We start from the raw sequence: 56,343 nt of genomic DNA on the forward strand, positions 1-56,343 counted from the left end.
CGAAGCAGTCCAGCGGATAGGAGTTGAAGCTGTCCTTGACCCGCTCCAGCGCCTCGATCAGCGGACGCTGGCCGATGGCGAAGCCGACCCGCAAACCGGCCAGCGCGCGCGATTTGGAGAGCGTCTGGATCACGAGCAGATTGTCGTGGTGCGCGACCAGCGGCACGGCGCTCTCGGCGCCGAAGTCGACATAGGCCTCATCGACCACCACCAGCCGGTCGGGATGCGCGGCGAGCAGCGTCTCGATCGCGGCGCGCGGCAGCGCGGTGCCGGTCGGTGCGTTCGGATTGCACAGCAGGATGGCGCTGCCGGCCCGCCGGTAGTCGGCAAGGTTCAGCCGCATCGCGGCGTCGAGCGGCACTTGCTCGTAGCTCACGCCATAGAGGCGGCAATAGACCGGGTAGAAGCTATAGGTGATGTCGGGAAACAGCAGCGGCGCATCGTGCTTCAGCAGCGCCGGGAAAGCGTGGGCCAGCACCTCGTCCGAGCCGTTGCCGACGAACACCTCGTCCGCCGTGACGCCGTAGCGCCTCGCGATCGCCTCACGCAGCGCGGTTGCGCGCGGGTCCGGATAGAGCCGCAGGCGATCCGTGGTCGCCGTGATCGCCGCCACCGCGCGCGGCGACGGCGGGTAGGGATTTTCGTTGGTATTGAGCTTGATGAGGCCGTCGATCTTCGGCTGCTCGCCGGGCACGTATGGCGACAGATTGTGGACGACCGAACTCCAGAAGCGACTCATGATCTGCGATCCAGGGATGAACGCGATCACAATAAGGAATACGAGGCGCTGATGAAAGCGCCTCTTTATTCCCTCGCATCATGACAGGCGTCGTGCTCGCGCGTTACCAGGTCGCCGTGCCCCTCATGGTCGGCTGGCCCTCGGCGTTCGCGGTCCACAGCTCCATCCCGCCGTCCTTGTCGCTGGCATTGATCGAGAACTCGCTGCCCTCGAACAGCGGCTGCACGCCGCGATAGGCGAGCTTCTTCGGCGGCTTGCCGCCGCGCAGCTTGGCGGCGAACTCGACGATGAAGGAAGCCTGCAGCGGGCCGTGGAAGATCAGCCCCGGATAGCCCTCGACCTTGGTGACGTAGTCGCGGTCGTAATGGATACGATGGCCGTTGAAAGTCAGCGCCGAGTAGCGGAACAAGAGCACCGGGTCGGAGACGTGGCTCTCGCGGTGCTGCGCGACCGGCGGAGGCGGCGGCGCCTTGGCGGGCGCTGCGCCCTGCGTGCTCGTCATCTCGCGATAGACGATGTCCTGCCGCTCGCGCACCGCAAGCCCGCGCGACGTCGTCACCTCGTGATTGACCGAGACGAAGCACAGCGTGCCGGTCGAGCCCGATTTGACCGTGACGTCGACGATCTTCGAGGTGCGTTTGGCCTCATCTCCGATGCGCAAGCTGTCGAAGAATTCGAGCTCGCCGCCGGCCCACATCCGCCGCGGCAGCGGCACCGGCGGCAGGAAGCCGCCGCGGGTCGGGTGGCCATCGGGGCCAAGCTGCGACATCGGAAACACCGGCTGCGCCAGGCACCAATGCGTGGTCCACGGCGCGGCGTCACCGGCCTTCGGCTCGCCGATCTCCTGGAACAGCGTCGCGCGCAGCCCCATCACGAGATATTTGGTGACGACGTCGGAGGCCTCCGTGGTCTTGCCGATCCATTGGCGGAGATGATCGAGGTCGAGTTTGTCGCTCATGATTGTGTTGCCCGGGCAGGAGGGATTTCAGGAACGTCTGGTGCGCTCGCCGATCGCGGGCACCTTGCCGTAGTGCCTGTCCTCGCCGACCACGATCGCGGCCGGCGCCGGATAGCTGACCTTGCCGTTCGGCGTGTCGACCTCGATGCGGCGCAGATGCGGATGTTTCGCGAGGTCGTCCATGCTGTTGACCTCGGCAAAGGCGATGTCGGCCTCGGCAAGCTTCTCCAGCAATTCCTCGCGCGTCAATTTGCCGAAGCTGCCGCTGACGATTCCGTCGGTCAGCACGCGGTTGCGCACGCGCTCGACCATGTTGGCAAAGCGCGGATCGTCGGGAAGGCCGGGCTGGCCCAGCACCTTGGCGCACAGCGTCTTCCACTCGCGCTCGCTCTGGATCGAGATCAGGATCTCCTTGCCGTCCTTCGAGCGGAACACGCCATAGGGCGCGATCGAGGGATGGGCGAGGCCGATCCGCTTCGGCGACTTGCCGTCCTCGGCATTGAGCAGCGGCACGGTGAGCCAGTCGGCCATCACGTCGAACATCGAGATCCGGATGTCGGCACCGTCTCCGGTGCGGCCGCGGCCGATCAGCGCCTCGAGGATCGCGGCATGCGCGGTGGCGCCGGTCGCGACGTCGACGATCGACATGCCGACGCGCGAGGCGCCCTCGGGGCCGCCGGTGATCGAGGCAAGGCCGCTCTCGGCCTGGATCAACAGGTCATAGGCCTTGCGGTCGGCATAGGGGCCGGTGTCGCCATAGCCCGTGATCGTGCACATGATCAGCTTCGGATAATCCTTGCGCAGCCGCTCGCGCGAGAAGCCGAGCTTGTCCATCGAGCCCGGCTTTAAATTCTGTAGCAGCACATCGGCGCCGGCGATCAGCGCCTCGAGCTGCGCGCGGCCTTCCTTGGTGGCGAGGTCGACCACGGCGGAATCCTTGCCGCGGTTCAGCCAGACGAAATAGCTGCTCTGGCCCTTCGCCGCGGCGTCGTAGCCGCGGGCGAAGTCGCCCTCGGGCCGTTCGATCTTGATGACATGGGCGCCGGCGTCGGCGAGGCGTGACGAGCAGAACGGCGCGGCAACCGCCTGTTCGACGGCGATGACGGTCAATCCCTCAAGCGGCAGCATGATCAAGCAACTCAGTAGGAGCGGGGCATGCCGAGCACGTGCTCGGCGACGTAGGACAGGATCAGATTGGTCGAGATCGGCGCCACCTGGTAGAGCCGGGTCTCGCGGAATTTGCGCTCGACGTCGTATTCCTCGGCGAAGCCGAAGCCGCCATGGGTCTGCACGCAGGCATTGGCGGCTTCCCAGGACGCGTCTGCCGCCAGCATCTTGGCCATGTTGGCCTCGGCGCCGCAGTCGAGACCGGCTTCATATTTGCGGGTGGCTTCCTTCACCATCAATTCGGCCGCGCGCATCGAGGCGTAGGCCTTGGCGACCGGGAACTGGATTCCCTGGTTCTGGCCGATCGGCCGGCCGAACACACTGCGCTCCTTGGCGTAGTTGGTGGCCTTGGCGATGAACCATTTTGCGTCGCCGACGCATTCGGCCGCGATCAGGATGCGCTCGGCGTTCATGCCGGACAGGATGTAGCGAAAGCCCTTGCCTTCCTCGCCGATCAGATTCTCCGCCGGCACCTTCATGTCGGTGAAGAACACTTCGGTCGTGGCATGGTTCATCATGGTGCGGATCGGGCGGATCTCCAGCCCCTTGCCCTTCACCTCGCGCATGTCGACGATGAACACCGAGAGCCCGTCGGTGCGCTTCTTCGACTGCTCCTTCGGCGTGGTGCGCGCCAGCAGGACCATCAGGTCGGAATATTCCGCGCGGCTGGTCCAGATCTTCTGGCCGTTGACGACGTAATGGTCGCCCTCGCGGCGCGCGAAGGTCTTCAGCGACGACGTGTCGGTGCCGCTGGTCGGCTCGGTGACGCCGAACGCCTGCAACCGCAACTCGCCGGTCGCGACCTTCGGCAGATACTTCGCCTTCTGCGCATCATTGCCGTGCCGCAGCACGGTGCCCATCGTGTACATCTGGGCATGGCAGCCGCCGCCATTGCAGCCGGCGCGCTGGATCTCTTCCAGGATCGCCGCTGCCGCCGACAGCTTCAGGCCGGCGCCGCCATATTCCTCGGGGATCAGCACCGAGAGATAGCCCGCCTCCGTCAGCGCATCGACGAATTCCTTCGGATAGGCCATCTGGCGATCGAGCTTGCGCCAGTATTCGCCGGGAAACTGCGCGCAGAGTTTGGCCACCGCGTCGCGGATGTCGGAATGGTCGTCGATGTGTTGATCGTGTGCGGTCATTGTTTCGTCTTGTCGAGAGGTTGCGCCAGAGCGTGTTCGAGCGAAGCGGGGAACGGAAATGGCTCTGGTTGCGGGCAAATCGCCCGCTGTTGTGGGGCCCCGGTAAACTCCCTATGCTGTTTTGTTATAGCGTATGAACCTGCCTTCCAGGATTGGCAAGTATGGATTTCCGCCAGCTTAGGACCTTTGCGTGCGTCGCGGAACTCGGCAGCCTGAGCAAGGCATCCGATACCTTGCGGGTCGCGCAGCCGGCGCTGAGCCGGCAGATCAAGCTGCTGGAACACGAGCTGCGCACCGAATTGTTCACGCGCAACGGCCGCGGCATGGTGCTGACGGATGCCGGCCGGCTGCTGCTGGCGCGCACCAGCGGTATCGTGCGGCAGATCGACCAGATCCGCGACGACATCCAGTCTGCCGGCGGCGCACCGTCCGGGCGCGTCGTGCTCGGGCTGGTGCCGACGGTGAGCTGCGTGCTGTCGGCGCGGCTGGCGCGGCGCACGGTGGAGCGCTATCCCGGCATCTCGCTCTGCATCGTCGAGAGCTACAGCGGCCATCTGATCGAGTGGCTGCATCGCGGCGAGATGGACCTTGCCGTGATCTACGGCCCTTCGGTCGATCTGCATCTGGCGGTGCAGAGCCTCGGCCGCGACAGCATCGTCGCGGTCGGCCCGCGCGGCAGCGGGCTGAAGCCGAAGAAGCAGGTCGACTTCGGCTGGCTGATGCGCCAGCGCCTGGTGCTGCCAAGTCATTCGCACGGCCTCCGTGCGCTGCTCGAACATGCCGCGGCGAAGAAGAAGATCGATCTCGACGTCAAGCTCGAGGCGGATTCGTTTCGCGTGCTGACCAGCCTGGTCGAGGAGGGGCTCGGATATACCTTGCTGCCGCCGTCCTCGGTCCGCGCCGAGGTGGCGGAGGGCCGGCTCGAGACCGCCGCCATCGCGCGGCCGGCGCCGCGCCGCGAGCTGACCCTGGCTTCGCCGGTCGAGCATCCCGGCTCCAACGCGATGACGCTGATCGCGAAGCTGTTGCGCGACGAGGTCGCCGCGCTGCGCGCCGAGGGGCTCTGGGATATCCAGCTCGCCTGAGCGCGGCTTCGCATCAGCTCACCTTGAAGCCGAGATGGCCGCGGAAGCGGTTCTTCAGGTAGGTGCCGTCGCGCGGCGGCAGGGCGCGCTCGACCTCGCCCGCCGCGATCCGGATCCGCGCCAGCCGCGGGCCGCCGCCGAGATCGCGCAGGCTGGTGCGGAAGTTCTCGATGCCGGCCATGTCGGCGATCTCACAGACATTGCCGATGCCCGCGCCATCAGCGATCACTTCGAGCCTGGCGCCGAGGCCGGAGTGACTCGGCTGCATGCCGGTCTCGCCGAAATGGCCGTTGTCGAGCACCGCGATCGAGAGATTGCCGGGCTGCTTGGTCGCGATCGTCAGCAGGCTGCCGATCCCCATCAGCTGCTCGCCGTCGCCGGTGATCACGAGCACCGGGCGCTTCGGCTGCGCCAGCGCGAGGCCAAGCCCGACCATCGCCGCGCCGCCCATCGCGCCCCACAGATAGAAATTACCGGGATGCTCGCCGGCGTCGAACACGTCATAGGAGGAGGAGCCGAGCCCGGAGATCACGAGCAAATCGCCGCGCTCGGCGAGCAGCGCCTTCACGGCGGCGCGGCGATCGAGAGTGCCTGTTGATGCCGACATCAGTGCGTCTCCTTGGTCCACTTCTTGCGGCCGATCATCCGCTGCGAGATCAGCACCGCGACCTGCTGGTCGCCGTCATAGGCGAGCGAGGCGGCGGCCGAGATCACCTCCTCGGCGTCATCGGGGTTCTCCAGCCGCAGCACGGTGGTGCCCATGATCTCGAACGCCTGCGGCGTCGCCCGGCCCATCGGGATCTGCCAGGGATTGAACTCGGCCCATTCGCCGCGCATCGTCACCAGCGTGAGCAGCGGGAAACGGCAGCTCGCCATCAGCGACAGCATGTTGACGCAATTGCCGACGCCGCTCGATTGCATCAACAGCACCGCGCGGTCGCCGCCGAGCCAGGCGCCGGCCGAAAGCGCCACGCCCTCTTCCTCTGTCGTCAGCACCGTGGTCTTGATATCGGCATCCGCGTGCGACAGCTTGATCAGCTTGGAATGTCCCGCATCGGGAACGTAGGACACCTGCGCCACGCCAAAGCTCTTCAGCGTGCGGTAGATCGCAACCGGCCAGTCCCGGCTGGTCGCGCTGTCCTGGTGAACGGCAATCTGGTCCATCATGGCCTCGGTACGGGACGCGCATGGGCGCGTCCTCACAGCGCTGGCTTTAAGCCAGGTCAGGGGTTTATTCTCTTCGCATCTGGCTCGCCCAGCTATGCCGGAATTTTATAGGGCCAGGGTTTTGCAGGGGCCGACGCAAGCGAAATGGCGGCCGGAGCCGACTGCGTCCTTTGGTCGGGTCGAACAACAGCCCCATTACGGCCTAAAACGACGCTCTATGCTAGAAGACGCCGATTGGCGGCAACGCCGGGGCTACATTTTCAAGGCTTCATTTCGCATATCGATATATCCGTCGCATTTTCAGGGATCAGGGCATGATTGTCCGAGATCGGTTTCGCGGCCTCTTCCCAAAGTATTTTCTCGCACTGTTTCTGGCCGTCGCGTTTCCGCTCGTGATCAACGGGTCGATCGAAGCCTGGTTCGGTTACCGCGATCAGCGCGCAAGGCTGGACCAGTTGCTTGGCGTTCAGGCGACTTCCGCGGCCGCTGAAATCCATAACTTCATCTCCGACATTGCAAGCCAGCTTGGCTGGCTGGTCCAGCTTCCCTGGACCGACGAGGCCGACGAGGGACGCCGAACCGATGCGTTGCGTCTGTTTCGCCAGGCGCCGGCCGTCGTCAGCCTGACACTCATCGACAACAATGGGTTGGAGCGTCTCTACGTCTCACGGGTCGGCCTCAATCGAATTGAAAGTCGGACCGACCGATCGGCTGAACCTGCGCTGGTCGGCGCCCATGCGCGCCAGGTTTGGTTCAGCGATGTCAGCTACAACAGAGGCTCAGAACCGTATTTGACCATTGCGCTCGTGGGTAACCGATCCGCGGTCGGCGCAGTCATCGCCGAAGTCAATCTCAAGCTGATCTGGGATGTCGTATCGGCGATCAAGGTGGGAGAGACCGGCCTCGCCTTCGTGCTGGACCGGCCGGGACGTCTCATTGCCCATCCCGACATCAGCCTCGTCCTCCGCGGGCTGGAGGAAACAACCTCTCAGCCGTTTCGCACCATACGCGACGCGATCGGCCCGGGAGCGGGCTTTGCGACGGGCCGGGACGGACAGGGACGTCCGGTCGCCGCCAGAGCGGCTCCTGTGGCGGGGCCCGATTGGACCGTCGTGGTGGCGCAGCCGCTCTCCGAGGCATACGCCCCGATCTATGCCGCGTTGCGACGGACCACCGTGCTTCTCGCAGGCAGCACCGTATTTGCAGGGCTGCTCGCCTATGCATTCGCGCACCGGATGACCGAGCCGATCAGGCTGCTCGAGGAGGGGACGGAGCGGATCGGCGCCGGATCGTTCGAGCACCGCATTTCGATCCAGACCGGTGACGAATTTCAGCGTCTGGCAAGCAGCTTCAACAGGATGGCTGGCGAACTCGCCCTGGCGCAGCAGCACCAGGAGCGGATCGCGAAGCTCAAGCGGTTTCTCGCGCCTCAAGTCGCCGATCTCGTCGACCGTGCCGGCGATGACAGCGTGCTGGACGGCCGCCGCACTGACGTCGTCGTTGTGTTCTGTGACTTGCGCGGGTTCACCGCGTTTTCCGCGGGCGTCGCCCCCGAGGAAGTCATGAGCGTGCTGTCCGAATATTATGAGGTTCTGGGCAGGGTCATTGCGCGGTTCGAAGCAACGCTCATCAGCTTCTCGGGAGACGGGCTGATGGTGCTGGTGAACGCACCCGTGCCGGTCGAAGAGCCGGCGCTGAGAGCCGTCGATCTTGCGACCGAAATGCAGAAGCGCGTGCAGGGCTTGATCGGCGGCTGGCGGTCGCGGGGCTACCAGGTTGGCTTTGGAATAGGGCTTGCGAGTGGATCGGCGACGGTCGGGCGGATCGGCTACGAAGACAGGCTCGATTACACGGCCATCGGCAGTGTCGTAAATCTCGCCGCCCGCCTGTGCGCATCTGCCGCAGATCGGGAAATCCTGATGGACGCAGGGACCGCCGCAAGCGTCGGAGGCAAGCGCTCCCTGCAGGATATCGGGAGTCGACAAATCAAGGGTTTCGATGACGCCATTCCGGTGTTCGGAATATCTTCTTGATGTGCGTTGGCCGATGCCGGCCGGAGCGGTTCGGTGCAGTCCATTGGCGACTGGTTTCGGATCGTGGGATATACTTCCGCCGACGGCGAACGCCAGCGGGTCGATAGAGCATGAGTTGCGCTCATTCTCGTGCAGCCACATCCCAAGGACGCGGCAGCCGGCGTGAGGTCCTGTTGTTGATGGCCGCCGCCGCGGCTTGGACCACATCCTCGCGGGCGCAGAAGCCGTCGATGCCTGTGATCGGCTATCTTTGTCCGGAATCGCCGGAGTTGTTTGGCAGCCGGCTGAAGGCTTTTCACCAGGGACTTCGTGAAGCCGGCTTTGTCGAGGGCCGCGACGTTGCGATCGAATATCGATGGGCCAATGGGCAATATGCCCAGTTACCTGCACTGGCCGGCGAATTGATCGCGCGCGACGTCGATGTGGTGGTTGCACCCGGCGGCGCGCCCGTCGCGCTTGCCGCCAAGGCGGCCGGTGTCACCAAGACAATCGTTTTCGAGATGGGCGGCGACCCCGTTCAGCTGGGTGTGGTGGATAGCCTGTCGCGGCCGGGAGGCAACATCACGGGAATCTCGAGCCTGAGCGTCGACGTGTCGCCGAAGCGGCTCGAGTTGATGCACGAACTCCTGCCGGCGGCGAAAACGTTGGGGGTCGTGACCAACCCGACAAGTCCAACCGCCAGCTCGCAACTGCAGAGGCTTCAGGCCGCTGCCGAAACTTTGGGGGTCCATCTGCAGATATTGAGGGCAAGCAAGGAAGAGGAGTTTGAATCCGTATTCTCTTCCGTAGCGAGAGAGTCGACAAACGCGCTTGTTTTCACCTCCGATCCCTATTTTGCATTTCGCAGCCGACGATTGGCCGATCTCGCACTGAAGTATCGTGTTCCCGCCGTCACGCAGACCCGGGATTTCCCGACAGCCGGAGGCTTGATGAGCTATGGCGGAGATTTCGTGCAGTCGCATCGACGCGCCGGCATCTACGCGGGCCGGGTTCTGAAAGGTGAGAAGCCTGCTGATCTTCCGGTCCAGCTGGTCACCAAGGTCGAGTTCGTCATCAACTTGAAGACCGCCAAACTGCTCGGCCACGAGTTCTCTCCTTCAGTCGTCAGCGGCGCAGACGAAGTGATCGAATGAGCCATTCGCTCATGAACCTGGTAGTCCGGCCGGCACGGACCGAATGGTCCGGCCGGACCGTGGCATCGCATGCGCTCACGGGCTCAACTGTTGGGCTGTAGAAACGCGCCGTATTGCTTGCTCGTGGCGAGCGCGGCGGCCGCCTGTCCGATGACACGCATTGCCGCCATCATGGGCCATGGTCCAAGGCTCACCCTGCGAACACCCGCGCGGGCGAGCTCGCCGATTTCGGGCACGCCTTGCGTCACCATGATGTTGACGGGCAGGGGCGTCAGTTGAACGAATCTCTCGATCAGCGCAAGCTCGGTGAGCCCCGGCACAAAAATTCCATCGGCGCCCGCATCGGCATAGACCTTCGCACGTCTCGCCGCCTCATTCAGGCATTGCTCGGGCGAGCCGAACTTCAGCAGAAACGGATCGGTTCGCGCATTGATGAAGAGGTGAACGCCGAGTTTCTGCGCGGCGTCCCGCACCGCCCTGATCTTCGCGGCATGCTGCTCCGGAGCGACGAGCTGCCGCTTTCCGCCAACAAGCCCGTCCTCGATGTTGATGCCGATCGCGCCGGCCTTCAGGATCCTCGCCGCCGAATGCGCGGCGGCATCCGGAGTGTCGCCATATCCCGCCTCCAGATCGATCGACACCGGAACCGGCACCGACGCGGTCATCCGCGAGACCAGGCTTTCCACGATGTCGAGCGGGGCATTTTCGCCGTCGGCGTAGCCGAGTGCGGCCGCGACCGCCCCGCTGCTGGTCGCCACCGCCGGCGAGGTTTTCGCGATCGCCTTGGCGGTGGCGACGTCCCAGGCGTTGAACAGGACAAGCGGATCGCCCCGCTTGTGAAGTAGGTGAAACGCTTCGGCGTAGTGCTGCTGTGTCGTGGCGTCCATTGCGCGCACTCCTGGTCAGAGAATTCGAAAGATGGTGGCTGACGCGGCCGCAGGTGGCGGCGTCCGTTCAGTCGGCGGCGTGCGTTGTGAACCAGTCCATGATCAGACCTGTGACCTCGGCCTCACGCTCGAGGTGCGGGAAGTGGCCGACATCGGTCAGGACGATGCGTCGATAGGGGCCCTTGAAGAACGGCTCTTCCTTCGCCGCATATCTGGCCGTCGGATCGTTGCTGCCATAGATGGTCAGCGTCGGCGTATGCATCTCGTTCATCGGCAGCCAGCGCTCGCGTCCCGCGTGGAACAGGCCGCCATAATATTTGAGCGCCGCCGTCATGGTGCCGGGAGACGACAGCGTCTCTTTGATCGAGCGGAGATGCGCGTCGTCCTTGAACGCCGGCGACCACAGCTGCCAGAGATAATCGACGAACGGCAGTCCCTCGACATTGACCGACGAGTCGGCGCCGGAGAGCTGGAAGTAATAGAAATGGAACAGCGATCGAACGGCGTCGGGATCCTTCCTGATGCTTGAGAACGTGACGGGGTGCGCGGTGTTCATCACCACGGCGGCCTTGATCGCCGATGGCGCCGTGGCAAGCGCCTGGAAGGTCGACGTGCCGCCCCAATCCATGCCGACGACGCGCGCCTGTCCGTCGTCGCTCAGCGCCGCGATCAATGCTTCGAGATCCTTTCCGAGCGCGATCGGATCGAAAATGCCGTCGGCGGGAATCTCGGTCGGCGCATAGCCACGCAGGAACGGCGCGACCGCGCGATAGCCGGCATCCGCGAACACCTGCAGCTGCTTTCGGTACGACCAGGCGTTGTCGGGAAAGCCATGCATGAACATGACGAGTGGTCCGCTGCCCTGTTCGAGATAGGCAAATCGCACGCCGTTGGCCTGCACGTATTTCAGGGCGGGTTCGCTGCCGGCGGCGTCAGGCGTTGCCAGTGCGGTGCTTCGGGTCGTCATCGCTGCTCTCCATTCATGTCGTCGTTGCTCTCCCGGTTAAATATGTGCGTAGCGCACATATATGGTCAAGTTGTTTTTTGTGCGCAGCGCACATATTATTCCCGGCATGGAAAACGGAATCGCCAATCTGCTGGGCGCGCTGTCGCTCGCCGTCATGGATCGTATCGAGCAAGGCGCGCGCGAGGTCGTCGGCCGTGGCGGCGAAACGCCCGCGGCGCTCATCGTCATCGGCTATGGTCAGGGCATGACCAACGACAAGCTGAGGCGGATTCTTGGCCTGTCACACTCCGGAACGGTCCGCCTGGTGGATCGGCTGGTTTCGGATCGGCTTGTCGAACGCCGTCCGGGCAAAGACGGCCGCGAGGTCGCGTTGCACCTGACGGCGTCAGGCGCCGCGTCCCGGAACGAATTGTTGGCGTCGCGGATTTCAGCCGTGACGTCGCTGCTGGACGTGCTGTCAGCCGCCGAACGGAAGCAGCTTGCGACGCTGATCCATGAGCTGCTGGCAAGGCAGGACACATCCGAGATGGATCGCTTCACGATCTGCCGGATGTGCGACGACAGGGTCTGCACCAAATGCCCGTTGCCGACCAGCAAGGGCCAGCACGCTCGCTAGAGAGGTTACTCTCCTCACGCTCCAGCACCTTGCCCTCATCGCGTGCTCTTGCTCGCCATGAACACGTACATGTCCCAGAACGTCTCGGGATGATCGACCTCGAAGCCGTGCCACTGATCGAGATTGGCCTCATCGGCCGCGCCCGGAAACTGCTTGCGGAATTGTTCGAGCACCGCCGGATCGTCAAACGGCTCGAACCCCTCGAACGACAGGCCATGCTCGTTCAGGAATGCCGCGATCGCCGGAATCGTCAGCCGATGTTCCATGACGTTGAACAGCAGATCGCGGCAGCCGCTCATGCTGTAGAAATCCTTGGCGCCGATCAGGGGTTTCCATTTGTCAGCTTCACGGAAGATATCCTGCCGGCAACGCCTGATGTCGTCGGCGGTGGCGCGATAATTGCGCGCCGCGATGCGATCGCGAGCCTCGACGATGACGCGGCGCGCCAGATCGCTGTAGAGCCCGATGCGCATCGCGCCGCCCGGCCGCAGCAGCGAGACCAGAACGCGCCAGCCGGCCAAGGGGTCGGCAAGATGATGCAGCACGCCGACCGACTCGATGCTGTCGAAGCTGCGATCGATCGAGGCCAATTCCAGGATGTCCGCCTGCGCATACTCGATGTTGCACAAGCCTAGCTCCCGCGTCTTGCGGCGCGCATAGGCGAGGCTGGTCATGCTGATGTCGACCGCGAGCAAGCGGGCGTTGGGATAGACCTGCGCGATCTGGATCGCATGCGAGCCGGTGCCGCAGCCGGCAATTAGGATATCCCGTTCGGCTCGCTGGTCCGCGGTTGCGACGGTCCGTCCCTGCGCCCGATCCGCTGCGAAGGCCGTCAACGGGTTGACGGTCCAGCGCGGATAGGGATTTTCCTCGTATTGGCGCATCACCTCGACGGATATGTCGTTCCTGATCGGAGTGAGCGCTGCAATAGCGCAGCGCTCTTCCATCTCCTCGCGGGGTTCGCGAAGCTGCATCTTGAGCAGGCCGGCCGTGGCCGCGGGCCAATCCCGGCGCAGCAGCGCGTCCGCCGCGGGCAGGGCATGAAGCGGGAAGTAAGCGGCGACAACGGCCAGCGTGAGCGGCGTGATCGCAGCGGCTGATGCCAGGTCCGGCAGCAACCGGTCGCGCAGCGCGCTCGCGCCTTCGCTTTCCGCCGCGGTCTGCGCATAGACATATTCGTTGATGAAGCATTGCCGCGCGAGCGCGCACGCAAAGGCTACGATATCGTCGTCGACTTCATCCTGATCCGGCCTGCTCGCGAGCCGCAACAGCTCGGCCCGCGCATATCCGAGCAGCACCTCAAGCTGCATGCTCGCCAGCGTCGTCGTTTCCATCGCGCAGCGCAGGAACAGGTCGTTCGCGAGCGGGGCGACGCCCTCGCTGCCGAACAATTCGGCGCTTGTGACCGGTAGCGGCCACTTGCCGGCAATCCGCCCGACATAGCTGGTGACGGTCGGGCTCTGCAGGATGAAGCCGACCGCCCTCGCATCCATGCCGAGCGCAAGCGCCTTGCTGAAATGCGCGGCCGCCTTGCTGCGGTTGCCCAGCGCCTGGTACGAGTTGCCGGCATTGTAGTGGCAGGCGGCGTTCACCTCGTCCGCAGCAATCGCCTTCGCGAACATCTTCACCGCGGCGCGGTGCTCGCCGGATGCCTGCGCAATCAGGCCGAGAAGATTCAGGCTCTGCACATGGGTGGGGTCGCGCGCGAGAATTTGCCGGCAGATCTCCTGCGCTTCGTTGAAGCGGCGCATCCCGTAGAAGCGGCTGGCCTCGATGGCAAGATCGGCAATGCTGACGCCCGCAGAGACGAAGGCTGGTGCGTTTTTGCTGGACGCGTCCCGTTGCTTACCGGCCGCACGCCGCTCTTTTCGGTTCATGTTCCGTCAACTGGCCCATACTGCGCGGCGCATCAACCGCCCGGCAAAGACATAGGGCCGATCGCGTTGGTGGCCAAGAACTATCTAGGTTCAGCCAGGATCAGCACCGGAAGTTTCTCGATGCGCACGAAGCCGCAGGGGCCCCATTGGCGGCCCGGCCGCCTTGATGCGTCGCTTCAGCAATTCTTCCCAGATAGTCCGGAGCTGCAATTCAGACGACCGTGCGCGAGCTAGCGTGCGTGACGGCTCCGCTGCTCTTGCCAGAAGTCGAGCACCGCTCCGACAATCGCCTCCGGAGCGTCCTCCTGCACGAGGTGCTTGGCGTTCGGCACGACGGTAAGGCGGGCGCCGGGGATCCGCCGTGCAGGTCTGCGCTGCGGCTCATGCATCGCGGCGGGAAACCGCTTTCCAACAGACGCGCACTGATCGCGTTTGTGGCCAAACGCCTCGCTTTTCCGACATTAGCAGAATATCCGACGTCGGACGCGTCAGCCCGGGATCCGCACCGGCAGGTTCTCGATGCCGCGCACGAAGCTGGAATAGACCCGCTTCGGCTCGCCGACCACCTCGATGCGGTCGAAGCGCTTCAGCATCTCTTCCCAGACGATCCGAAGCTGCAGCTCGGCGAGCCGCATGCCGACGCAGCGGTGGATGCCGAAGCCGAACGACAGGTGGATGCGCGGCCGCGGGCGGTCGATGATGAACTCGTTCGGACGGTCGATCACCTCGTCGTCGCGGTTGCCGGAGACGTACCACATCACGACGCGGTCGCCCTTCCTGATCGTCTTGCCGCCAATCTCGGTGTCCTGAAGTGCGGTGCGCCGCATATGCGCGAGCGGCGTCTGCCAGCGGATCACCTCCGGCACCATGGTGTCGATCAGTGTGGGATTCTCCTTCAGCTTCCTGAACTGGTCGGGATGCTCGTGCAGCGCCAGCACCGAGCCGCTCATGGTGTTGCGCGTGGTGTCGTTGCCACCGACGATGAGCAGGATGATGTTGCCCATCAGATTGTCGGGGTCCATGTGCCGCGTGGCGTCGCTATGCGCCATCATCGACAAGAGGTCGTTGCGCGGCGGGGCGTTGACGCGCTCGTTCCAGAGCTTGGAGAAATAGGCGTAGCACTCGTCCATCTCCTGCCGCCGCTGCTCCGGCGAGTTGACGATGCCGCTCTTCGGCAGCGCGGTGGAGACGTCGGACCAGCGCGTCAGCTTGCGCCGCTCCTCCCAGGGGAAGTCGAACAGCGTCGCCAGCATCTGGGTGGTCAATTCGATCGAGACGCGCTCGACGAAGTTGAAGGTCTCGTTGCGCGGCAGATTGTCGAGCACGCTGGCCGAGCGCTGCCGGATCAGCTTTGCCAGCTCGTCGAGATGCGTCGGGGTGAACATCGGCGACACGGTCTTGCGCTGATGGGCGTGCCTCGGCTGGTCCATCGCGATGAAGCTCGGATAGTCGTAGCCGGGCGGCACGTCGCGGATCGAGATGCCGCCGAGCGTGGAGTCCGAGGAGAAGATGCCGTGGCTGGTGTCGACATGCATGATGTCGTTGTACTTCACCACCGACCAATACGGCTCGATCGGCGCATTGGTGCAGTAATGCACCGGCTCTTCCTTGCGCAGCCGCTCGAACCACGGCCATAGCGTGTCGTTCTGGAACAGTTTTGGCGCGCCGGGATGAAAGTCCTTGAGCGGTGTCGAATACGCTTCCTCGCGGGCCTGGCGCAGCAACTCGGCCCGGTCGGCACGGATGGCGGTCTGAACGTTCATGGTTGTTCGATCCCGGTTGGCTCGCGATGCGTCAGGCGGCGATGCGCACTGGTAGCGTCTCGTAGCCTTTGATGAAGCTGGAATACACCCGCTGCGGCTCGTCCACCACCTCGATGGTGTCGAAGCGCTTGAGGATCTCCTCCCAGATGATCTTGAGCTGCAGCTCGGCAAGCCGCAGGCCGACGCAGCGGTGGATGCCGAAGCCGAACGAGATGTGGGTGCGCGGCCGGGCGCGGTCGATCAGGAACTCGTAGGGCTTCTCGATCGCTTCCTCGTCGCGGTTGCCCGAGACGTACCACATCACCACCTTGTCGCCCTTCTTGATCTGACGGCCGCGGAATTCGTAGTCGGCGAGCGCGGTGCGCCGCATATGGGCGAGCGGCGTCTGCCAGCGGATCACCTCGGGCACGAAGCTGTCGATCAGCGCCGGGTTCTCCTTGAGCTTGCGGTACTGCTCCGGATGCTTGCTCAGCGCATAGATGCTGCCGGACAGCGTGTTGCGCGTGGTGTCGTTGCCGCCGACGATCAGCAGGATCAGATTGCCGAGGAAGTTCTTCGGGTCCATGTTCCGCGTGGCGTCGCTGTGCGCCATCATCGAGAGCAGATCACTCTTCGGCGGCTGGCTCGAACGCTCCTTCCACAGCCGTGCGAAATAGCCCGCGCATTCCATCAGCTCGGCCTGCCGCTCGTCTTCGGTGGCGACGAGGCCGCCGGCGCCGGGCAGGGTGGTCGCGACGTCGGACCAGCGCGTCAGCTTGCGGCGGTCTTCCCAGGGAAAGTCGAACAGCACCGCGAGCATCTGGGTCGTCAGCTCGATCGAGACCTTGTCGACCCAGTCGAACACTTCGCCGCGCGGCAGATTGTCGAGGCACTCGGTCGAGCGCTTGCGGATGTTGGTGGCGAGATCGTCGAGATGCGTCGGCGTGAACATCGGCGCCACGGTCTTGCGCTGCGCCGAATGGCGCGGCTGGTCCATCGCGATGAAGCTTTCGCGGCGCAGATCCGGCGGCACGTCGCGGATGGTGATACCGCCGAGCGAGGCGGCCGAGGAGAACACCGAGTGGTTGGTCTCGATGTCCATGATGTCGTTGTAGCGGGTGATCGACCAGTACGGACCGAACATCGAGTCCTTGCAGTAGTGCACCGGATCCTCGCGGCGCAGCCGGTCGAAATACGGCCAGAAGGTATCGGTCTTGAACAGCTCGGGATTGCCGGGATCGTAGTCCGAAAGCGCAAGCGAATTGGCGCGTTCGCGTGCGGCGTCCAGATTCGTGTTGTCGGCGAGATCGACGGTCCCGTGCATGAGCGGCTCCTCAACCGTTTGAGCTGCCGGGGCATAGCCGGCGCGGCATGTTTTACCGAATTACATTCTCATTCCGCGGTTTGCGCAAGGGCTCTCGACGCGCATTTGGCCGCATTGATGTCAGGCCAAAGCGGCCGAATCCGGGCTTTTCCGGTGGGGAAGGGGCCGCGGCCGCGACCACGCCCGTTTGAAACGGCGTTTGATTGGGGCGGGCGGCGGCCTGCGAATGGTGCGGGCGCCGTTTATTGACTGCCGGTTTTCTCGCCGGCGGGTTTTTCGCAGGGGTAGGTGTCCTGCATGCCCCACAGCAGCAGGAGAGCGATCACCATCTCACCTTTCGCCGAGCGCTTGTCGGCGGACTTGAGCATGATCTCTTCGGTCTGCTCGCTGCTCAGTGCGAGGTCGTCGGGCATGCAGAACAACAATTGGCCGCCATGCCGTTTCAGCCAGGCATTGGAGGCCATCAGGCCGCCCCTGACGCCGTCCAGGTACATATGATTGAAGATGCGGAAATTCTCACTCTTTGGATTGCGATAGGAATCCAGCCGCACGTCGACGGCAGCAGCCGGAGCTGCCGTGAGCGCCAGAAGGCATACCGACAAGATCCATCTGGTCATCGCTGCGGTTTCCTCGCTTTGCGGTGGCGTCTTCGCCTCCATCGCCTGATCGTTAAGTATGTCATTGCAGCCCTGGGGTTCGACGCCGGCCGTTGATCGAGGACTGCGCGCTTTCCGGCATTGCCGTTAAGGCATGGCCAACCGCATCCCGCCAAAAATCGCCCCACGATCTCGACCTTGTGTGAAACCTGGATCACACTCGCGACGACAAATTTGTGCTTTTGATACCCAGAGATTGTCCCGCCAGGAGCCATCCCGTGAACGACATGAGCTGGACCCCGCTGGGGCCGCCGCAGCCGCCTCCGCAACCGGCTCCGCCGCCGATGCCGGTGGCGTTTTCAGGGAACCGCAAGGAGTTCTTCCGCCTGGTCGCGCGCGGCGCCGGGCTCGAACTGGTCACGGTCGGCTTCTACCGGTTCTGGCTCACCACCGACATCCGCCGTCATCTGTGGTCGAACAGCCAGATCGATGGCGATGCGCCGGAATATACCGGCCGCGGCAAGGAGCTCCTGATCGGCTTCCTGGTCGCGCTCGCGATCCTGGTGCCGATCTATCTCGGCTATTTCCTGATCGGCATCGAGGCGGAGCATCTCAAGGCGTTCGCCTCGCTGCCGCTGGTCGCCTTCTTCTACCTGTTTGGCCAGTTCGCGATCTATCGCGCGCGGCGTTACCGCCTGACCCGCACGGTGTGGCGTGGCGTCCGCTTCTGGATGAGCGGCTCGGGCTGGGTCTATGCGCTCAAGGCCTCGCTCTGGGGCGTGCTGGTCGTGATCACGCTCGGCCTCGCGCTGCCGTGGCGCGAGGCGGCGCTCGAACGCTACAAGATGCGGCACTCCTATTACGGCGATCTGCAAGGCTCGTTCGAGGGCCGCGGCTGGGAGTTCTTCAAGCGGGGCTGGTGGCTCTGGGTCCTGATGCCGTTCGCGCTCTACAGCACGATCTTCGCCCCGTTCGCCTATGCCGCGTTCAAGGCGGTCGAGTGGCGCTGGTGGCTGTCGGGAATCCGCTTCGGCGAAGTGAGGCTGGAATCCACCCTCCGCCGCGGCGCGCTGATCGGCCTGTACTGGAAGGTGATCGGCTGGGTCGTGCTGCTCGGCGTCGTGTTCGCGGCCTATCTCGCGCTCTGCACCTTGCTGGTCGCCAGCATGGACGGCTCCTCGATCGCGGACTTCTTCAGGACCGAGGCGTTCGCCAAGAGCATTCCGCTGATCGTGCTGCTCGGCATCGGCTATCTCGCCTTTGCGCTGGCGCTGAACGTGGTGTTGCGCGTCTATCTGATGCGCGATCTCTGGGTCCGGATGCTGTCCTCGACCACCGTGCACAACATCGGGGCGGCGGCCAACGTCACCGCGCGCGGCGAGCTCGCCAACGCGCTCGGCGAAGGCTTTGCCGACGGCCTCGACGTCGGGGGCTTCTAGCTACATGGAATCCGATTCCGGCCAGACCAATTCCGCAGCGGCGTCGGCTCCCGGTGGTGTCTTCTTCGACGGCGTGTCGAACCGGCGGCGCATCGTCGCGCTCAAACTGTCCGACGCACTGGAGATCCGTGAAGACGGCGCGCTGCTCGCGCGCTGGGCGTTTCACGACATCCGCCGCGCCGACAGCCCGTCCGGCCTGTTGCGGCTGAGCTGCCTGACCGCACCGCCTCTGGCGCGGCTCGACATCCGCGACGCCGGGCTGATCGCCGCGCTGGTCGCGCGCTGCGACACGCTCGAGGCGGATTTGCCGAACCGCAGGGGTGTCGCCGCGATCGTCGGCTGGTCGCTCGCGGCCGCGGTGTCGATTGTGCTGGTGGTGCTGTTCGGCGTGCCGCTCGCCGCCGAGCGGCTGACGCCGCTGGTGCCCGACTCGTTCGAGCGTCGCATCGGCGATGTCGCGGAGGCGCAAGTCAAGGTGCTGTTCGACGGCAAGCCGTGCAGCAATCCGGCCGGCCAGGCGGCCTTCGCGAAGCTGGTCGGCAAGTTGCGGCAGTCCGCAGGCTTCGATACGTCGGTGCAGTCGGGCGTGCTGGCGACGTCGGTGCCGAACGCCTTCGCGCTGCCCGGCGGCAAGGTCTATTTGTTCGACGGGCTGCTGGAGAAAGCCGAGAACCCCGACGAGATCGCCGGCGTCCTGGCGCATGAGCTCGGCCATCTCCGGCACCGCGACAGCATGCGCGAGTTGATCCACAACGGCGGCACCTCGTTCCTGATCGGGCTGTTGTTCGGCGATGTCACCGGCTCCGGCGCGCTGATCTTCGCCTCGCGCTCGCTGGTGACGTCGTCTTATTCCCGCGACGCCGAGACCAACGCCGACAGCTTCGCGATCGAGACCATGCACAAACTCGGCCGTCCGGCCAAGCCGATGGGCGAACTGATGTTTCGCGTCACCGGCAAGGAGGGCGGCAAGGGGCTCTCGCTCGTCTCCAGCCACCCCTTGACCGAGGACCGCCTCGCGCGCATGGACAAGGCCGATGCCGCCAGCCGGCCCGACGGTCCGCCGCTGTTGTCCTCGGCCGAATGGCAGGCGCTGAAGGGCATCTGCGGATCTGGCAAGGGCAAGGTGTGACGGCGAAGCAAGTAGCCCGCATGAGCGAAGCGACATGCGGGTCAAGCGCATCCCGGATGTCGCTTCGCTCATCCGGGCTACGTCTTTGCTGGCTGACGGGCCTACGTCCTACTTCACCAGCCGGAACTTGCCGCCCTCGACCTTGATCAGGAACGCCGATCGCTCGTCATAGCCGTTGTGATCGGTCGGGCTCATCGTCGAGAGGCCGTTGTTCAGGTAGACGTCCTTGCCGCGCTCGAGCTCGTCGCGCAGCGCGGCGCGGAATTCCGCCGTGCCGGGCTTTGCGGTCTTCAGCGCATTCGCCGCCGCCCGCTTGAACAGCGTGACGGCGTCCCACAGATGCGCGCCGAAGATGTTCGGCTTCTGCCCGTTCGCCTTCTCGTAGGACGACACGAACTCGTCGCGCACCTGGCGGAACGGATCGTTCGCCGGCAGATCGTCGGCGATGGTGAAGGCCTCGCCGGTGAAGATCGCGCCCTCGACATTGGCGCCGCCGAGCTTGATGAACTCCTCCGAGGCCACGCCATGGGTCTGGAATATCTTGCCGGCATAGCCACGGCTGCGCAGCGCCTCCTGCGGCAGCACGGCGGGCGTGCCGGCGGAGGCGATGAACACCGCTTCCGGATTGGTCGCGATCACCTTCAGCGCCTGGCCCATCGCGCTGGTGTCGGCGCGCGCATAGACCTCATGCGTCGTCACGGTGAGGCCGAGCTGAGGGGCGAGCCGCGACACCTCCTTGTAATAGCCTTCGCCATAGCCGTCGGAGACGCCGATATAGCCGAGCGTCTTGATGCCGGATTTCGCGATGTATTTCAGGATCGCCGCCGCCATCAGGTCGTCATTGGGCACCACCTTGAACGCCCAGCGGCGGCGGTCGTCCATCGGCTGCACGATCGCGGTCGCCGCCGCGAGCGAGATGATCGGCGTCTTGCTCTCCACGGCGACGTCGAGCATCGGCATGGTCACCGGGGTGAGCGAGGAGCCGATCAGGATATCGACGCCGTCCTGGATCACCAGGCGCCGCGCATTCTGCGTGCCCTTGGTCGGGTCGGACTCGTCGTCGAGCGCGATATAGGTCACCTTCTCGCCGCCGATCTCCTTCGGCAGCGCGGCGATGGTGCGCATCTGCGGCTGGCCGAGCGCCGAGCCCGGTCCGGATCCGGACACCACGACGCCGACCTTGATGTCGGCACGCGCGCCCGGCGCGACCAGGATCGCGCTCGCAAATGTCAACAGTCCGGCCATGGCCAGCTTCATTACAAATCCTCCCAGCAGGTTTTTTTATCTGCGGCCGATGATAGCCGACCGCCGTCCGCTCGCGCATCATATCGATTCCGCCCGATCCGTCTGTCCCCCTGATTGGGGACATTGGGCGACGCGGGCAGGGTCTGCGCCTGCTCGAGTTCAGCCCTGATCGGCTGGAGTGCCGGAACGGCGAACGGGAATGGCGAGGCCGACGCCGTCCGGAGCTCTTGAACGGGCTCCGCCCGCCATGAACCTCGCGTTTACCAATCCCTTAAAGGCGGTGAGAACCAGTTTCCCTAATCGGGCGGCAACGACCTGCTGTTATTGAAGGACAGGAAAAGGGAGTACGAACCATGTTCAGCATTGTTCGGATCCTCGTCTTGATCGCATGTGCACATGCGGGATCCGTGGCTGCGGAAGTGCGGTGGGACGGCGCGCAGTCATCGCCGGCGGTCCACGTCCATGATTGAGCCTCATCCGATTGCGTCCGAGCACGCGCGCGCCATCTGCGAAGAGATTGGCGAGCGGCTGCGCCATGCCCTGCGCGGCGATTACGCCGATCTGCCGCCAAGGCTGCGCAAGCTCGTCGACGAGCTCGCTCTGCAGGATTGCGAAGCGCCGTCGCTGGTGCCTGCGATGGCGGACATGACGCGGCCGCTGGTCGCCGCGGCCTAAGCCGAGCGTCCGCGTCACACGTTCTTCGCGACCTTCCGTGTCCGCGTCGGTCCGGCGCCGGCGATTGCCGGCTTGATATTCCATACCGCGCGCACGCTTGCGAAGGCGTGCGCGATCACCGGCTCCTGGCGGCGGGCGGCGAGGCTGGCGAAGGAGAGATCGCAGGTCAGCTTCACCTTGTCGGCGACCACGAACTGATGCGGCCGCGCTATCCGCGGCGCCAGCACGTTGTCGCGTGCGAGGCTGAGGCAGAGGCCGGATTCGACGAAGTCGATCATCGCCTCTTCCTGGTCGGTGTAGCCGATCCGCTTCGGCAATGCGCCGAGCGGGCGGAAGATGTCGTCGAGCAGCCGCCGGTGGCCGGAGTGCGGCGGTGTCGCGAGCCAGGGCAGCTCGGCGAGCTCGACCCAGCCCTTGCCCATCACCCGGTCGCGCCAGGCGATCGGTGCGATCACCCGGTAGTCGTAGCAAAGCAGCGGGGCGAGCTGGTAGCGGCCGTCGGCGATGGTCCGTTCGGTGAAGCTGTGATGGACGAGCTGGTCCTGAGGCGTGGCGTCGACATAGTAGCCGACGTCGAGCTCGCCGCGGCCGATCTGCGCCAGCACGTCGTCGCTCACGCCATGGCGCAGGAAGACTTCGGTGCGCTGCGAGGACATCGCAAGGCTGCGCACGAACGGTCCGAGCCGGGTGAATTCGGGGTCGAGGATGGTGCCGACGCGCAGCGTGCCGCGCTGTGCCTCGTTCAGCGAGTCCGCCATCGCCTTGAAATCGGAGGCGGCCGCGACCGCCCGGTGCGCCAGCGGCAGCAGCGCGGCGCCGGCCTCTGTCAGGGTAAATCCGGCAGGGGTGCGGTTGAACAGCTGCAGCCCGGTGCTTTCCTCGAGTGCCTTCAGTTGCAGGCTGACCGCGGGCTGGGTCAGTTTCAGCATCGCCGCTGCGCGCGATACCGTGCCCTCACGGGCAACCGTGATGAAGCAACGCAAGGCCTGGGTACGGGGAAGCTCGATCATCGCACGTGCTTATAGCACACTTTTTTGGCGCGCATCCGGCCTGCGTCGTGCATTGTCATGCGATTATAATACAACCAATGCGAGAAGTCAGGACGGCCGCTACGCAACCATGCCTTCGGTGCGCGCGCGGACCTCGGGCGAAGCGAGGTACGAAGCAACTTCGCGAGACGGTGACAGCAAAGCCCAGTATCGAGGACCATCCACCGCCGTCGTCCTGGCGAAAGCCAGGACCCATTACCCCAAATGTCAATTGTTGTGCGATGCTGTGGCCGCGATCTCGTTCACAATCAAATGCGGTGGTTATGGGTCCCCTGAGTTCACAAACGAAGTGCAACACTTCCTTGAGGAGGTGTTGCCATGGGGCGGAGTTACAAGCAGCTCTCTCTGGACGACCGATGCGAGATTGCCTGCCTATCGGCCAATGGCAGCTCGGTCCGGCAAATCGCGGCAGCTCTGGATCGCTCGCCATCAACGGTCTCTCGGGAATTAAGGCGCAATCGGGGGAGCCAGGTCGGCTACAAGCCAAACTATGCCCAGCACCAGATGCGAGCGCGGCGCTGGACGGGCGGACGCCTCGAACGGGAGCCCGGCCTGCGCCGCGCGGTGTTGCAACGCCTTCGCCGGGGCTGGTCGCCCGAGCAGGTCGCCGGCCGGCTGGCCCGCGAGTCCGGGCGCAAGGTGATCTCGCACGAGACCATCTACCGCTTCATCTATGCCCAACTCAGGCGCACCACGGATTTCAACTGGCGGCGCTATCTGCCGCGCGCCAAGAGCAAGCGCGGCCGCCGCGGCAAGAGGGGCGGCAGCCCCGCAAGCTTCATCGAAGGCCGTGTTTCCTTGGCAAATCGGCCGATCGAAGTGGCCGACCGCAGCGTGCCCGGACACTGGGAGGCCGACCTGATGATGTTCTCGAAATACGGTCAGGCCGTGCTGACCGTGCACGAGCGCACCTCGCGTCTGCTGCTCGGCATCCGCCTTGCCAGCAAGGTCGCGCGCGGTGTCGCCCGCCATCTCGTGGGCTTCTTCGCGACCCTGCCACAAGAGCTGCGCCAGACCGTGACCTTCGACAACGGCACCGAGTTCGCCGGTCACCTGGCGCTGCACCGCCTCTCGATCGAGACCTTCTTCTGCGATCCCCACGCCCCCTGGCAGAAGGGCGGCATCGAGAACGCCATCGGCAGGATGCGCCGCTTTATTCCCCGCAAGACCGATCTCGTAACCCTCTCGACCGCCAGATTCCGCCAGTTCATCGCCGCCTACAACAACACCCCGCGCAAATGCCTTGACTACCGCACGCCTGCCGAGGCTTTTGCTCAAGTGTTGCACTTCGAATGTGAATCCACCTCCTGGCTCTCGCCAGGACGACGATTGGGGAGAGCGCACGCTCATGCCGCGAGAACGCGGATGCGTGATTCACAAGCGGCGCAACAAACCCAGTGTCGTCCCGGCCTAGTGCGCACTTGCGCACGGGGGCCGGGACGACGGTGTTGTGCGCGACGAGCATTGCGCACCAAAAAAGCCGCCACCTTCACTCCAGATGGTTCACCTTCGCCACCCAGGCGCGGACGTCGGCGAGAACGGCGGGCAGCACGGCCTTGACCTCCTGCACGGTCATGCCGGGCTTGATGCGGGGGTCGTAGAGCAGATTGAGCAGATATTGATCGTAGACGTCGAAATAGCCCATCGAGACGTTGTCGTTGAACATGGTCCAGGGCACGGTGGCGGTGTCGTTGATCGGGCCGAGCGACTGCAACAGCTCCTCATAGGCGCAGTCGAGGAAGACGAAATCGCCGTTGTCGACGGTGAGGATCACGTCGGAATGCTCGATCTCGTAGTTCTCGTTCTTGCGGAAGCCGGACAGGCATTGCGGGTCGAGCGAGGAGCGGATCTCCTTGGCGCGCTCCTGGCCGTAGAAGGTCGCGATCGTGCGGTATAGCTCGCGGTCGCGCACCAGCTTGACCACGACATTGGCCGCTTCGTTGTTCTCGGTCATCGCGATGTCGAGATGCTGCACCTTGCTGCGGATGTCGGCGACGACCTTGGCAAGCTGCGCTTTGCGGTCGGCGCGGCTGCCGTCCGCGAACACGCGCACCGGACCGTCGTACTTGCGGATGCGGTCGACCCGCCCGGCGAGATGATATTCGGCGCCGAACGCGGTTTTCAGAAAGCCCTCGACGATCTCGGGGTCGGTGAAGACCTTCTTCTCATTGCGCTGGCGCGCGGCGATCGCCGGTACCTCGGTGGCGGCCGCGGGCAGCGCGGCATCAGCGAGGCAAGCGGCGAGCGTTGCGGCGACAAGGACGAGGATCGAAGGACGGTGCTGGGGCATTGTGACGACGCTGCCGCAAGGTTTGCGGCAGCGCAAGGCGGGATCAGCGATCTTGCCGAGTGGCGGCGCCTGGTTCCGTTGAAATCGACGCGATCAGTTGTTCTTCACCACCACGGTGGTGCCGACCGAGACGCGACCATAGAGATCGGTGACGTCGTCATTGGTCATGCGGAAGCAGCCCGACGAGACGGCCTGGCCGATCGTCTCCGGCTCGTTCGAGCCGTGGATGCGGTAGAGCGTCGAGCCGAGATACATCGCGCGCGCGCCGAGCGGGTTCTCGATGCCGCCGTTCATGTGGCGCGGCAGATCGGGGCGGCGGCGCAGCATCTGCGACGGCGGCGTCCACGACGGCCATTCCTTCTTTGCGGAGATGCGGTGGACACCGCTCCAGCGGAAGCCGTCCCGGCCGACGCCGATGCCGTAGCGCAGCGCTTGGCCGTTCGCCAGCACCAGATAGAGCCGGCGTTCGGCGGTGTTCACCACGATGGTGCCGGGGGCGTAGTTGGTCGGGTAGTTGACGGTGGTGCGCGGGATCGGGCTTGCGCCGCCGCCGCCGAAGAAGCTCGGGGCTTCGGACTGATAGCCGCGGGAGTCAAAGAACTGGGCGTGGGCCTGGCCGGCACCTGCCAGGATCGTGAGCGCGGCAAACATCAAGGCAATCGGGCGCATGGTCGTCGTCCTCGCGAACAATCAAATATGCAGTCAGAGAGGCCACAATTACCGGCGTTTCGCAAGCGACGAAGCCGTGACCTCAGGCATTTTCGAACAACACGGTTTAAAAAGGCAACAGATCGGAAGCGATACCTGCATTGTCCGGCCAAGCCTTTGACGAAGCCGCTGAAGAATGGTTGATCTGGAGCGTTTTCGAGCGAAGTGGGTATCGGTTCGCGTCAAGAAAACGCGACCGAACAAAAGGATGAGAGCATGATCCGATTCAATCGGATCGGATCGTGCTCTGAGCGACCTCAAGAACATCTCGAAACGGGAGCGAGAGCATGAATGGTGCGGAAAGTCTGGTGCGGACATTGGTCGCAGGCGGCGTGGATGTCTGCTTTACCAATCCCGGCACCTCGGAGATGCATTTCGTCGCGGCGCTGGACAAGGTCCCGGGCATGCGCTGCGTGCTCGGTCTGTTCGAAGGCGTGGTGACCGGTGCGGCCGACGGTTATTTCCGCATGAAGGGAACGCCGGCCTCGACGCTGCTGCATCTCGGGCCCGGACTCGCCAACGGCCTTGCCAATCTGCACAACGCCAAGAAGGCGCATTCCGGCATCGTCAACATCGTCGGTCAGCATGCCACCTACCACATCGGCTACAACGCGCCGCTGACATCCGACATCGAGGGCCTGGCGCGGCCGATGTCGTCCTGGGTGCGCACCTCGCCGGATGCCAAGTCGGTTGCCGCCGACGGCGCGGCCGCGATCGCCGCGGCCAGGAGCGCGCCGCCGCAGATCGCAACCCTGATCCTGCCGGCCGACACCGCCTGGAACGAAGCCGACGGCATCGCCGAGGTGCCCGTGGACACGCAGCGCCCGAGCTATTCGCCGCAGGCGGTCGATACCGCGGCGAAAATCCTGCACGGCGATGCCGCGCATACGCTGCTGCTCGTCACCGGCAGCGCGCTGACCGAGCACGGGCTGGCGCTCGCCGAGCGCATCGCCGGCAAGACCGGCTGCACGGTGATGGGCCAGACCTATCACCCGCGGATGGCGCGTGGCCGCGGCCGCTTCTCGATCAACCGGATTCCCTATGTGATCGAACAGGCGCTGCCGATCCTGAAAAATTTCCGTCACATTGTGCTGGTCGAGGCCAACGATCCCGTGGCGTTCTTCGCCTATCCGAACAAGCCGAGCATGCTGAAGGCGGAAGGCTGCGAGGTGCATCGCATGACCGCCTGGGGCGAGAATTCGGTCGCGGCGCTCGAGGCGCTCGCGGGTGCGCTGCATGCGACCGCGCAGGACGTCAAGCCGCAGCAATTGCAGGAACTGGCCAAGCCGACCGGCGCGCTCAACCACGCCACGATCGCGCAGGCGATTGCGTGCGCGATCCCCGAGAACGCCATCATGGTCGATGAATCCGTCACCACCGGCCGCGGCTTCTTCCCGCCGACGGCAGCGGCCGCGCCGCATGACTGGCTGCAGAACATGGGCGGCTCGATCGGCTTCTCGACGCCGGTGGCAACCGGCGCCGCGGTCGCCTGTCCGGACCGCAAGGTGATCTGTATGGTCGGCGACGGCAGCGCGATGTACACGATCCAGTCGCTGTGGACCCAGGCGCGCGAGGGACTCAACGTGGTGACCATCGTGTTCGCCAACCGCATCTATCAGATCCTGCGCGGCGAGTTCGACGGCGTCGGCGCCGGCGAGCCGGGCAAGCGGGCGCAGGACATGCTGAAAATCGACCGGCCGACGCTCGACTTCGTCGCGCTCGCCCGGGGTATGGGGGTGCCGGGCAGGGCGGTGACGACGGCCGACGAGTTCAACAAGGCGCTCGCGGAAGCCGTTGCGGAGCCGGGACCGCGGCTGATCGAAGTGCAGATGTAAGGGCGTAGTTGCGGCGGCGGCCCAGAGCATGATCCGGAAAAGTGCGAAGCGGTTTTCCGAAAAGATTATGCTCAAACAACAAGCTAAAGCGCGATGATGAACCACCTGATCTCATCGCGCTTTAGTCCAGTCGGAGGCGTCGATGCAGACCGAGCTGAACAAGGTGATCGCCGCCGTGGAGGAATTCTATGCGCAGGAGATGTTCCTGCTCGAGCGCGATCTCGGCGAGCGAACGCTCACTCACCGGCTGGCGGTCTACGTCGAGCGGCAATTTTCCGGCTGGCAGGTCGATTGCAACTACGACCGGCTCGGCGAGCGCACGCTGCGGCTGCCGCGCGGCTCGGGGAGTTCGACCGACGACCATCTCGGCAAGTCGATCTATCCCGATATCGTCGTGCATCAGCGCGACATCCCGAACAATCTCCTGGCCATCGAACTGCGCAAGGACAGCAATCACCAGCCGATCGAGCACGATCAGCGCAAGCTGCAGGCGCTGACCGATCCGAACGTCTGGTTTGCCTATGCGATGGGCGTGCTGGTGATCGTCGGACACAGCGGGGTGAGCTTTTCCGAGGTCTATGCCGGCGGAGCCATCGATAGCGCGACATCGCTCTGGTTTGCCGAGCGGCTCCGCGAGAGCGGGCTCGCGAACAGGCGCGACAATGGCGCTCCGCATTAAGCCTATCGATGAATCTTTCTCCGCGTTGCAGTGATAGCCCGTTTGGATCATGCGTGGCCCCTGCACGCGCGGCACAACAGAACGTGCGGGAGGTGGAGCAATTCCTGGAGCTGGTGGTCAATTTTCAGAACGATCCGATGGCGGTGCGGATTATCAGCTTCGCAACTCTTTCGCTCCCCCTCCCGCACCTGAATTCGCTGGTCTGACTTTCGCTGGTCCAGCTTGCACTGATCCAACTTCCACTGCCCCAACTTCCAACGCCCCAACTTCCACGGCCTGAGGTGGTCGGCGCACTTGATTGCGACGCGACGGGCCGAGGCGACATCCGCACCGAGACAGTAAAAAGGCCGCCTTCGGGCGGCCTTTTCCGTGATCGCCAAGTCCGTGATCGCCAAGTCCGTGATCGCGAAGCCCGTGATCGCCAAGTGGATCACCGGGCGCGATTGTTTCTATTTATTGCTTGGTGGCATCGCTGCCGGTCGTGGCGGCACCGGTCGTGGCACCGGTCTTGGCGCTCGATTTCTTGGCGGTCTTCTTCGCTTTCTTCTTCGGCGCCTTGGCCGCCTCGCTCTTGGTCGCGGTGTCGCCGCTTTGCGCGGCGGGGGCCGGGCTCCCGCCCGCCTTGTCCTGCGCGAGCGCGGTGGACGAGACGAAGGCAAGGGCGGTGGCGGCGAGGATCAGTGTTCGCATCGGATGTTCTCCCAAGTTGGTTTCCGGCGAGCCTCAACGGGACAGAATGTCGCAGGGTTCCGCGGCGCCGATCATCAGTCCGTGAGCTCTGCGTGAACGGCATTGGCCACCGCGGAACCGGGAACCGGGCGCCGCGTTATCTGGCCGGGCAGGAGTTCCGAGGAGAGACGCCATGCGCTGGCGGTCAGTGACGGAAACCACCAATACGGTGCTCGACACCGCCCCCGAGGATACCTTCTACGCGGCGGGCTGGACCATCAGCGGCGTGGCGACGCTGGCCACCATCGTCGCGATCTGGATGTTCGGGATCTGAGGTTGAACGATCCACGACAAGGCAGCCGGCGCGCTGTCGCTGGCGGCCGGTCGCGGCCTGCGTCGTCCGCTACTTCCGCAGAATTGCCAGCCCTTCCCGATAGAGTTGCGAGAAGCAGACCAAGAGCGCACTCGACAGCAGGAACATCGCCAGGCTGTCATAGTCGCCGGCCGTCGGCCAGGCGAACTCGAAATAGGGCGGCATGAACGCCCACCAGACGATCGGTACCGTGATGATGGTGGCAAAGGCGCCGGCGGGCGCGCCGCCCATCAGGCCGGCGATCAGGATCGCCGGCACGAAGCCCGCGAAATAGAACTGCATGCCGAAGCTCGCGAACATCTCCTGGGTCGCGGTGGCCAGCACCACCGCAAGCAGGGCGACGACGAATGTCGACAACGACCAAGGCCGCAGCTTCAAAATGTAGTCGTTGCCCTTGCGCATCGAGACTCCCGGCCCCAGCGAGTTCCGGGAAGGTAGCCGAGGAGGCCTGCAAACAAAACCCCGTACGATTCCGAGGGGCAGGGTTGTGCTCGATACAGTGAAAAGGAACCGGCCCGGTCAAGCCGCCGCCGTATTGTCGCGCATATTGCGTTGCGGCACGGCGATTGGGGACAACACGATGCTCGAACTTCTGATTGTCGTTCTCGTCGCCGGGATCGGGTTCGTATCGGGGTACGGCGTGCGCGAGCTGATCTCTCGCCGCAGACGGCGGTCCGCCCCGCGCGTTCGCGTTCGCGCGCCGCAGGTTCGCGCCGCGAATGACGACAGCTCCGCCCGCGGCTGGTATCGGCCGACCGGCACTCAAAGCGCCGATCACGCCATCCCGCCACCCGATGAACTCGACGGCGCCGTTCGCGACCTGCTCGGCCAACTCAGCCGGCGCACCGCCCCGCCGGATAGCTCGCGGGCGCACAGCGATCTGCCCAAGCGCGGGCCGCTTCGAGCTGATAGGCTAGGCTGAACAAAGTGGCCTCCGCGCCCACGCGCGCGGCGAAGTGGGAGCCGATGGGCAGGTTGTTGGCGCTCCGGTACAGGGGAATGCTCATCCTGGTATTCCCGCCGCGTTGATCAGCGGCGTGAAGTCCGAATTATCGACGACACGCTCGAACAGAATGTCGAACAGCAAGTCTGTGGCGTGCTCGCCCAGAAGTTTCGGCGGATCACGCGCCACAGGCGACAGCGGCACATCGTAGGTTTCAAAAAATGCGTCCAACGCCCGGCTAGCTTGCGTCAACTGAGCGACCGCACCAGCAATCCGATCCGGCAAAAGCGCCGCTCCTCGGCCCGCGAGCCTCAGCGTCCAGAGCTCAAAATTTCGTGTCGGCGTCGCATCCGATCCATGCGCATGTTCCTTGGACTGCGCTCGCGGCCAGTACCATCCATGCGTCGAGAAAGGCTTCGATCGCTGCCTGGCCAGGAAATGGCCACTCCGTGGGCTACACATGGTGGCCCAAGCTTTCGCAAAGTCGCGAGGTGGAGACCAGTGCGTCGTCCACATCGGTGGCGGCGCGGTTGCCGCTGAAGCCCTCCCGTATCGAGCTATGCGAAGCGGTTTGCTGACTGGATCGCGCACGAACCCAACGGACCAAGCTTGGTGTCCGGGTCTTCCGTGAGACTAAGCATCAGCGCACTGTCGCGCACGGACCGGGTAAGGAAATGATTGACGGCGACGTCGGGCAGGTCGAATGGCATGGGAGGGGCGCCATCGCTTCGATTGCGGCCTGAGGCCCAAGACGCCGGTGTGGCACGCCGGACGACGGATTGATCCGCCCCCATCGCTGGCATGTGCCATCGGAATCATCCCGGCTGCGACGCGCTCCAGCTCCCCGTGAAGACCCGCCGGGTGAGCGCGCGGGGTCCCACGGATTGTGGGTCGGACCGAACAGTGTGGGCTCGCTCGCGTCCATCAGCGCGAACTCGGGCGTGTTTGTGCGTCCGACCGTGACCAAGCCGATAGCCTCCAGCGCTAGCGCGTAAGGAGAACTGGTCGGCGGGACAAAGTCGGCTAGTGCGCGGCATCCAAACGTGTTCGGCGTGCCCGCCACGGACAGTACATCCTTGATCAGAAACGGAACACCGGCGAGAGGACCGACAGGGCGGGGCTTGCAGCGCGCTCGCGCGCTTGAGTGTATAGTTTGTGAGTGACAGCGTTGAGCGCTGGGTTGGTCGCCTTGATCCTCGCGATGGCGGCTTCAACAAGCTCGCTTGCGCTGATCTCGCCGGAACGAACCAGATCGGCTTGGGCGTTAGCGTCCAGCCCGGCGAGGGCGTCATTTCCGCCCGAGCGAACCTGGGTCTGCGACATGCGTGCCCACTCAATGTTCCTTACCGAGGCAGTTCACACTATCGGCGTGCGCGGGGCGTAGGGAGGCCCGAGTTGGCGGAATGGTCAAATGGCCGCTTGCCCGTTAAGCAACTCGGCGCGCAGCCACTCTTCATAGGCGAACAAGCCCGCTTCGCACTCGGCTGTCTTCAATGTCTTCCGACATGTCGAGAGGAAAGACCTGTCGCCATATCCTCAGTAGCCCAGGAGGCTCACAACATGATGCGAATTGCGAGCTGCCAACGTGGACAGCTGAATTTGACGGTAGAGGGCGACCCCTGCCTTGGTTTCAGTGTGCAATTGCACGCGATGCCAAAGCGTTTCGGGAGCGCGTTCGCGCTTTCGTCGAGAAGAACGCTGACTAAGTGACGAATCGTTCCGGCGATGGCCTCACCTATGGTCGGACGGGTACTTCGGGGAAGGCCGTCAAATTCTTGTTCTGTCCCGTAGGTGGATCGACATTGAGCACAAGCCTTGAGCTCTTGCCACATGTCATCGGCATTCCGGTTGGATGCTTCGCCGATCCAGACTTTCCCGCGCCGAAGGTGGCGGCTTGGTGCGAGACAAAGCTTGAGTGGGTTCGGTTTCCTGATGGACTTCTACTTTTGCGAGACCAGAGTCAGCCAATAGAGCCCGAATAGACTTGACCCGAATAGACTTGGTTTGCGTGACCCAAAGATGGATTTGGTGTCAATTGCAACCGCGCAGTACCGGCAAGTCACGCTCGCTTCGATTTCGCGAAGCTGTGTACGGCCCTGGTAGCTGCATCCGCGTCGAGGAGGACGGTGACGTCGACCCTGTGTTCAAGAAGCTCATGGGCGAACGCGGTGCGGATCGCGGTTGTGCACTGCCGCTGGAGCGCGCCTCAAGCTGACGATGCAACGGGACCTCAACCGCGGCTTGGTCGTCCGGTGGCCGGATGATGCCGTCCTGCCAATGTTTTGCCCGACGAAGTCAGTCAAGTTCGGAAATGGCGTAACCCATCGATCCGGCTTGCGTCGGCTACTTTACATGGGGTTGTTTTCGACATTATTGATGAGGCGGTCCCGAAGGGCACCAGGATATGCTCGGCGCGATGGACCGGGCGAGATCCCGTCCGTGGTTAGGGGTGGGGGAAGCCATGCCGAGCTTCGTTCAGTTCCTGCAGAATTCGGGTGTGTACACTGCGCAAAATTTCATGATCGTTCCTCGGGGAGGCTTCAACCTGGTCTGTCTCCGCGACAGCAAGGACGTTGGCCTGTCGTATGATCGCAATCGACTACTGGTCGAGGATGTGCGGCTCGATGACGTCGAACGTGTCGCTCAGGAATACATCAAGACCCGCTTCAGGGAGCAGAAAGGCCAGGAGCGCGACGACCAGTTGCTGCGTCTGCGTACAGCGCTGTATGCCACCGCACGGCCGGACGGCCCTGCGCGCGGCCTCAAGGTCTCGCCCAAAGATAAAGGCATTCCCGAGCTTAAAGCCGTACGCGGCAGCACAAGCATCAAGTTGGATGTCGCCATTCTGCCGCGCAAAGATTTCACGATCGCGTTCAAATTCCTCAAGCACCTCGATCAATCCGGCAATCTGATCAACGCCACGAGATGGACGCCGGACGACGTGCCCTGGTTCCTCACCAAGCTGAACTGGACGTTCGGGGCTCAGGCAAATATCTTTTTCACCGCGGCAGAGGCGACTTGGATTACGGTCCAGAAAGCCCTTGGACCAAAAATCTCGCGGGATGTTTTCCGTAAGGAAATCGTCCCGTTCAAGGTGCGCGGCGCCGATCTCACGTGCTTTCTCGTCGGCGACTATGACGCAATGGATAACGAGGCGGCTGGAGAGTATCTGCCCGACGAGCAGGTCTTCGTAGTTGTCGATCAGGGCAATCCACCCGTGTTCGACTATGGCGAGGCGTTCATTGGCGTCATGGCGCACGAGGTGGGTCACTTCCTGCACCACAAGCGGAACATTCCCGGAAGTGGGCACCATAACCGAAGCGGCATTTTGCTTTCCAGCGGCATGGAAAGCTTGTCCCTGGACAAGCAACTCGTCACCGACCTCAACGCGTGGTGAGAGCGCTTGTTCTCCGCTCACGCTTTGGCAGCAATGTACCCGTAATAATTCATAAGGAAGTCCCCAATCGAGAGAGGCTTCTGAGCGCCACCCTTGCCCGGATGCGGGATCGCGTAATCTCCTTTGCCCCATGTGAAGATCGTTGTCGTCACGTTTCCGCTCGACACTTGTATCCTGTCACGCAAGACGACCCAGTGCCGCGTTAGCACCGAGCCTTCATCCGACTGGTCGTCATATTCGATCATGTTGGCGCTTATGAACAGGCATACGCGATATCCACTGGCGAGCAGGGCGTTGGCTTCGTTGACGCTGTCGATGCCTTTGCTGAATTTCAGATTGGTCTCCTCGCGCACGTCCTGGTATCCGGCCTTGCGGAACCATTGCTCCATTTCGCTCGGCAAGGTGATCCCCGCGACGTCGCTTATTCTGCCGGTGTCGTCAAAATCGAGGAACCAGTTTTCGGAGTCGCGAATGGAGGCGCAAGTCAGCCAATCGACGTGGTCCAGCGAGTAGGGCGGCGTGTAGCTTTTCACGTCCTTTCCCGGCTTGATCAGCAGGCGGCCGAGGTTCGCCTGCCCCTTCTGGTACAGGTCGATGGCGAACCGCGCATATTGCCCCGGCTTGTCGGATGCGTAGCTGAACATCAGCGCGGACGGACCGCACATGCTCGCTTGATCCTGATCTATGAGGCTCGGCTTCGCAATTCGCCTGAGAATGCCTATCCCGACGCGGTGCGGGTCGAGCTTCGGAAAGAATGTGGTCCTCGTGTTCTTGAGGAAATCGCAGACCATCTCCGCGGCGAGCTTCTTTTGATCCGAGTTGAGGTCGTACGGTCCAACCCCGAGCCACTTCTTCTTTTCGTCGCCGACGAAGAGCGTGATGAGTTTCTTCGAAGTCGGAGAAAGCGTTCTGGAGGTGTTTGCGATGGTGGTCAGGTCGTCCAGCTTGAATGCGGTGACCATGCCGTCCGTGACGGTCGCCCTGATGATGTCGACGACTTCCGCGTAGTCCAGCTTGGAATCGTCGAGCAGACCCCTGCGAAGCGCGGCATCGACGGATGGCGTCGCGATCCCGTCCCATTGACCCTTTGGAGGAGGAGGCCTGGCGGCTGCCTTTGTCGCGAGGTCGACGAGCCGAGTGAATGTCGGCCCGCCGGGCCGGATATAGCCGTCCGGCGTGCCCGGGAAGTTCTTTTTCTGGAAATACAGGATCGAGTTGTAGAGGCTGTCGCTGGCGTGACCCGTCACGACCATTTGCGGTTTGAGCGTGGTCTCGGCTCCTCCGTCGGAAATGGCGATCTTGTTGAGCAGCGAGATGACCAGCTCCTGGTCTTGCTTCCAGTTCTGGCAGCTGCGACCCGTCGCGGCAAACCGACCGACTTTGTCTTTCAATTGCGGCATGAGCAATCACCAGCAATATGATCGTTTTCAGTGGCGGATTGCGGGCTCTACTATCGCGTTGGTGGTCGGCTGAAGTGTCCAAGCAAGCTTGTCGATGAACTCGTACTCAAATAGCGCCTGCGGATCGGTTCCGAAATAATATCCATACTGATGCAGAATCTTGGAGCCCTTGGCGACCATCTCGCGCTTCCATTTCAGGTCCTTGGCAGAGCTGAACTGAAATCCAATCACCACCGCATAGTTTTCGTACGCTTCGGCCACTTGCAGAATGGTCGCGCGCGTCAGGATGCCAGCAGGGTCTTCCAGACCTTGAACTCTGAACGCGGTGATGCGGTTCATCAGATTTGATGCAACCTCCTCCTCGGACCAACCCATGACGCCCGCTGCAACGCCCTTTGCGAAGCCCTCCTTGATGAACTTGACTTGAATGTTCTTGAACGCCTCCCGAGCCGCGACCTTGTCAGCCACCATGAGGACCAGATCAGGAATCATCGCAGCGATATTCTCGGCCTTGAAAGCCTCCTTTAAACCCGCCTTGAAGCCAGCTTTGGCCGCGCTCCAAAATCCTTCGCCGGCGACGGAGCCTGCCGGCGGCGGCGGGATCTCTGGCGGGGTCGGTGTGTTCCGCGGGACTTTCAGTCTCACCTCCGGTGCCCGGAAGTCGAGCGCTTGAACGCCTCTCCTGCGCATAGCAATGAGCGTTCCTCCGCTGTCCCTGGTCAGAAACACCGGATTCTTGATGCCGCGAGCCACTCCGCCTGCCCTGACCTGGGCGACCACATCGGAATCGAACGCGGAAAGCCCGTGATTCAAACCCTCATTGCCCCACTTCCAAACTTGCGCCCGAGGGACCTGGGTCATCATTCTGTCTTCGACGATCCGCAAGTCGGTGAGCAATTTTTCGCCGGACTGAGCGCGCGCTCCCTTCAAGAATTCAAACTTGACGCGTGGTGAGATCAGAACCTCGTGACCGTCCTTGGCCAGATTGAGAATTTCATTCTCAAAACGTCGGCTGAGCGCTTTCTCGGCGGCGCTCGCCGCAGCTCTTTGTCCGTTCTGTATGTCTATAAGAATGTTGGTATCGAGCCAGACGGGGGGCTTTAAAGGCGCCATTGCGACAACACCATTGGCATAAACCGGCCTAGGACGCATTTGCGTCGGCGAGCCTATCCCTCAGTCGCATCTGCCGAAGTGCCGGTTCAAGCGGCTTTCGATATCGCCATGCAAGTTCGACCTTGCTTTGGTGCTGGCGCGATCCCACGACTTCGGCGATGCATCGACAATGTCGGCGCGCTCTTCGCCACCCTTGCAGGGCTCGTGGGTAGAACGGCCGGCGGCTTCCGATCGGCTTCACCAACGGTGAGATTCCATCGCAGGTCAGACGTCTGCCGCACCCTCGATCGCTGACATGCGATCGTCAGCGCGCGCCCTTCGGCTTGGAGCCAAGCAGATTATGCGTCCCACTGACGCTTAGCGTTCCCGAGCACTCGAATCCCCCGAAAATTCCACAGGAGCCGGTGACGGTGACGCGCAAGTTCTTGCGTTGATACAGGTCGACCGAAACGCCAAATCGCGAAAAATCATTCGCGCTGTTCGGCAGGATCAGGTCGATGTGATCGATCGCCCAGCGCGGCAGGTGAGGATTGCTCTTCCAGAACAGTTCATTGACGGCGTGGTGTCCGAAATTCGGTCCGACCGTGAGGGCGCCGTCTGCGCCCTCGAACACGAAGCCGGTCTCGTCGATGTGAACATTGACCCGGTCCGGCGCTACCGCGAAATGCAGCGACGTGATGTCTTGCGGCTGCGGGTCCTTGCCGAACTGCGCACTATAGTCGTCGCTCCATTGCCCCCGGCCGCGCCCCAGCCCGAAGCCGTGCCGGCCCGGAAGGTCCCGCGTCGAGAGCGGCCGGTCGGATAGCTTTGGGCGCCAGATCTCCCGGAATCCCTTGCCGATTGTGGCTGCCATCGACAGATCGAGGGCCCAATGCGACGGCTTCTCCGGGCTTTTGCCTTCGGCGAAGGCGTCGAATCCGTCCGACGTCTTGGCAATGCGCAGCGTCTTGATCAGGTCTTCCCAGTCCTTGGGCAGGAACGTGACGCCGTCGAGCGTGCTCGTCGCGGCCGCGACGCCATACTTCTCCAATTGGCGTCGGATATAGGCCTTTTCGTCATAGAGGCGGACATTGGGATTCGGCCCCGCGAAATATTTCGACAGATCGATCTGCGGCCGGAGCATGGTCAGCCGCGCCGCGATCTTGCGGTAAGTGTCGGTTGTGGTCGGGTCGGTGGTCGTCACGGGGCTGCCCTCCGAGTGAAAGCCAGTCCCCGATTTGTCTGGTCTGGCCGGGGCCGGGTTCAACTGAACCTCCCAACCGGAAACGCCGACCACCATTCGTGGAGCAGTGTAAAGAGCAAGGACGGTCCGATGTCGCTTCGGAGCAGGGTGCTAGACGTACTCAACGGCCCGGCGGTCGCGCGCATTCGCTTCCGGTTTCCGATCCGTGGCAGCCACGTGACGATTGCACCGCAAACGTTCCATCACGTCGCTCGCGCGATCCGGTTGGGACAGGTCAGCGTCAGAGTTCCGACGGACCTTGCGGCAAATGTTGCGGCACAATATAACGACGTCGCGCGGATCCGGGCGGACGGTACGGTCGTTGCGGCGAATACGCTGGAGGTCGTGTCGGCGACGGGGCGAATGGACGAAGCCTATATCGTCCACGAGGCCTTGCATGCGGCATACGATCTGCTGCGTACCGGCCTTGACGGCAATGCGGAGGAGGCGTCCGCCTATGTCTGCACTGCGCTCTACTGCCGCATGACAGGCCTGCCGCGACCCCGCTGGGCGAATGGTCCGATCTACGCCAATGCCGCCGAGGTCGCCCGAACGCTGCTGTCGCAATATCAGAAGGGTGATCCCGGCATTCCATGGGTCGGCGAGCATGAATGGCGGATGCTGCGCGCCGGTGTCGGCCTTAGTACGGTCTATGCCAGCGGACCCGGCGGCATTGTCACCGGGTGGCTGCTCGGCCAACAATACACCCACGACGGCTGATCGCTGAGACTGTGTCCGCTCCGCAGAAGGACGGGCCGGCTCCTTGCCGCCCGTCCTCAGGCCACCAGCAGACCCAGTTTGCCGACAGTTGCCAGCGAACGGTCAACGCTCTGTCGGGTTGACAGCAGCAACGGCTCGGCGGGCTGGCCGGCATCATCCATTTGCTTGACCTGGACGGTCGGCCCGAAGGTTTCGGTCATTTCGGCTGTGATCTGCTCGATCGTCCGGGAGCCGTCGAGCAACTGCAGGAAGTGGCGCGTCCTGTCGTCCTCCAACTGCACGGTCTGGTGAAGCAGATTGGTGACCAGCGGGCCGCTCTGCGCCTGCCTGCGGGCGAGCAGACTCGCCTGCGGACAATCCGTGACTTCCTTCACGAGAAAGGGCCGTGATTTCAGAAAGGAGACCTCGCCGCTGCAGGCCAGGATATAGAGCGCTTCCGTCAATATCCGTTGGTCATCGGCTGTTTGCCGGCCTTCCAGCAGCGTCCGGGCGCCATCGAGCAGTTCAGTGAATGAGAGTGCGCGCGGCCAGGCCCGGCCGAGGCAAAGATGTGCCGCCTTCAGGAGCGGATTGGTCACGGTGATTCGGCTGCCGTCCTGATTTTCAAATTCCATCTCGGAATCGTCGGTCAGGCAGGCGTCGGGGCGACGTGGGCTGGTGGTGCTCAGCAGATAGAAGGCGGTGATGAAGTCGAGATCGACCTTGCGGTCAAGGGAGATGTCTTCGTGGCAGAGCAACGTACGCCGAAACCCGTTGCCGTCGATGAAGTCCTGGTATTGATCGCGCGCCATGAACTCGCTTTCGGGAAAGCGCTGCAGCGTGGCGCGGACCTCTTCGGTGTAGCCGGCAAGATAGCGCCGTGAGAAATCGGCGTCGCCCAGATATTGCAGCCCGTGTCCGCCGGCGTCTTCGACGACTTCGTGCAGCAGGAAGGCTGTCGCGCCAGAATCGAGATCGTCGTGAAAAAGCAACTCGTCCGGAGCCTTGAGGACGCGGTTGCACTGATCGCGCATGACTGTACCGTGCACCGAGTTGGACTTCGATCCTTCGCTGAGAAATTTCACGATGGCGCGAGCTTGTCCCACTTTCTCCTTCATCCCGGTGATGCGCCGGGTGTGGTAGCGCATCATGTCGCGGACCATGTCGCGAAGATGCGAGAACGGGTGCGCGTTATAACTGACGTAGCAGAGCCCCTGTGGCGCCAAATTCCGTTTGAAGATGGACATCATCTTCTCGCGCACGATCGGTGGTACCCAAGAATACACGCCATGGGCGATGATGTAGTCGAACTGTCCGAAGGCCGCGTCGACATCCATGATGTCGCAATGCAGAAGCCTGATATTGCTCAAGCCCAATGCGGCGATGTTCCGCTGTCCGCGTTCGATCGTGACGCCGCTCAGGTCGATACCGATGAACTCGCTGTCCGGATATTGAAAAGCCATCGGCAACAGATTGCCGCCAACGCCGCAGCCGAGCTCCAGGACCCGGCAGCGCTCGACCGGAGCCGGCTGTAGGCCGTAGACCGCAGCGATCGTCGCCAGATGGTTCGGGTGGGTGAGCCCGTAGACATGCCCGGGATAATACACCTCATCGTATGGTGTGGTACCGGTGGTCGGCTGGCGGTGCTCGGTCTGGATGTTCATCGCAGTCAGTTCCACGAATATGCAAACTTGTCGTTCACGATCGAGACGCGCGTCTGCTTGACCTCCTCCTTGGCGAGAGACTTGCTCAGGAATTCGCGCGACAGTTCGGGCAGCAGCGTGTTGGTGATAATGTTATCGATCATCCGCCCGCCGGAGTCCGGATCGTTGCAACGGGATACGATGTGCTCGACGACTGCATCGTCGTAGCCGAAGGCAGCCTTGTGATTATCGCGGAGACGCTGTCCGATCCGGTCGAGCTGCAATCTGACGATGCCGGCAAGCATCTCGTCCGAAAGCGGAAAGTAGGGGATCGAGACGATGCGCCCAAGCAACGCGGCAGGGAACACTTTCAGCAATTCCGGCCGCAGCAGCCTGGCGAGTTCTTCCGGCTCGTTGCGATACTTGGGATCGCGCGCCAGGCTCATGATGAGATCGGTGCCGACGTTCGTGGTCAGAATGATCAGTGTGTTCTTGAAATCGATTCGCCGGCCGTTGCCGTCCTCCATGACTCCCTTGTCGAACACCTGAAAGAAGATCTCATGGACGTCGGGATGGGCCTTCTCCACCTCGTCGAGCAGGATAACGCTGTAGGGCTTGCGCCGGACCGCTTCGGTGAGCCGGCCGCCCTCACCATAGCCGACGTAGCCCGGAGGGGCGCCCTTCAAGGTCGAGACCGTATGGGCCTCCTGGAACTCCGACATGTTGATCGTGATCATGTTCTGCTCGCCGCCATAAAGGGTTTCGGCAAGCGCGAGGGCGGTTTCTGTCTTGCCCACGCCGGACGGTCCGGCCAGCATGAAAACGCCGATCGGCTTGGACGGGTTGTCCAACTTGGCGCGGCTGGTCTCGATTCGCTTCGCAATCATCGTCAGCCCGTGGGACTGGCCGACCACGCGTCGATTGAGAATTTCGGGCAGCTTCAGGACGGTTTCGATTTCGTCGCGCATCATTCTGCCGGTCGGGATGCCGGTCCAGTCGGACACGACAGAGGCAACCGACTGCTGGTCGACATGGGCAAAGATCATCCGCTTTTCCGGATTGATGCCCTCGAGTGTCTCGAACTTGCCGCGCAACTCCACGCGTTTGGTGGCTCGATCTTCGTCTCCGTTCTCGGAGAGGATTTCGCGAATGCTGCGGATGTCCTTGACGAGCTCCTGTTCCTTGGTCCAGTCGGCCTCCAGCCCGGTCAGCTTGTCCTTCAGGGCGGCAATGTCGCCGTCGATCGCGGTGATGCGCTCGCTGTTCTCGTCCCCGAGATCGCCGTCGCTGACCAGCGCCGATCGTTCGGCCTCGCGGGCCGCGATGGCGACGCGAGCGTCCTCGATCAGGGCCGGCGTCGCGCTTTGACTGATGGCTACCCGCGCCGAGGCTGTGTCCAGCAGGCTGACCGCCTTGTCCGGCAGCTGTCGGGACGGAATGTAGCGATGCGACAGGTTGACCGCGGTCACGATCGCGGCGTCCGAAATGCGGACGCCGTGGTGCTTCTCCATCGGGCCCAGGAGACCGCGCAGCATGATGCAGCAGGTCTCGACATCCGGCTCATCGACCTGGATCGGCTGAAAGCGCCGCGTGAGTGCGGGGTCCTTTTCGATGTACTGGCGATACTCTGCCCAGGTGGTGGCGGCGATGGTCCGCAGCGTGCCGCGGGCGAGGGGAGGTTTGAGGAGATTGGCCGCGTCGCCGGTGCCGGCCGCGCCACCGGCCCCGATCAGCGTGTGGGCTTCGTCGATGAACAGGATAATCGGGGTAGGCGAGTTCTGTACTTCGTCGATCACCGAGCGCAGGCGCTGCTCGAATTCGCCCTTCATCGAGGCGCCGGCCTGCATCAGGCCGATATCCAGTGCGCAGAGCCTGACGTTGCGCAGTGGCGGCGGCACCTCGCCGGCGGCAATGCGCTGGGCGAATCCCTCGACCACGGCGGTCTTGCCGACGCCGGCCTCGCCGGTGAGGATCGGATTGTTTTGCCGCCGGCGCATCAGCACGTCGATCAATTGACGGATTTCGTCGTCTCGACCGAGGATCGGGTCCATCTCGCCCGATCTGGCCTTGGCGGTGAGATCCTGGGAGAACCGGTCGAGCGGTGTCGTCCCTTTGGGATTCGCGCGGTCCGTACCGTCCGTCCCGGCGCCGGCCAATCCGGAGCCGTCCATCGGACGCATGGTCTCCTCCTCGGAGCCTGCCCAAATGGCGCGGTGCTCCGCAGCCAATGCGTCGACGTTTATCTTGGCGAATTCCTGCGAGATGTTGTTGAGCGCACGACGGATCTCGTTCGACTTCAATCCTGCGACCAGGAGATGTCCGGTGCGGATCTGAGTCTCGCCGAAGAACAGCGTGGCATAGTGCCAGCCACGGTCGAGAATATCGATGACCGAATTGGCGACGCCCGGCATGTCGGTTTCGTTCTTGCGGAAACCGTTGATGACGCCCGCGAGGTCCGACAGCAGCCGCGCGCGGTCGAGCTTGTAGTGATCCACCGACAGGCTGAGGTCGGTCCGCTCCTGTTGCAGGATGTGAAACAGCCAATGCGCAAGCTCCACGTTACGGTTGCTGGCGCTCTTGGCGTGGCGCAGGGCCTGTATGAAGGCGTCGTAGCCGGCCCGGTTCAGTTTGCCAGTCACGGCCTCAAGGCTGATATCGGTCACGATGGCGCCTCCTGCTCAATCACCGGGCGATGCCGGGTCGTCGCGGAAATCGGCTCGAATTCCCATGATGTTAGGACAATCGGAGCGATGCTTAGGTTCAAATCGGCTGCTGATCAGCGGCAGCGCTTCGCCGGGCTCTGAGACGCTCGGCAAGGTGAAAGCGTGCATCGCGCCGATACTCCTCGGTCGAGGCCCAGTTCGGCGAAACCCAGCTGGTCCATCCAAGGCGTCCGCTCTGCCCCAGCTTCATCGGGACAACCGCTCCGGCCGGAATGGCGAGTTCCACCTCCCACTCGAGTTCGTCGCCGATATAGAAGTAGACGGCGTCAGCCAGGGGCTCGGACAGGTTCGGCGCTTCGGTCGGCAGGAACTGCTCGTATTGAGCAAAATCCTTCACGAACACGCGAACCCTGATCTTGTCTTCGACACTGAACACGCGCGAGCCCAGGAGCGCGTCGTGACCAAGCTTGGCGTGCGTCCCGCCGAGCCGGCTGCAGTGGCTTGGGTCGAACGGGAGCCAGGTGCCAACGAACTCGTCGATCTCGACCCGGACATCGAACAGCCCTTGCAGCAGTCGCGCCAGTCGCGACGCGGATTTCGCTCTCGGTGAAACCAGTCCGGCGAAGCTTAGCTTCGCCATGTCAGGCACGGTATCCCGATTGGCAAAAATATCGGAGCCGAGGCCAGCGAAGGAGCCGACATAGGCGATGAAGCGGTCGTCGGATGGCCGATCATGCTGGGCGATCGGCCGTGCGTCTGCCCAGGCTCGAAAGAACAATTGCAGAAAGCGTCCGTTCAGCAGGTCGAGAAAACGGGGGAAAGCGTCGTCCCGCATCAACTGCCAGCCGACGCTCTCGTCGGTGGTGGCCAGCGGCAGCGCGCCCTGCGGTCCGAGCAGGCCGAGGAATTTGACCAGAATTTTGAGCCTGCCATCACGATCGTCGACTGAGCTCAGATTGGAGGCGGGAAATTCCAGATAGGGGGTCTGACCGAGGTCGACAAACTCCTCGCGACGCGCTGCACTGTCGCCGATCCGCGGCCGATCCGGATTGCACCGCTCGAGCTGGCGGAGCGTCTGAAAGAAATCGAACCGCCAGGGCTCGGCCTTCATCTGGTCGATCAGCGTCACAGCGGCCTCCGGGTGCCCATGCGGGCCGGCCAACGCATGATCTCGCCGCGCTCCGGAGTCGAGATGACAGTCTGGGTGAAGGTGTTGAAGCCCGAATAGTCGGCGAAGAAGCGTTCCAGCACAGCCCCGAGCAGGAACACGCCGCTGCCCTCGAATGCCTTCTCGTCGAGCGTGACCGTGATCTCCAGGCCGCGCGCCGCGCCGCTGCCGGTACGCTCACGCACCCGCCGCACCACGGGCTTGCTCTCGACGCTGCGCACGCCACGAATCTTTCGTTCCGTCGCGTCGTCGAACTGGTCGGCGAACAATGACAGCATCTCCCGCAGTGCTCCGGCATTCTTGCCGCCGCTGCGTTCCACGAGGCCGAGATAGTTCAAACTCAGCATGTTGATCAGGCGCCAGCTGACGACGCCGCTATTGGCGATTTCGCTGCGGCTGCGCAACTGCGCCACCACCGGCTCGCGTGGTCGGGTGGGGCCGGCTATGCACATCAGCTCGAGCGAGGTGTCGTCCAGCAGGCGAAAGTCGGCTCCGCCCTGGCCGACCGGCAGATGTTCCGTGAGATGCCGGTTGGAGCACAGCGCGCGGACGCTCAGCTCGGCGGCGGATCCGTCGCCGCTCGGGTCGCCGGGCTCGAGCAGCGAGAGGAACATGTCCGTCCCGGTATAGTCCGAGGCCGCGCCATAGGTCTTCTCTTCGACGGTGCGCCGCCGCGGCAGCCGACGAACCGTATAATAAAGTCCCTCGACCGATCCGGCTGTCCGGTCGACGGCGGCGGAGTACAACGGACGCACGCGGCGCTTGTCCTTTTCCGCCGGAAAGTGCGCGTAAACCTCCAGCACCTGGTGCGGCTCATATTCGAGATAGCGGCTTCGGTCGGGCACCACGTGGTATTCGTAGGTATTCGACTTGATTGGGATGCGATCGCTGGTCTTTTCGAACAGGTTGATCGCCGGGGCGGTGTAGAGACTGAAAGTCTCTGCCCGGACCGAGGCGGCGAGCCGCGAGTTGTGCTCATCGAACGCGAAGACGATATCGATGGATTTGCCGCGTAACCGCGGCATCACAGCGCGAAGCTGGGTCAGATTGATGCCGAGGAACTTGCGCGGAAACACGAAATATTCCCGCAATAACTCCGAGCCGCGAAAGACCCGGTTGTCGTTCGGAAACAGGGATTCGTTCTCGCTGAAGCCGACCTGCTGCACACAGTCGTTCGGAGCCCGGATGACGACCGGATCGCCGAAATCGTCGAGATAGCGAAAATAGAGCCCGACGCAGTTCGAGGTCAGTTGTTCGTAGAGTGCGATGGCATCCGACTCGGCGCCGGTCAGGTAGATGGGCAGTTCGCTGGCGCGGCAGCCGGCGAACCAGGTCTCCGGTTTGTTGCGAGTCTCCGCGTCCGCCGGCTCCTCGTCGAGCCGCGCGGCGGTACGGTGCGTCAAGGAGAGCCTGAGCCCGGCGATGACCTCTCCGCCGACTGGAATCCCGAGCGCCTGCAACGCGCCCGCGGTCGCAAAATATTCGGCGCCGGTGACGTCAAAGGGCCAAAGCACGATGTCGCGGCAGAGCCGGAATCGGCAGGCGAGGCTCCGTTCCCTTTCGCGATAGTTCGCGTCGAAATAGGCGCCCCGCGCGATCTTCTTGCCGTCGCGCAAAGCCGGATCGGCGTAGGTGGGCTGAATCTTGACCAGCATGGCAGACGGAGTCGGCGCGAGATAGTTCGGAACCAACTGCTCAAGCAGGTTCGCCGTGAATTCCGGAAACTCGTGCTTGAGCTTGAGCTGAACACGCGCGGCGAGAAATGCAGCGCCTTCCAGCAGGCCTGAGATCATCGGATCCGAGCGGTCGCGGACCAGGCCGCCGAGGCGCTCGGCGATACCAGGATATTCCTCGGCAAAACCCTCCGCGTGCTCGTACAGCAGCGACAGTTCACGATTGTAAAAGTCGAGGAACTCGCGGTTCATGCTATAATCGGTTGATCTGTATATCGCCGCTGTCGAGGTCGACGTCTGCGACGAATTCCACGGGCACGTTGAGCGGTTCGCATTTCAGGTCGGAATGCACGACAAAGCGCAGCTTGAGCTGCTCGGGGCCCACGGAGGTGTCGCGCCGCACCCGGATGGACTTGCGATCGAGTCTCGGCTCGTAGGTCGTCAGCGACATGCGCAGGGCATCGCTGAGCTCCTCGTCGGTGACTTCGTCGATCGAACGGTTTGCGATATCGGGGAAACCATAGTTCAGAATCGAGGTGCGGACGCAGCCGCGACCTGTCAGGTCAAGCGTCGACTCGAGGGCAATGGTATTGAGGAGTGTTTCGACGTCCTGCGAAACCTCGCGCCTTAGCAGCGTCTCCGAGATCGGGAAACGACCAGCGCTGCGCCGTCCCGCTATCACTCGCTCACCGAACTGATCCCGCAATTCGAGCGCTTTGCGGGCATCGCGAGCGTCATGAGCCGCACGAAAGGCCAGCATCAATGGCGGAGAGAGCCGGTCCTTCCTTGGCGTAACGGTCATTGACGGTCCCCGTACAGCCGGCGCCGATTGCCGCTATGGGCAACCGACGCCGGGCAGGAAGCTTGCGATCAGGCCCATTCCTTGTTGGCCGCAACGTCCCATCCGAACACCGGAGACGCACCGGCGCCGCCTTTTTCGGTCTGGGTCTTGTAGGTCATTTTGACCTTCTGGAAGTTCAGGCTGACGTTTTCGGTGAGGCGATCCTCGCCGTGCGATCCGCCCGTCGAGACGCTGGAAACCAGAACGTGCTTCATCTCGATCTTGAGATATTCGAGCGGGTGTTCACCGGCCTTGCGTACCGTGAGAATGGCGCTGTCGATGTGCTTTCCATTCGCGCAGACCTTGAAAAGCTCTGGTGTCGCCTTGTCCACGAAGTGCGTGAAGTGGAGGTCTTGAACCGCGACCTTGCCGGCGCCGCCGCCCGACCCGCTGTGGAACGTGCCGCTCTGGCTCTCGCCGAACGACCAGCTCAAAATGTCGATTTCGTCCTTGTGTTTGTCGTCGAGCGACTCGCCCTTGATCGGATCGAGTTTCAAAAAGATGTCGACAGCCATAGCATAGCCCTTTCAAAATTCTCTGATGATAGACGGTTGCGATAGCGCGGCGTCAGGAGCTCGGGCCTGGCAGGCGCGAAACGAGACTGAGACCGACGTCCATCGCTTCCAATTGAAAGTGTGGACGGAGAAAGAAGCGCGCGTTGTAATATCCCGGGTTCTCCTCGTTTGCTATGACCTCAACCTTCGCAGCGGCCAGCGGCTTGCGCGCTTTCTGAGCTTCTGACGACAGGGCCGGATTGGCATCAACGTACTCGTTGATCCAGGTCTGCAGCCAGACCGTCAGCTCATCCTTTTCCTTCATGGATCCGATCTTGTCGCGAACCATGCACTTCAGATAATGCGCAAAGCGGGATACCGCGAACATGTAGGGCAGGCGTGACGACAGGTTGTCGGACGCGGTTGCATCCACGCCCTTGTCGCCGAAATACTTCTTCGGCTTATAGAGCGACTGGGCGCCGATGAAGGCAGCCTTGTCGGTGTTCTTGCGATGGATCAGCGGGATGAGTCCCGCCTTTGCAAGCTCGTGCTCGCGACGATCGCTGATGGCGATCTCGGTGGGGCATTTCAGGTCGACGCCACCGTCGTCGGTCGGGAACGTATGCGTCGGCAGGTTGATGACCTCGCCGCCGGACTGGACGCCGCGGATGCGGGTGCACCAGCCGAACTCCTTGAAGGCGCGATTGATGTTGACCGCCATCGCATAGGCGGCGTTGATCCAGCCGTATTTGTCACCGGTGTGCCCGTCCGTCTCCTCTTCGAAGGCGAACTCTTCCACCGGCTCCGATTTGGCGCCGTAGGGGAGGCGGCCCAGCGCACGCGGCATGCACAGGCCGAGATAGCGCGAGTCGTCCTGATCGCGCAGCCCTTTCCATGCGGCGTATTCCGGCGTGTCGAACACCTTGCCGATGTCGCGAGGGTTGGACAATTCGGTCCACGAGTCCATTCCCATCAGCGTCGGCTCGGCGCCGCTGAAGAAGGGGGCGTGTGCGGCGCCGGCGATCTTGCTGAGATCGCGGAGCAGCTGCACGTCGGTGGGGAGGTGGCTGAAATAGTAGTCGCCGATCAGGCAGCCGAACGGCTCGCCTCCCAGTTGGCCAAATTCGTACTCGTAAATCTGCTTGAACAGCGGGCTCTGGTCCCAACGCGCATCGGGATAAAGCCGCAGGTTCCGATACAGCTCGTTCTTGGAGACGTTCATCACCCGGATCTTGAGGTTGGCGTCGGTCTCGGAATTGAAGACGAGGTAGTGGAGGCCGCGCCAGGCACTCTCGATCGCCTGGAATTCGGGCGCATGCAGGATCTCGTTCATCTGCGCGGTCAACTTCTGATCGATCCGCGCGATCATCTCCTCGATGGTGTCGAGCACGTCCGACTTGATGACGCTCGTATCCTTCAGCGCTTCCTGAACGAGCGTGGACACCGCGTTTTCCACTTCGGTCGCCGCACGTTCGGTGCGCGGCTTGAAGCTTTGCTTCAGCAGGGCGGCGAACTCGTCAGCCTCGACGGTCCCGACCTTGGTGGTGGTCTCTTTGTGGATTGCTTCTTTTGCCATGGTCCCCATTCCTTCCCTTAGCTGTTGCTGTCGGCTTCGGTGGACTGGCTGCTCGCGCGCTCGCGCAGTGCGGCCATCAGTTGAGGATCGGCGAGAAGTTTCTTCAGCTGGTCCTCGGCGCCCACCTTGCCATCCATGTAGCGCAGCAGGTTGGCGAGCTGTTCGCGCGCTTCGAGCAGCTTGGCCGTCGCCGGCACCTGGCGGGCGACCGCCACCGGCGTGAAGTCGGACATCTTGTTGAAGCGCAGGTTGACGGAGATCTTTTCGTCGGACCCGTCGCTGAGACGATTGGCGACGCGGGCCGTCACGCCGGGCTGGATCGCCGCCATGCGGTTGTCGAAATTGTCCATGTCGAACTCGAGGAACTTGCGCTCCTCGACCTTCGTCTTCTCGATGCCGGGGTTGTTGCCGGAAAGATCGGACAGGACGCCCATGACGAACGGCAGCTCGATCAGCCGCTCGGCGTCGTAGGGATCTTCGTAAGTGATGTGCACGCGCGGTGCGCGGTTTCGGCGAATGAATTTTTGACCGCTGTCGGTTGCCATTGGGTTGCCCTCTTCACAAAAAAATCTCTGCGGAAGCTGACTTGCGCGACGCAGGCAGGGAAGTGCCTCGGTCTTTCGTCGGCGGAGCTTCCTTCCGTTCAGTTAGTCCCCTCGAACGGAAGGCGGGTTCAATTCGATTTATCGATCGCCTTCAGAGCGCCCTCTGGCAGCACTTCGTTCAGCAGGCTGAGGAAGTCTCGCTGTGCGAGTTCGCGTGCGCGATCGACCAGGAACGGGATCGGGCTGGACGGCTCGGCGGCCCGGAAGAAAGACGCAACCTTGCTCAGCAAGTCCAACGCCTGGGCTCTGTTTTCGGCTGAAAAAACAGCATCTTGAGCCTCACTTTCGGTCGCGGATGGGAGCGCGGTGGCGAACTCCGCCATGCGCTCGATCGGCAGGTCGAAGACCTTGTCGCGACCGATATTGATGGCGGCGCTCTCCACGTGGGCCGGCATCAGCATCCGCATCACTTCGATAAACGATTTGCCAACCATGTCCTGCGCCTGCCGCACCAGCAACAGCGCCGGGCTCGACGGTTCCTTCCGAGCGAAGTAGTCGGCAGCCGCCGCCAGTGCCGCGGATGCCTGTCCGGGTGACGTCACTGCGCCGGCGATTTCGATCGGAGGCTGCCGGTCGTCTTGGGCGGTTTCCTCCGGGGATGAGGCAACTGCGGCCGGATCGCGTGCAGTGACCAGAGTCGCGAGCCAGCCGGCCATGCCGTTCGCGACACCCGCCAGCCTGTCGAGATTGATGGGTTGCCCCGAGTTCAACTTTTCGTGCCAAACCGATTTGATGCCGGCAATCTCGGCAGCGACCGCCGAGCAGCGGGCGCTCACCGCTTTGAGGGTGTCGAGATCGGTCTCGCCGATGATGCGCTCGATGGTTCCGAGATCTGGCATGTCGACGTCGGCATCGCCGGCGGGAATTTCGCCCTTGGCAATCTGATAGGCACGGTAGTTGAGGCTGCCGTGCCGTCGATTTTCGATCAGGGGAAGGAATTGGAGCGGGTTGATCACCGTCGGAAACACGTCGATCGCCTCGATGGTGACGGCCCGAAAGGCATAGTCGCCGTCCTCGCCCCTTGGGTGAACCGCTTCCCATTGTTCGCGGAGCAGCAGGGTGGTTGCCCGCAAGCAGCTGAGGAAGCCATCGAGATCGCGGTTCAGGATGGAAAACTTGGCGAGCAGCATGGTCAGGCGCAGATCGCGGGTGCGAGCCAACAGGGGCTGGGCAGCGGCGAACTGGCCGGCAATATCGATGGCTTTTGGATCGAAGCGTCCGCGCTCTCCGTTCGCATTGACGACCTCGAAATACGACATCGGCAACAGCGATTCCGCAGCTGCGAAGAAATTCAGGTACTGGACGTCGCCGGCCGCATCGAGGTCAGGCCCGCAGGGATCGTCCGGGTCGATGGGCTGGGTCAGGGATGCGACGTCGAGCATGCAAAGAGGATCCGTCTGCGGGGCCCTGGCCCCTCTACCAGGTCCGTGACATCTGGCGGATCACGCGGGGGATCATGATCCGATTGACTGTTAGGTCAGATCAACGCGGGCCTCGGTTCATTCCCGCGATGATGGCGGTTTCCCGTGAACCAGCAAGCGCTTGGAACCGACTACATGAGTGCCGCAGTGGCTTCCCCGGACGGGTGCGTTGCCGCGCCAGGAGAGGTGACACCGAGCGGACCTGTCGGCCATCCCACCGATGGACGGCTCGGATTTCGATCGTTCGTGCTTGACCGCCCGATGCGCCGGTTGCGCAGCTCGTGCGGTCAACGAGGGAGTTTAACGCCCACATGGGCCAGCTTACCCAGGATACCCGCCTCTGCGAGCTCAAGACCCCCCTTGGCAAGGACGTTCTGGTTTTTGCCCGGTTCGAGGCCGCCGAAGGTCTGAGTGAACTGTTCGAATATCGCATCGAATGTCTCAGCGAGGAAGCCGATCTCGACTTCGATCGGGCTATCGGCAAGCAGTGCACCCTCACCATCAAACTGCACGAGAAGGAACGCGAGTTCAGCGGCATTCTCACGGAAGCCCAATGGCTGGGGGTGAAGAACGACTATTTCAGTTACCGGATCGTGCTGAGGCCCTGGCTGTGGCTGCTGTCGCGGACCACCGATTGCCGGATCTTTCAGGACAAGAAGGCGCCCGACATCATCAAGGAAGTCTTCAACGAGCGCGGCTTCACCGACTATGAGTCCAAGCTTACCGAAGAGGGCTCATGTCCAAGGCTCGAATACTGCGTTCAATATCGCGAGACCGATCTGGATTTCGTGTGCCGGTTGATGGAGCAGCACGGGATCTACTACTTCTTCAAGCATGAAGGCGGCAAGCACACGCTGGTGCTGGCCGATTCCAAGTCCTCGCACAGTCCAATCAACGGTCTCGCGAAGATCCCCTACATCCCGCTCACCGGCTCCGATCGTCGCGGTGAGCAGCATATTTATGAGTGGGCTTCCGAGCGCCGGTTCCGCACCGGGAAGATCGAGCTCAACGATTACAACTACCAGAAGCCCAACGCGCAGATGATCAGCGACGCCAAGGGCTCCGAGCACTACACACGATCCGAGATGGAGTTCTACGACTATCCCGGTAAGTTCAAGGAGAAGTCCGACGGCGAGCGATACGCGAAGATCCAGCTCCAGGCCGAGCAGGCGATGGATCGGCGCCGCCGGGGCAATGGCGACGCCGTCAATCTGTTTCCGGGTGGACTAACCAAGCTCGAGAAGCACTCGAAAGACTCGCAGAACGTCGAATATCTCGTGGTACGGGCAGCTCATTCGTTTTCCATCGAGTCCTATCGCACTGGCGGCCCCGGCGACGCCGGACAGCACGTCTACTTTGGCAGCTACGAATTTCTGCCGAGCGATCGGCCGTTTCGATCTCCCATGACGACGCCGAAGCCGAGGATCAATGGTATCCAGACGGCCAAGGTCGTCACCAAGGACGACAATTCGAGCGAGGAAATCGACGTCGAGTCGCTGGGCGAAATCTATGTTCGCTTTTTCTGGGATCGGAAGAAGAAGCGGTCGTGCCGGTTGCGCGTGGCGCAAGTCTGGTCCGGCAAGCGCTGGGGCGGTCAGATCATCCCGCGCGTCGGGCAGGAGGTGGTGGTGGAATTCCTGGAAGGGGATCCCGACCGGCCCTTGGTGATAGGGACCGTATACAACGATGAATACAAGCTGCCTTACGACCTGCCGTCCAAGAAGACGATTGCGGGTCTGAAGTCCGACTCGACCAAGGGAGGAGGCGGCTACAACGAATGGAACTTCGAGGACAAGAAAGGGTCCGAGAAGATCACCCTGCATGCCGAGAAGGACTACGACGTCACGGTCCGCGACACCGAGACCAGGACCATCGGTGAGGCGGCGTTCGGCGGCGACACCCGCAAGACCACGCTCAAGAACGGCAACGACAAGCTTGATATCGAATTGGGCGGTCAGCACGTCAAGCTGGCGATGGATCAGTCCGTCAATGCGGGCCTGAGCATCACCCTCACGGCCAACGTCAACATCACCCTGCAGGTTGGTCCAAGCCAGATCATCCTGTCTCCAGCCGGCATCGTCATCAACGCGCCAACCATCACCATGACCGCGCAGGCCGCCATGGCGCTCGCGGCCGGCGGCCCGCTGGTTGCCCACGGCACGCCAACCATTGTCGGCTGACAGCCATGAATCAGGTTCGGTTCAGCACAGTCCGCGATCTCTTTGAAGCCTATCCGCTGGCGCGCTACGACGTCGGCAAGGCCGCTCCGGACAAGCTGTCGTTGGATTTCCTGCAGGAGGCGGCCGATGCGGGCAGCTGGCACCAGGCTGTATCCTTCTGCGCGTATCTGCTCCCCAGGCGCGTGGCCGTCGCCTGGGGCTGTCGCTCGTTGCGGCAGATGTTCGACCATTTCGACGGCAATGAAGGCAGGTCGCTCAATTTTGCCGAGACCTGGGTCCGGCAACCGGATGAGCAATCGCGCAACAAGGCTTTGGCGGTCGGCAATGCCAACGATCCTGAGCAGCCGGCGACCTGGCTGGCGCTGGCGGCGGGTTGGTCTGGTGGAAGCGTGGTTCCCGCGGAATTTGCGCCGGTCGAAGCCAAGCCGGATCAGACGGCGCGCGCGGTTCGCGCAGCCCTTTTGATCGGGCTCTGCCGGCTTACCCGTGAGTCCAGGGACCGGATAATGACGGCCTGCCTGGAGGATGGTATTCAATTGGCACGCGGCGAACCGCGCCCTCCACGCTGACGAGACGATGTGATGGTGCTTCGCTTCAACATCGAGAACGAGCCGAACCTTCCAGACGGCGGCCCTGTGTCATTCACTGTCACCGGAAGGCGTTCGGTCGACATTGGCCGGGACCGCCATCTCGACTGGACATTGCCCGATCCGGCACGGATGATTTCGGGGAAGCATTGCGAGGTCCATTATCGCGACGGCGGCTACTGGCTGCACGACGTCTCGACCAACGGCACCTTTCTCAATGGTGCCGACCAGCGTATGCGGGGAGCGCATCGGCTACGCAATGGCGATCGGCTTGTCATCGGCCACTATGTCATTGGCGTTTCGCTGGACCTGGATGAGCCTGCCGAGGGCACTCCGAGCCATGGTGCGCAGCAGCAAGCTCCGCTCGCTCAGCGGCACGCCGACTACCACGAACTGTGGGCTCCCGGTCGCGACGTGCCGCCGCCAATCGACCCGCAGCAGTTGCGAAAACCGCGCGAGGCCGCGCGGCCCGTCAATCCGGAATTCCTGGACTGGGCAGCGAGCGTTCCCGCGGCGGGTGTGGATCCCGTCCGGCATTCGCCGCAGATGCCTCAACGCGAGCCGCCGCTGCACGACGACATGAGCTGGGCAGCCGGTCCGGTTGCCACGCCAAAACCGCCGGTCGACGTGCTGCACGCGATGCCGACGCCGCGCCGACCGTCGGTATGGGCCGACGACGAAGCGGCTGCCCCGCCGCCGCCGCCGCCTTCACCGACAGGGCATGTGGGAGCGCCGCGGCCGCAACTGGCCGAGCCGGCACCGGCCACGGCGGCGTCGACCGGCAATCCCGAGTTTGCGCGCCTGGTCGCCCGTGCTGCCGGGCTGCCGGACGGTTTCTTTGCCGACAAGACCGAAGCTGAACTTGCGGAACAGCTCGGCGTCATCCTGCGCATGACGGTGGAAAACTTGATGGCCCTGCTGCAGGCGCGCACCCAGGCCAAGCAGCTGACGCGCAGCACCAGCCAAACCACCATCCAGGCCATCGAGAACAACCCGCTGAAATTCTCGCCGACCGCGGAAGACGCGATGCGTATCCTGTTCGGGCCGCCGACCCGCAGTTACCTCGATGCGCCGCATGCCTTCGCCCAGGGCTTCAAGGACCTCAAATCCCATCAATTGAAGACCTATGCTGCAATGCAGCATGCCGTCCGGGGACTGATTGCCAGCATCGATCCGACGCTGATGGCGCGCGAGCTCGAGCTTCAGCGCGGCGCAAGATCCCTGTTTGGCTCGAACAAGAGCAAGCTCTGGGACGAATTCTTGACGCGCTGGAACGCGCATCTCGGTCGCGACGAAAGCGCGCCGATCGATACCTTCATGCTGCATTTCTCCGAATATTACGACCGCGCTGACAAGTCGGGGTCAAAGTGAACTGTCGGTGACGATGCAGTCGCCGATCATTGCCAAGTGGATGTAGGAATGTCTTGGTACAGCAAAGTTTTCTGGTCGGAAGGTCTGTTCCTGCGGCCGCATCATTTGCAGCAAAACGATCGCTATCTCGAGCATCTGCTGGAAAAGCGCGTTCGTTACACGACACCATATCCCTGGGGCTTTGCCCAGCTCGAGATCGATAACGATCTTACTCAGCAGAGCAAATTCGCCGTGCGCAGTGCGACCGGCGTCATGCCGGACGGAACGCCGTTCGATATTCCCGCCGACAGTCCGATCCCGGAAGCCATCGAAGTGCCGGATTCGGCCGCAGGCCAGATCGTCTGGCTGATGATGCCGGTCGCGGCTCCCAATACGCGGGAGGTGGATGAGGATCGCACCGACAGCGCAAGTCGCTACGTTCGGACTGCCGAAACGTTTATCGATTCAACCTCGGCGCTGCGCATCGAAGAAGAGATCGACGTTGTCTATCCACGGCTGTCGTTCGAGCTGCGCAAGACGAGCAAGCCGGGATACATGGGTCTCGGCATCGCTCGCATCCTCGAAGTGCGCGACAAGAATATCCTGTTCGACGACAAGTTTGTGCCGCCGATGCTGGTCTGCGCCGCGCATCCGGTTGTCGATGGCTGGCTCAATCGAATCATCGGCTGGGTCGAGACCAAGCTCGACGAGCTTGCACGCTACGCAGTCGATCCGTCGTCCGGCGGCGGCTTGCAGAGCGTCGATTATCTCGTGCTGCAGGTACTGAACCGGACCATTCCTGTGCTGACTCATTTCAAGCGGTCCGGCAGCGTGCATCCCGAGCGGCTGTACGAGGAATTGCTGAGGTTTGCCGGTGAGCTTGCGACCTTCGCGACCACCGAGCGACGCGCACGTGACTACCCGGCATACGATCACGACAACCTCGAATACGTCTTCACGCCGCTGGTGCGCGACATCCAGGATTTCCTGAGCGCGCGGCTGGGCAGGCGGGCGATTCGTCTGGAGATCATTGAACGCGCCCAGAACGCATTTGTATCGCCGATCCGCGATCGCGCGTTGTTCCGAAATGCGACCTTGGTGCTGGAGGTCGCCGCGCGGCGGCCTCTCGTGGAGATCCAGAATGAATTCCCGCACCTGTTCAAGGTCGGGCCCAACACGAAAATGACCGAGATCGTGCACGCAAACCTGCCGGGTTTGACCCTGGTGCATCTGCCGACGCCGCCACCGCACATCCGAGCCATCACAGACCACGTCTATTTCTATCTCGATCGCAAGTCGCCGCTGTGGCCCGAGTTCAGCACAGCGGCCTCGATCGGGATGCATTTTTCCGGCGACTGGCCGGAGCTTGAGTTGTACCTTTGGGCCATCCTGGAAGAGCGGCCATGACCGACAGGGACAAGCCGGTTAATCCTTTCGGTCGGGGTGAGCGGACCATCATCCGTCCGAACCCCGGCGGGAAGATGCCGCCGGCTTCGGCTCCGCAACCTCCGGCAGGCGAGGGACCTGCCAGCCGTCCAGCGTACTCGCCATCGCCCATGGCTTCGCCTGGCGCCCCTTCGCCGACGCCCTCATTTTCTCCCACACCGCAGGGCGCAAGCTACGCCGCCCCGCCGACCAGCCAGCCCTCAGAGGAATGGATTTCGACACCGGCGCCGGCTCAGGCGCCGCAACCGATCCTGCCGCCCGGACCCCCATTGCGTGTCGACGATCTGGTTGCGCCAAACGCCAATCCGGTGATGCGCGCCGGCGGCCCTTTGCTGCAGTTGCTTGGCCGGCTGCGCGTCGCGCTGATGCGGGCGTCATTCGCGAGCCTGATGGAGCAG

At 63.2% G+C, this 56,343-nt stretch carries 53 protein-coding genes and 2 pseudogenes (2 of these 55 cut by a window edge); 21 read left to right on the plus strand and 34 right to left on the minus strand.

The window, feature by feature from the left end:
- From hisC to QA639_RS08785, 4 genes are all read right to left on the minus strand, one after another.
- A protein-coding gene (gene hisC / locus QA639_RS08770; protein WP_283089560.1) for a histidinol-phosphate transaminase crosses the window boundary here: on the minus strand, positions 1-739 show its 5' portion. It extends 314 nt beyond the left edge of the window; 739 of the gene's 1,053 nt are visible here — the first part of the coding sequence; it begins with the start codon at positions 737-739; its stop codon lies beyond the left edge, outside the window.
- A gap of 103 nt (positions 740-842) precedes the next feature.
- Positions 843-1,697, minus strand: coding sequence for an HTD2 family dehydratase (locus QA639_RS08775; RefSeq protein WP_028334962.1), 855 nt, complete (start codon positions 1,695-1,697; stop codon positions 843-845).
- A 27-nt stretch (positions 1,698-1,724) separates the two neighbouring features.
- Entirely contained in the window at positions 1,725-2,825 is a 1,101-nt protein-coding gene (locus tag QA639_RS08780) for a CaiB/BaiF CoA transferase family protein (protein ID WP_283089561.1), read from the minus strand.
- Positions 2,826-2,836: 11 nt separating this feature from the next.
- Complete coding sequence (locus QA639_RS08785) at positions 2,837-4,006, minus strand: acyl-CoA dehydrogenase family protein (protein ID WP_050386889.1); 1,170 nt, start codon at positions 4,004-4,006, stop codon at positions 2,837-2,839.
- 161 nt (positions 4,007-4,167) lie between these two features.
- On the opposite strand from QA639_RS08785, the gene QA639_RS08790 reads away from it, so the two are divergent.
- Complete coding sequence (locus QA639_RS08790; protein ID WP_028334965.1) at positions 4,168-5,091, plus strand: LysR substrate-binding domain-containing protein; 924 nt, start codon at positions 4,168-4,170, stop codon at positions 5,089-5,091.
- A 13-nt stretch (positions 5,092-5,104) separates the two neighbouring features.
- Here QA639_RS08790 and QA639_RS08795 read toward each other — a convergent pair whose 3' ends face one another.
- Positions 5,105-5,698 (minus strand): thiamine pyrophosphate-dependent enzyme, encoded by a 594-nt coding sequence (locus QA639_RS08795; protein ID WP_028334966.1) that lies wholly within the window; start codon positions 5,696-5,698, stop codon positions 5,105-5,107.
- Positions 5,698-6,258 carry a thiamine pyrophosphate-binding protein gene (locus tag QA639_RS08800; RefSeq protein WP_092090087.1) on the minus strand — a complete coding sequence of 187 codons (561 nt, stop codon included), beginning with the start codon at positions 6,256-6,258 and terminating at the stop codon, positions 5,698-5,700. The genes QA639_RS08795 and QA639_RS08800 overlap by 1 nt, the downstream gene beginning before the upstream one ends.
- A gap of 314 nt (positions 6,259-6,572) precedes the next feature.
- Between QA639_RS08800 and QA639_RS08805 the strand changes: the two genes are divergently transcribed.
- Both QA639_RS08805 and QA639_RS08810 read left to right on the plus strand, forming a co-directional pair.
- A complete protein-coding gene (locus QA639_RS08805; RefSeq protein WP_283089562.1) occupies positions 6,573-8,291 on the plus strand; it encodes a cache domain-containing protein in 1,719 nt (572 codons plus the stop codon).
- 179 nt (positions 8,292-8,470) lie between these two features.
- On the plus strand, positions 8,471-9,424 hold the full coding sequence (locus QA639_RS08810) for an ABC transporter substrate-binding protein (protein ID WP_038377596.1): 954 nt from the start codon (positions 8,471-8,473) through the stop codon (positions 9,422-9,424).
- An 83-nt stretch (positions 9,425-9,507) separates the two neighbouring features.
- Here QA639_RS08810 and QA639_RS08815 read toward each other — a convergent pair whose 3' ends face one another.
- Both QA639_RS08815 and QA639_RS08820 read right to left on the minus strand, forming a co-directional pair.
- A complete protein-coding gene (locus QA639_RS08815; RefSeq protein WP_028334970.1) occupies positions 9,508-10,311 on the minus strand; it encodes an isocitrate lyase/PEP mutase family protein in 804 nt (267 codons plus the stop codon).
- A gap of 67 nt (positions 10,312-10,378) precedes the next feature.
- Positions 10,379-11,278, minus strand: a complete 900-nt coding sequence (locus QA639_RS08820) for an alpha/beta fold hydrolase (protein WP_283089564.1) — start codon at positions 11,276-11,278, stop codon at positions 10,379-10,381.
- 106 nt (positions 11,279-11,384) lie between these two features.
- Here QA639_RS08820 and QA639_RS08825 point away from each other — a divergent pair, with 106 nt between their 5' ends.
- Positions 11,385-11,894 (plus strand): MarR family winged helix-turn-helix transcriptional regulator, encoded by a 510-nt coding sequence (locus QA639_RS08825; protein WP_028334972.1) that lies wholly within the window; start codon positions 11,385-11,387, stop codon positions 11,892-11,894.
- A 35-nt stretch (positions 11,895-11,929) separates the two neighbouring features.
- On the opposite strand, the gene QA639_RS08830 is transcribed toward QA639_RS08825, so the two are convergent.
- The 4 genes from QA639_RS08830 to QA639_RS08845 form a co-directional block, all read right to left on the minus strand.
- Complete coding sequence (locus QA639_RS08830) at positions 11,930-13,771, minus strand: class I SAM-dependent methyltransferase (protein ID WP_283089565.1); 1,842 nt, start codon at positions 13,769-13,771, stop codon at positions 11,930-11,932.
- A gap of 488 nt (positions 13,772-14,259) precedes the next feature.
- Entirely contained in the window at positions 14,260-15,534 is a 1,275-nt protein-coding gene (locus tag QA639_RS08835; RefSeq protein WP_283089566.1) for a cytochrome P450, read from the minus strand.
- Between the two features lie 31 nt (positions 15,535-15,565).
- The gene (locus QA639_RS08840; RefSeq protein ID WP_157347118.1) at positions 15,566-16,837 is read right to left on the minus strand and encodes a cytochrome P450; all 1,272 of its coding nucleotides are present in this window, start codon (positions 16,835-16,837) and stop codon (positions 15,566-15,568) included.
- Between the two features lie 242 nt (positions 16,838-17,079).
- Complete coding sequence (locus QA639_RS08845; protein WP_244978699.1) at positions 17,080-17,496, minus strand: Rap1a family protein; 417 nt, start codon at positions 17,494-17,496, stop codon at positions 17,080-17,082.
- Positions 17,497-17,720: 224 nt separating this feature from the next.
- Between QA639_RS08845 and QA639_RS08850 the strand changes: the two genes are divergently transcribed.
- Both QA639_RS08850 and QA639_RS08855 read left to right on the plus strand, forming a co-directional pair.
- A complete protein-coding gene (locus QA639_RS08850) occupies positions 17,721-18,872 on the plus strand; it encodes a DUF898 family protein (RefSeq protein WP_157347162.1) in 1,152 nt (383 codons plus the stop codon).
- Between the two features lie 4 nt (positions 18,873-18,876).
- Positions 18,877-20,001 carry a M48 family metallopeptidase gene (locus tag QA639_RS08855; RefSeq protein ID WP_157347116.1) on the plus strand — a complete coding sequence of 375 codons (1,125 nt, stop codon included), beginning with the start codon at positions 18,877-18,879 and terminating at the stop codon, positions 19,999-20,001.
- Positions 20,002-20,109: 108 nt separating this feature from the next.
- Here QA639_RS08855 and QA639_RS08860 read toward each other — a convergent pair whose 3' ends face one another.
- A complete protein-coding gene (locus tag QA639_RS08860; RefSeq protein WP_157347114.1) occupies positions 20,110-21,258 on the minus strand; it encodes an ABC transporter substrate-binding protein in 1,149 nt (382 codons plus the stop codon).
- A gap of 450 nt (positions 21,259-21,708) precedes the next feature.
- Here QA639_RS08860 and QA639_RS08865 point away from each other — a divergent pair, with 450 nt between their 5' ends.
- A complete protein-coding gene (locus QA639_RS08865; RefSeq protein WP_157347112.1) occupies positions 21,709-21,921 on the plus strand; it encodes a hypothetical protein in 213 nt (70 codons plus the stop codon).
- Positions 21,922-21,935: 14 nt separating this feature from the next.
- On the opposite strand, the gene QA639_RS08870 is transcribed toward QA639_RS08865, so the two are convergent.
- Complete coding sequence (locus QA639_RS08870) at positions 21,936-22,931, minus strand: LysR family transcriptional regulator (protein ID WP_283089567.1); 996 nt, start codon at positions 22,929-22,931, stop codon at positions 21,936-21,938.
- A 357-nt stretch (positions 22,932-23,288) separates the two neighbouring features.
- Here QA639_RS08870 and QA639_RS08875 point away from each other — a divergent pair.
- Positions 23,289-24,275: pseudogene (locus QA639_RS08875) on the plus strand (IS30 family transposase); the annotation flags it as partial.
- A gap of 184 nt (positions 24,276-24,459) precedes the next feature.
- Here QA639_RS08875 and QA639_RS08880 read toward each other — a convergent pair.
- On the minus strand, positions 24,460-25,260 hold the full coding sequence (locus QA639_RS08880; RefSeq protein WP_157347110.1) for a DUF2927 domain-containing protein: 801 nt from the start codon (positions 25,258-25,260) through the stop codon (positions 24,460-24,462).
- A gap of 93 nt (positions 25,261-25,353) precedes the next feature.
- On the minus strand, positions 25,354-25,929 hold the full coding sequence (locus QA639_RS08885; protein WP_038378145.1) for a L,D-transpeptidase: 576 nt from the start codon (positions 25,927-25,929) through the stop codon (positions 25,354-25,356).
- Positions 25,930-26,255: 326 nt separating this feature from the next.
- Here QA639_RS08885 and QA639_RS08890 point away from each other — a divergent pair, with 326 nt between their 5' ends.
- The 3 genes from QA639_RS08890 to QA639_RS08900 all read left to right on the plus strand — a co-directional run bounded on the left by QA639_RS08890 (position 26,256) and on the right by QA639_RS08900 (position 28,688).
- Positions 26,256-27,803: an acetolactate synthase large subunit gene (locus QA639_RS08890; RefSeq protein ID WP_157347106.1), complete on the plus strand. Its 1,548-nt coding sequence runs from the start codon at positions 26,256-26,258 to the stop codon at positions 27,801-27,803.
- A gap of 142 nt (positions 27,804-27,945) precedes the next feature.
- Entirely contained in the window at positions 27,946-28,482 is a 537-nt protein-coding gene (locus QA639_RS08895; RefSeq protein ID WP_050383074.1) for a hypothetical protein, read from the plus strand.
- Between the two features lie 53 nt (positions 28,483-28,535).
- Positions 28,536-28,688, plus strand: a complete 153-nt coding sequence (locus tag QA639_RS08900) for a hypothetical protein (RefSeq protein ID WP_157347104.1) — start codon at positions 28,536-28,538, stop codon at positions 28,686-28,688.
- Positions 28,689-28,935: 247 nt separating this feature from the next.
- Here the strand turns inward: QA639_RS08900 and QA639_RS08905 are convergent, their stop codons facing one another.
- The gene (locus tag QA639_RS08905; RefSeq protein WP_244481729.1) at positions 28,936-29,172 is read right to left on the minus strand and encodes a hypothetical protein; all 237 of its coding nucleotides are present in this window, start codon (positions 29,170-29,172) and stop codon (positions 28,936-28,938) included.
- Positions 29,173-29,344: 172 nt separating this feature from the next.
- Between QA639_RS08905 and QA639_RS08910 the strand changes: the two genes are divergently transcribed.
- Positions 29,345-29,485, plus strand: a complete 141-nt coding sequence (locus QA639_RS08910; protein ID WP_167350374.1) for a hypothetical protein — start codon at positions 29,345-29,347, stop codon at positions 29,483-29,485.
- 69 nt (positions 29,486-29,554) lie between these two features.
- Here the strand turns inward: QA639_RS08910 and QA639_RS08915 are convergent, their stop codons facing one another.
- Positions 29,555-29,926 carry a DUF4118 domain-containing protein gene (locus tag QA639_RS08915; RefSeq protein ID WP_028338178.1) on the minus strand — a complete coding sequence of 124 codons (372 nt, stop codon included), beginning with the start codon at positions 29,924-29,926 and terminating at the stop codon, positions 29,555-29,557.
- Between the two features lie 178 nt (positions 29,927-30,104).
- On the opposite strand from QA639_RS08915, the gene QA639_RS08920 reads away from it, so the two are divergent.
- Positions 30,105-30,446: a hypothetical protein gene (locus QA639_RS08920; protein WP_157347103.1), complete on the plus strand. Its 342-nt coding sequence runs from the start codon at positions 30,105-30,107 to the stop codon at positions 30,444-30,446.
- A gap of 81 nt (positions 30,447-30,527) precedes the next feature.
- Here the strand turns inward: QA639_RS08920 and QA639_RS08925 are convergent, their stop codons facing one another.
- The 4 genes and pseudogenes from QA639_RS08925 to QA639_RS08930 all read right to left on the minus strand — a co-directional run bounded on the left by QA639_RS08925 (position 30,528) and on the right by QA639_RS08930 (position 31,790).
- Positions 30,528-30,752: a hypothetical protein gene (locus QA639_RS08925; protein ID WP_157347101.1), complete on the minus strand. Its 225-nt coding sequence runs from the start codon at positions 30,750-30,752 to the stop codon at positions 30,528-30,530.
- Between the two features lie 348 nt (positions 30,753-31,100).
- A complete protein-coding gene (locus tag QA639_RS41850) occupies positions 31,101-31,286 on the minus strand; it encodes an amidase family protein (protein ID WP_428841147.1) in 186 nt (61 codons plus the stop codon).
- Between the two features lie 73 nt (positions 31,287-31,359).
- Positions 31,360-31,617, minus strand: a pseudogene (locus QA639_RS41855) (amidase family protein); the annotation flags it as partial.
- Positions 31,548-31,790, minus strand: coding sequence for a hypothetical protein (locus QA639_RS08930; protein WP_157347097.1), 243 nt, complete (start codon positions 31,788-31,790; stop codon positions 31,548-31,550). The gene QA639_RS08930 and the pseudogene QA639_RS41855, both read right to left, overlap by 70 nt.
- Before the next feature lie 383 nt (positions 31,791-32,173).
- Here QA639_RS08930 and QA639_RS41860 point away from each other — a divergent pair, with 383 nt between their 5' ends.
- Together QA639_RS41860 and QA639_RS08935 are read left to right on the plus strand one after the other, a co-directional pair.
- Positions 32,174-32,449 carry a GFA family protein gene (locus QA639_RS41860; protein WP_157347095.1) on the plus strand — a complete coding sequence of 92 codons (276 nt, stop codon included), beginning with the start codon at positions 32,174-32,176 and terminating at the stop codon, positions 32,447-32,449.
- 479 nt (positions 32,450-32,928) lie between these two features.
- The gene (locus QA639_RS08935) at positions 32,929-33,864 is read left to right on the plus strand and encodes a hypothetical protein (protein ID WP_198400260.1); all 936 of its coding nucleotides are present in this window, start codon (positions 32,929-32,931) and stop codon (positions 33,862-33,864) included.
- A 17-nt stretch (positions 33,865-33,881) separates the two neighbouring features.
- Here QA639_RS08935 and QA639_RS08940 read toward each other — a convergent pair whose 3' ends face one another.
- The 3 genes from QA639_RS08940 to QA639_RS08950 form a co-directional block, all read right to left on the minus strand.
- Positions 33,882-35,264 (minus strand): hypothetical protein, encoded by a 1,383-nt coding sequence (locus QA639_RS08940; protein WP_283089569.1) that lies wholly within the window; start codon positions 35,262-35,264, stop codon positions 33,882-33,884.
- A 27-nt stretch (positions 35,265-35,291) separates the two neighbouring features.
- Positions 35,292-36,377, minus strand: a complete 1,086-nt coding sequence (locus QA639_RS08945; RefSeq protein ID WP_157347091.1) for a hypothetical protein — start codon at positions 36,375-36,377, stop codon at positions 35,292-35,294.
- Between the two features lie 304 nt (positions 36,378-36,681).
- The gene (locus QA639_RS08950; RefSeq protein WP_283089570.1) at positions 36,682-37,560 is read right to left on the minus strand and encodes a hypothetical protein; all 879 of its coding nucleotides are present in this window, start codon (positions 37,558-37,560) and stop codon (positions 36,682-36,684) included.
- Positions 37,561-37,689: 129 nt separating this feature from the next.
- Here QA639_RS08950 and QA639_RS08955 point away from each other — a divergent pair, with 129 nt between their 5' ends.
- On the plus strand, positions 37,690-38,319 hold the full coding sequence (locus tag QA639_RS08955) for a hypothetical protein (protein ID WP_028335395.1): 630 nt from the start codon (positions 37,690-37,692) through the stop codon (positions 38,317-38,319).
- A gap of 56 nt (positions 38,320-38,375) precedes the next feature.
- Here QA639_RS08955 and QA639_RS08960 read toward each other — a convergent pair whose 3' ends face one another.
- From QA639_RS08960 to QA639_RS09000, 9 genes are all read right to left on the minus strand, one after another.
- Positions 38,376-39,962, minus strand: coding sequence for a class I SAM-dependent methyltransferase (locus QA639_RS08960; RefSeq protein ID WP_038377674.1), 1,587 nt, complete (start codon positions 39,960-39,962; stop codon positions 38,376-38,378).
- Between the two features lie 5 nt (positions 39,963-39,967).
- On the minus strand, positions 39,968-42,604 hold the full coding sequence (tssH, locus tag QA639_RS08965) for a type VI secretion system ATPase TssH (protein ID WP_283089571.1): 2,637 nt from the start codon (positions 42,602-42,604) through the stop codon (positions 39,968-39,970).
- Between the two features lie 97 nt (positions 42,605-42,701).
- Complete coding sequence (tssG, locus tag QA639_RS08970) at positions 42,702-43,766, minus strand: type VI secretion system baseplate subunit TssG (RefSeq protein ID WP_283089572.1); 1,065 nt, start codon at positions 43,764-43,766, stop codon at positions 42,702-42,704.
- The gene (gene tssF / locus QA639_RS08975) at positions 43,730-45,697 is read right to left on the minus strand and encodes a type VI secretion system baseplate subunit TssF (RefSeq protein WP_283089573.1); all 1,968 of its coding nucleotides are present in this window, start codon (positions 45,695-45,697) and stop codon (positions 43,730-43,732) included. The genes tssG and tssF overlap by 37 nt, the downstream gene beginning before the upstream one ends.
- 1 nt (position 45,698) lies before the next feature.
- Positions 45,699-46,247, minus strand: coding sequence for a type VI secretion system baseplate subunit TssE (gene tssE / locus QA639_RS08980; protein ID WP_152977617.1), 549 nt, complete (start codon positions 46,245-46,247; stop codon positions 45,699-45,701).
- Between the two features lie 68 nt (positions 46,248-46,315).
- Complete coding sequence (locus QA639_RS08985) at positions 46,316-46,801, minus strand: Hcp family type VI secretion system effector (protein WP_016843423.1); 486 nt, start codon at positions 46,799-46,801, stop codon at positions 46,316-46,318.
- Positions 46,802-46,853: 52 nt separating this feature from the next.
- Entirely contained in the window at positions 46,854-48,356 is a 1,503-nt protein-coding gene (gene tssC, locus QA639_RS08990) for a type VI secretion system contractile sheath large subunit (RefSeq protein WP_018272201.1), read from the minus strand.
- Between the two features lie 17 nt (positions 48,357-48,373).
- The gene (tssB, locus tag QA639_RS08995) at positions 48,374-48,901 is read right to left on the minus strand and encodes a type VI secretion system contractile sheath small subunit (RefSeq protein ID WP_028335401.1); all 528 of its coding nucleotides are present in this window, start codon (positions 48,899-48,901) and stop codon (positions 48,374-48,376) included.
- A gap of 128 nt (positions 48,902-49,029) precedes the next feature.
- A complete protein-coding gene (locus tag QA639_RS09000) occupies positions 49,030-50,343 on the minus strand; it encodes a type VI secretion system protein TssA (protein ID WP_283089574.1) in 1,314 nt (437 codons plus the stop codon).
- A 350-nt stretch (positions 50,344-50,693) separates the two neighbouring features.
- Between QA639_RS09000 and QA639_RS09005 the strand changes: the two genes are divergently transcribed.
- The 5 genes from QA639_RS09005 to tssL form a co-directional block, all read left to right on the plus strand.
- The gene (locus QA639_RS09005) at positions 50,694-52,562 is read left to right on the plus strand and encodes a type VI secretion system Vgr family protein (protein WP_283089575.1); all 1,869 of its coding nucleotides are present in this window, start codon (positions 50,694-50,696) and stop codon (positions 52,560-52,562) included.
- 5 nt (positions 52,563-52,567) lie between these two features.
- Positions 52,568-53,131, plus strand: a complete 564-nt coding sequence (locus tag QA639_RS09010) for a DUF6931 family protein (protein ID WP_157347077.1) — start codon at positions 52,568-52,570, stop codon at positions 53,129-53,131.
- A gap of 12 nt (positions 53,132-53,143) precedes the next feature.
- The gene (tagH, locus tag QA639_RS09015; RefSeq protein WP_157347075.1) at positions 53,144-54,520 is read left to right on the plus strand and encodes a type VI secretion system-associated FHA domain protein TagH; all 1,377 of its coding nucleotides are present in this window, start codon (positions 53,144-53,146) and stop codon (positions 54,518-54,520) included.
- Between the two features lie 48 nt (positions 54,521-54,568).
- The gene (gene tssK, locus QA639_RS09020) at positions 54,569-55,906 is read left to right on the plus strand and encodes a type VI secretion system baseplate subunit TssK (protein ID WP_028335406.1); all 1,338 of its coding nucleotides are present in this window, start codon (positions 54,569-54,571) and stop codon (positions 55,904-55,906) included.
- Positions 55,907-56,214: 308 nt separating this feature from the next.
- On the plus strand, positions 56,215-56,343 hold the beginning of the coding sequence (tssL, locus tag QA639_RS09025; RefSeq protein WP_283089576.1) for a type VI secretion system protein TssL, long form. It continues 1,086 nt past the right edge of the window; the window shows 129 of its 1,215 coding nt (coding positions 1-129); its start codon is at positions 56,215-56,217; its stop codon lies off the right edge, out of view.

Origin of the sequence: Bradyrhizobium pachyrhizi, from assembly GCF_029714545.1 — a bacterium.
Lineage (GTDB): Bacteria > Pseudomonadota > Alphaproteobacteria > Rhizobiales > Xanthobacteraceae > Bradyrhizobium > Bradyrhizobium pachyrhizi.

Excerpts from the sequence above, each read along its gene's own strand:
- QA639_RS08775 (WP_028334962.1), bottom strand. The coding sequence starts at position 1,697 with ATGAGCGACAAACTCGACCTCGATCATCTCCGCCAATGGATCGGCAAG.
- QA639_RS08780 (WP_283089561.1), bottom strand. The coding sequence starts at position 2,825 with ATGCTGCCGCTTGAGGGATTGACCGTCATCGCCGTCGAACAGGCGGTT.
- QA639_RS08785 (WP_050386889.1), bottom strand. The coding sequence starts at position 4,006 with ATGACCGCACACGATCAACACATCGACGACCATTCCGACATCCGCGAC.
- QA639_RS08790 (WP_028334965.1), top strand. The coding sequence starts at position 4,168 with ATGGATTTCCGCCAGCTTAGGACCTTTGCGTGCGTCGCGGAACTCGGC.
- QA639_RS08795 (WP_028334966.1), bottom strand. The coding sequence starts at position 5,698 with ATGTCGGCATCAACAGGCACTCTCGATCGCCGCGCCGCCGTGAAGGCG.
- QA639_RS08800 (WP_092090087.1), bottom strand. The coding sequence starts at position 6,258 with ATGATGGACCAGATTGCCGTTCACCAGGACAGCGCGACCAGCCGGGAC.
- QA639_RS08805 (WP_283089562.1), top strand. The coding sequence starts at position 6,573 with ATGATTGTCCGAGATCGGTTTCGCGGCCTCTTCCCAAAGTATTTTCTC.
- QA639_RS08810 (WP_038377596.1), top strand. The coding sequence starts at position 8,471 with ATGGCCGCCGCCGCGGCTTGGACCACATCCTCGCGGGCGCAGAAGCCG.
- QA639_RS08815 (WP_028334970.1), bottom strand. The coding sequence starts at position 10,311 with ATGGACGCCACGACACAGCAGCACTACGCCGAAGCGTTTCACCTACTT.
- QA639_RS08820 (WP_283089564.1), bottom strand. The coding sequence starts at position 11,278 with ATGACGACCCGAAGCACCGCACTGGCAACGCCTGACGCCGCCGGCAGC.
- QA639_RS08825 (WP_028334972.1), top strand. The coding sequence starts at position 11,385 with ATGGAAAACGGAATCGCCAATCTGCTGGGCGCGCTGTCGCTCGCCGTC.
- QA639_RS08830 (WP_283089565.1), bottom strand. The coding sequence starts at position 13,771 with ATGAACCGAAAAGAGCGGCGTGCGGCCGGTAAGCAACGGGACGCGTCC.
- QA639_RS08835 (WP_283089566.1), bottom strand. The coding sequence starts at position 15,534 with ATGAACGTTCAGACCGCCATCCGTGCCGACCGGGCCGAGTTGCTGCGC.
- QA639_RS08840 (WP_157347118.1), bottom strand. The coding sequence starts at position 16,837 with ATGCACGGGACCGTCGATCTCGCCGACAACACGAATCTGGACGCCGCA.
- QA639_RS08845 (WP_244978699.1), bottom strand. The coding sequence starts at position 17,496 with ATGGAGGCGAAGACGCCACCGCAAAGCGAGGAAACCGCAGCGATGACC.
- QA639_RS08850 (WP_157347162.1), top strand. The coding sequence starts at position 17,721 with ATGAGCTGGACCCCGCTGGGGCCGCCGCAGCCGCCTCCGCAACCGGCT.
- QA639_RS08855 (WP_157347116.1), top strand. The coding sequence starts at position 18,877 with ATGGAATCCGATTCCGGCCAGACCAATTCCGCAGCGGCGTCGGCTCCC.
- QA639_RS08860 (WP_157347114.1), bottom strand. The coding sequence starts at position 21,258 with ATGAAGCTGGCCATGGCCGGACTGTTGACATTTGCGAGCGCGATCCTG.
- QA639_RS08865 (WP_157347112.1), top strand. The coding sequence starts at position 21,709 with ATGATTGAGCCTCATCCGATTGCGTCCGAGCACGCGCGCGCCATCTGC.
- QA639_RS08870 (WP_283089567.1), bottom strand. The coding sequence starts at position 22,931 with ATGATCGAGCTTCCCCGTACCCAGGCCTTGCGTTGCTTCATCACGGTT.
- QA639_RS08880 (WP_157347110.1), bottom strand. The coding sequence starts at position 25,260 with ATGCCCCAGCACCGTCCTTCGATCCTCGTCCTTGTCGCCGCAACGCTC.
- QA639_RS08885 (WP_038378145.1), bottom strand. The coding sequence starts at position 25,929 with ATGCGCCCGATTGCCTTGATGTTTGCCGCGCTCACGATCCTGGCAGGT.
- QA639_RS08890 (WP_157347106.1), top strand. The coding sequence starts at position 26,256 with ATGAATGGTGCGGAAAGTCTGGTGCGGACATTGGTCGCAGGCGGCGTG.
- QA639_RS08895 (WP_050383074.1), top strand. The coding sequence starts at position 27,946 with ATGCAGACCGAGCTGAACAAGGTGATCGCCGCCGTGGAGGAATTCTAT.
- QA639_RS08905 (WP_244481729.1), bottom strand. The coding sequence starts at position 29,172 with ATGCGAACACTGATCCTCGCCGCCACCGCCCTTGCCTTCGTCTCGTCC.
- QA639_RS08910 (WP_167350374.1), top strand. The coding sequence starts at position 29,345 with ATGCGCTGGCGGTCAGTGACGGAAACCACCAATACGGTGCTCGACACC.
- QA639_RS08915 (WP_028338178.1), bottom strand. The coding sequence starts at position 29,926 with ATGCGCAAGGGCAACGACTACATTTTGAAGCTGCGGCCTTGGTCGTTG.
- QA639_RS08920 (WP_157347103.1), top strand. The coding sequence starts at position 30,105 with ATGCTCGAACTTCTGATTGTCGTTCTCGTCGCCGGGATCGGGTTCGTA.
- QA639_RS41850 (WP_428841147.1), bottom strand. The coding sequence starts at position 31,286 with ATGATTCCGATGGCACATGCCAGCGATGGGGGCGGATCAATCCGTCGT.
- QA639_RS08930 (WP_157347097.1), bottom strand. The coding sequence starts at position 31,790 with ATGTCGCAGACCCAGGTTCGCTCGGGCGGAAATGACGCCCTCGCCGGG.
- QA639_RS08935 (WP_198400260.1), top strand. The coding sequence starts at position 32,929 with ATGCCGAGCTTCGTTCAGTTCCTGCAGAATTCGGGTGTGTACACTGCG.
- QA639_RS08940 (WP_283089569.1), bottom strand. The coding sequence starts at position 35,264 with ATGCCGCAATTGAAAGACAAAGTCGGTCGGTTTGCCGCGACGGGTCGC.
- QA639_RS08945 (WP_157347091.1), bottom strand. The coding sequence starts at position 36,377 with ATGGCGCCTTTAAAGCCCCCCGTCTGGCTCGATACCAACATTCTTATA.
- QA639_RS08955 (WP_028335395.1), top strand. The coding sequence starts at position 37,690 with ATGTCGCTTCGGAGCAGGGTGCTAGACGTACTCAACGGCCCGGCGGTC.
- QA639_RS08960 (WP_038377674.1), bottom strand. The coding sequence starts at position 39,962 with ATGAACATCCAGACCGAGCACCGCCAGCCGACCACCGGTACCACACCA.
- tssF (WP_283089573.1), bottom strand. The coding sequence starts at position 45,697 with ATGAACCGCGAGTTCCTCGACTTTTACAATCGTGAACTGTCGCTGCTG.
- tssE (WP_152977617.1), bottom strand. The coding sequence starts at position 46,247 with ATGACCGTTACGCCAAGGAAGGACCGGCTCTCTCCGCCATTGATGCTG.
- QA639_RS08985 (WP_016843423.1), bottom strand. The coding sequence starts at position 46,801 with ATGGCTGTCGACATCTTTTTGAAACTCGATCCGATCAAGGGCGAGTCG.
- tssC (WP_018272201.1), bottom strand. The coding sequence starts at position 48,356 with ATGGCAAAAGAAGCAATCCACAAAGAGACCACCACCAAGGTCGGGACC.
- tssB (WP_028335401.1), bottom strand. The coding sequence starts at position 48,901 with ATGGCAACCGACAGCGGTCAAAAATTCATTCGCCGAAACCGCGCACCG.
- QA639_RS09000 (WP_283089574.1), bottom strand. The coding sequence starts at position 50,343 with ATGCTCGACGTCGCATCCCTGACCCAGCCCATCGACCCGGACGATCCC.
- QA639_RS09005 (WP_283089575.1), top strand. The coding sequence starts at position 50,694 with ATGGGCCAGCTTACCCAGGATACCCGCCTCTGCGAGCTCAAGACCCCC.
- QA639_RS09010 (WP_157347077.1), top strand. The coding sequence starts at position 52,568 with ATGAATCAGGTTCGGTTCAGCACAGTCCGCGATCTCTTTGAAGCCTAT.
- tagH (WP_157347075.1), top strand. The coding sequence starts at position 53,144 with ATGGTGCTTCGCTTCAACATCGAGAACGAGCCGAACCTTCCAGACGGC.
- tssK (WP_028335406.1), top strand. The coding sequence starts at position 54,569 with ATGTCTTGGTACAGCAAAGTTTTCTGGTCGGAAGGTCTGTTCCTGCGG.